This is a genomic window from Vibrio neonatus, from assembly GCF_024346975.1.
GTDB classification, from domain to species: domain Bacteria; phylum Pseudomonadota; class Gammaproteobacteria; order Enterobacterales; family Vibrionaceae; genus Vibrio; species Vibrio neonatus.
The window spans coordinates 634,387-692,057 of sequence record NZ_AP024886.1; the positions used below are offsets into that span (position 1 = coordinate 634,387).

General features: G+C 42.1%; 53 protein-coding genes and 1 riboswitch (2 of these 54 only partly in view). Of the genes, 35 read left to right on the plus strand and 18 right to left on the minus strand.

Annotated features, from left to right (window positions below; genetic code table 11):
• From OCU38_RS15120 to OCU38_RS15130, 3 genes are all read left to right on the plus strand, one after another.
• Nucleotides 1–4,316, plus strand: partial view of a retention module-containing protein gene (locus tag OCU38_RS15120; protein ID WP_261824345.1) — the end only. Its footprint begins 15,433 nt before the window's first position; only the last 4,316 of its 19,749 coding nucleotides appear in the window; its start codon lies off the left edge, out of view; the stop codon is at nucleotides 4,314–4,316.
• 160 nt (nucleotides 4,317–4,476) lie between these two features.
• Complete coding sequence (locus tag OCU38_RS15125) at nucleotides 4,477–6,837, plus strand: Lon protease family protein (protein WP_261824346.1); 2,361 nt, start codon at nucleotides 4,477–4,479, stop codon at nucleotides 6,835–6,837.
• Nucleotides 6,838–7,256: 419 nt separating this feature from the next.
• A complete protein-coding gene (locus OCU38_RS15130; RefSeq protein WP_261824347.1) occupies nucleotides 7,257–7,943 on the plus strand; it encodes a MaoC family dehydratase in 687 nt (228 codons plus the stop codon).
• A gap of 79 nt (nucleotides 7,944–8,022) precedes the next feature.
• Here the strand turns inward: OCU38_RS15130 and OCU38_RS15135 are convergent, their stop codons facing one another.
• Entirely contained in the window at nucleotides 8,023–8,844 is an 822-nt protein-coding gene (locus OCU38_RS15135; RefSeq protein WP_261824348.1) for a phosphate ABC transporter substrate-binding protein, read from the minus strand.
• A 155-nt stretch (nucleotides 8,845–8,999) separates the two neighbouring features.
• Between OCU38_RS15135 and OCU38_RS15140 the strand changes: the two genes are divergently transcribed.
• Nucleotides 9,000–9,353: a DUF3024 domain-containing protein gene (locus tag OCU38_RS15140; protein ID WP_261824349.1), complete on the plus strand. Its 354-nt coding sequence runs from the start codon at nucleotides 9,000–9,002 to the stop codon at nucleotides 9,351–9,353.
• Between the two features lie 20 nt (nucleotides 9,354–9,373).
• Here the strand turns inward: OCU38_RS15140 and glgC are convergent, their stop codons facing one another.
• Nucleotides 9,374–10,591, minus strand: coding sequence for a glucose-1-phosphate adenylyltransferase (glgC, locus tag OCU38_RS15145; RefSeq protein ID WP_261824350.1), 1,218 nt, complete (start codon nucleotides 10,589–10,591; stop codon nucleotides 9,374–9,376).
• A gap of 460 nt (nucleotides 10,592–11,051) precedes the next feature.
• On the opposite strand from glgC, the gene glpK reads away from it, so the two are divergent.
• Nucleotides 11,052–12,566 (plus strand): glycerol kinase GlpK, encoded by a 1,515-nt coding sequence (gene glpK, locus OCU38_RS15150; RefSeq protein ID WP_261824351.1) that lies wholly within the window; start codon nucleotides 11,052–11,054, stop codon nucleotides 12,564–12,566.
• A gap of 234 nt (nucleotides 12,567–12,800) precedes the next feature.
• Here glpK and pyrC read toward each other — a convergent pair whose 3' ends face one another.
• A complete protein-coding gene (gene pyrC, locus OCU38_RS15155; RefSeq protein ID WP_261824352.1) occupies nucleotides 12,801–13,832 on the minus strand; it encodes a dihydroorotase in 1,032 nt (343 codons plus the stop codon).
• Nucleotides 13,833–14,147: 315 nt separating this feature from the next.
• Here pyrC and OCU38_RS15160 point away from each other — a divergent pair, with 315 nt between their 5' ends.
• Nucleotides 14,148–14,984 (plus strand): MOSC domain-containing protein, encoded by an 837-nt coding sequence (locus OCU38_RS15160; RefSeq protein ID WP_261824353.1) that lies wholly within the window; start codon nucleotides 14,148–14,150, stop codon nucleotides 14,982–14,984.
• An 87-nt stretch (nucleotides 14,985–15,071) separates the two neighbouring features.
• Here OCU38_RS15160 and OCU38_RS15165 read toward each other — a convergent pair whose 3' ends face one another.
• Nucleotides 15,072–15,809 carry a hypothetical protein gene (locus OCU38_RS15165; RefSeq protein ID WP_261824354.1) on the minus strand — a complete coding sequence of 246 codons (738 nt, stop codon included), beginning with the start codon at nucleotides 15,807–15,809 and terminating at the stop codon, nucleotides 15,072–15,074.
• A 130-nt stretch (nucleotides 15,810–15,939) separates the two neighbouring features.
• On the opposite strand from OCU38_RS15165, the gene OCU38_RS15170 reads away from it, so the two are divergent.
• Nucleotides 15,940–16,074 carry a LysR substrate-binding domain-containing protein gene (locus tag OCU38_RS15170; RefSeq protein WP_261824967.1) on the plus strand — a complete coding sequence of 45 codons (135 nt, stop codon included), beginning with the start codon at nucleotides 15,940–15,942 and terminating at the stop codon, nucleotides 16,072–16,074.
• 351 nt (nucleotides 16,075–16,425) lie between these two features.
• Here the strand turns inward: OCU38_RS15170 and OCU38_RS15175 are convergent, their stop codons facing one another.
• The 3 genes from OCU38_RS15175 to OCU38_RS15185 form a co-directional block, all read right to left on the minus strand.
• Nucleotides 16,426–17,991 (minus strand): polysaccharide lyase family 7 protein, encoded by a 1,566-nt coding sequence (locus OCU38_RS15175; protein ID WP_261824355.1) that lies wholly within the window; start codon nucleotides 17,989–17,991, stop codon nucleotides 16,426–16,428.
• Nucleotides 17,992–18,218: 227 nt separating this feature from the next.
• Nucleotides 18,219–20,105: a polysaccharide lyase family 7 protein gene (locus OCU38_RS15180; RefSeq protein ID WP_261824356.1), complete on the minus strand. Its 1,887-nt coding sequence runs from the start codon at nucleotides 20,103–20,105 to the stop codon at nucleotides 18,219–18,221.
• Nucleotides 20,106–20,322: 217 nt separating this feature from the next.
• Nucleotides 20,323–20,703: a DUF2750 domain-containing protein gene (locus tag OCU38_RS15185; protein WP_261824357.1), complete on the minus strand. Its 381-nt coding sequence runs from the start codon at nucleotides 20,701–20,703 to the stop codon at nucleotides 20,323–20,325.
• A 376-nt stretch (nucleotides 20,704–21,079) separates the two neighbouring features.
• On the opposite strand from OCU38_RS15185, the gene OCU38_RS15190 reads away from it, so the two are divergent.
• The 8 genes from OCU38_RS15190 to OCU38_RS15225 all read left to right on the plus strand — a co-directional run bounded on the left by OCU38_RS15190 (nucleotide 21,080) and on the right by OCU38_RS15225 (nucleotide 30,864).
• A complete protein-coding gene (locus OCU38_RS15190; RefSeq protein ID WP_390625263.1) occupies nucleotides 21,080–22,051 on the plus strand; it encodes a polysaccharide lyase family 7 protein in 972 nt (323 codons plus the stop codon).
• 204 nt (nucleotides 22,052–22,255) lie between these two features.
• Nucleotides 22,256–22,816, plus strand: coding sequence for a magnesium transporter (locus OCU38_RS15195; protein WP_261824358.1), 561 nt, complete (start codon nucleotides 22,256–22,258; stop codon nucleotides 22,814–22,816).
• Nucleotides 22,817–22,819: 3 nt separating this feature from the next.
• Entirely contained in the window at nucleotides 22,820–23,851 is a 1,032-nt protein-coding gene (locus OCU38_RS15200; RefSeq protein ID WP_261824359.1) for an HlyD family secretion protein, read from the plus strand.
• A 697-nt stretch (nucleotides 23,852–24,548) separates the two neighbouring features.
• On the plus strand, nucleotides 24,549–25,565 hold the full coding sequence (locus tag OCU38_RS15205) for a DUF6929 family protein (protein ID WP_261824360.1): 1,017 nt from the start codon (nucleotides 24,549–24,551) through the stop codon (nucleotides 25,563–25,565).
• Between the two features lie 83 nt (nucleotides 25,566–25,648).
• Nucleotides 25,649–26,808, plus strand: a protein-coding gene (locus OCU38_RS15210; RefSeq protein ID WP_390625264.1) for an IS3 family transposase whose coding sequence is annotated in 2 segments (ribosomal slippage) — nucleotides 25,649–25,916 and nucleotides 25,916–26,808 — 1,161 coding nt in all. Because the reading frame shifts where the segments join, the coding sequence is not laid out codon by codon here.
• A 391-nt stretch (nucleotides 26,809–27,199) separates the two neighbouring features.
• Entirely contained in the window at nucleotides 27,200–28,987 is a 1,788-nt protein-coding gene (locus tag OCU38_RS15215) for a cation:proton antiporter (protein ID WP_261824362.1), read from the plus strand.
• 163 nt (nucleotides 28,988–29,150) lie between these two features.
• Entirely contained in the window at nucleotides 29,151–29,810 is a 660-nt protein-coding gene (locus tag OCU38_RS15220) for an NAD(P)H-dependent oxidoreductase (protein ID WP_261824363.1), read from the plus strand.
• A gap of 298 nt (nucleotides 29,811–30,108) precedes the next feature.
• Nucleotides 30,109–30,864: an SDR family NAD(P)-dependent oxidoreductase gene (locus OCU38_RS15225; protein WP_261824364.1), complete on the plus strand. Its 756-nt coding sequence runs from the start codon at nucleotides 30,109–30,111 to the stop codon at nucleotides 30,862–30,864.
• Nucleotides 30,865–31,163: 299 nt separating this feature from the next.
• Here the strand turns inward: OCU38_RS15225 and OCU38_RS15230 are convergent, their stop codons facing one another.
• Nucleotides 31,164–32,126 carry a transposase gene (locus OCU38_RS15230; protein ID WP_261824365.1) on the minus strand — a complete coding sequence of 321 codons (963 nt, stop codon included), beginning with the start codon at nucleotides 32,124–32,126 and terminating at the stop codon, nucleotides 31,164–31,166.
• Nucleotides 32,127–32,404: 278 nt separating this feature from the next.
• Nucleotides 32,405–33,232 carry an ammonia-dependent NAD(+) synthetase gene (gene nadE / locus OCU38_RS15235; RefSeq protein WP_261824366.1) on the minus strand — a complete coding sequence of 276 codons (828 nt, stop codon included), beginning with the start codon at nucleotides 33,230–33,232 and terminating at the stop codon, nucleotides 32,405–32,407.
• A 94-nt stretch (nucleotides 33,233–33,326) separates the two neighbouring features.
• Between nadE and OCU38_RS15240 the strand changes: the two genes are divergently transcribed.
• Together OCU38_RS15240 and OCU38_RS15245 are read left to right on the plus strand one after the other, a co-directional pair.
• The gene (locus OCU38_RS15240; RefSeq protein ID WP_152820720.1) at nucleotides 33,327–33,851 is read left to right on the plus strand and encodes a nicotinate-nicotinamide nucleotide adenylyltransferase; all 525 of its coding nucleotides are present in this window, start codon (nucleotides 33,327–33,329) and stop codon (nucleotides 33,849–33,851) included.
• A gap of 45 nt (nucleotides 33,852–33,896) precedes the next feature.
• Nucleotides 33,897–34,376 (plus strand): hypothetical protein, encoded by a 480-nt coding sequence (locus OCU38_RS15245; protein ID WP_261824367.1) that lies wholly within the window; start codon nucleotides 33,897–33,899, stop codon nucleotides 34,374–34,376.
• A 72-nt stretch (nucleotides 34,377–34,448) separates the two neighbouring features.
• Here OCU38_RS15245 and OCU38_RS15250 read toward each other — a convergent pair whose 3' ends face one another.
• Nucleotides 34,449–35,048: a hypothetical protein gene (locus tag OCU38_RS15250; protein WP_152820722.1), complete on the minus strand. Its 600-nt coding sequence runs from the start codon at nucleotides 35,046–35,048 to the stop codon at nucleotides 34,449–34,451.
• Nucleotides 35,049–35,247: 199 nt separating this feature from the next.
• Here OCU38_RS15250 and OCU38_RS15255 point away from each other — a divergent pair, with 199 nt between their 5' ends.
• Entirely contained in the window at nucleotides 35,248–36,381 is a 1,134-nt protein-coding gene (locus OCU38_RS15255; protein ID WP_261824368.1) for a 1-acyl-sn-glycerol-3-phosphate acyltransferase, read from the plus strand.
• A 247-nt stretch (nucleotides 36,382–36,628) separates the two neighbouring features.
• Here the strand turns inward: OCU38_RS15255 and OCU38_RS15260 are convergent, their stop codons facing one another.
• Nucleotides 36,629–36,931, minus strand: a complete 303-nt coding sequence (locus OCU38_RS15260; protein ID WP_261824369.1) for a YfcZ/YiiS family protein — start codon at nucleotides 36,929–36,931, stop codon at nucleotides 36,629–36,631.
• Between the two features lie 217 nt (nucleotides 36,932–37,148).
• Here OCU38_RS15260 and OCU38_RS15265 point away from each other — a divergent pair, with 217 nt between their 5' ends.
• The 4 genes from OCU38_RS15265 to OCU38_RS15280 all read left to right on the plus strand — a co-directional run bounded on the left by OCU38_RS15265 (nucleotide 37,149) and on the right by OCU38_RS15280 (nucleotide 40,247).
• Nucleotides 37,149–37,613: a TetR/AcrR family transcriptional regulator gene (locus tag OCU38_RS15265; RefSeq protein ID WP_261824370.1), complete on the plus strand. Its 465-nt coding sequence runs from the start codon at nucleotides 37,149–37,151 to the stop codon at nucleotides 37,611–37,613.
• Between the two features lie 225 nt (nucleotides 37,614–37,838).
• The gene (locus OCU38_RS15270) at nucleotides 37,839–38,345 is read left to right on the plus strand and encodes a DUF3087 domain-containing protein (RefSeq protein ID WP_261824371.1); all 507 of its coding nucleotides are present in this window, start codon (nucleotides 37,839–37,841) and stop codon (nucleotides 38,343–38,345) included.
• A gap of 133 nt (nucleotides 38,346–38,478) precedes the next feature.
• A complete protein-coding gene (locus tag OCU38_RS15275) occupies nucleotides 38,479–39,579 on the plus strand; it encodes an AI-2E family transporter (RefSeq protein ID WP_261824372.1) in 1,101 nt (366 codons plus the stop codon).
• Complete coding sequence (locus OCU38_RS15280; RefSeq protein ID WP_261824373.1) at nucleotides 39,579–40,247, plus strand: potassium channel family protein; 669 nt, start codon at nucleotides 39,579–39,581, stop codon at nucleotides 40,245–40,247. Before OCU38_RS15275 ends, OCU38_RS15280 begins: the two co-directional genes overlap by 1 nt.
• A gap of 66 nt (nucleotides 40,248–40,313) precedes the next feature.
• Here OCU38_RS15280 and OCU38_RS15285 read toward each other — a convergent pair whose 3' ends face one another.
• Both OCU38_RS15285 and OCU38_RS15290 read right to left on the minus strand, forming a co-directional pair.
• Complete coding sequence (locus OCU38_RS15285; RefSeq protein WP_261824374.1) at nucleotides 40,314–40,853, minus strand: YaeQ family protein; 540 nt, start codon at nucleotides 40,851–40,853, stop codon at nucleotides 40,314–40,316.
• A gap of 94 nt (nucleotides 40,854–40,947) precedes the next feature.
• Entirely contained in the window at nucleotides 40,948–41,157 is a 210-nt protein-coding gene (locus OCU38_RS15290; RefSeq protein WP_017029576.1) for a cold-shock protein, read from the minus strand.
• Nucleotides 41,158–41,507: 350 nt separating this feature from the next.
• On the opposite strand from OCU38_RS15290, the gene OCU38_RS15295 reads away from it, so the two are divergent.
• Nucleotides 41,508–41,906 (plus strand): OsmC family protein, encoded by a 399-nt coding sequence (locus OCU38_RS15295; RefSeq protein WP_261824375.1) that lies wholly within the window; start codon nucleotides 41,508–41,510, stop codon nucleotides 41,904–41,906.
• Between the two features lie 94 nt (nucleotides 41,907–42,000).
• On the opposite strand, the gene OCU38_RS15300 is transcribed toward OCU38_RS15295, so the two are convergent.
• A complete protein-coding gene (locus OCU38_RS15300) occupies nucleotides 42,001–42,294 on the minus strand; it encodes a putative hemolysin (protein WP_261824376.1) in 294 nt (97 codons plus the stop codon).
• 132 nt (nucleotides 42,295–42,426) lie between these two features.
• Here OCU38_RS15300 and OCU38_RS15305 point away from each other — a divergent pair, with 132 nt between their 5' ends.
• Entirely contained in the window at nucleotides 42,427–42,945 is a 519-nt protein-coding gene (locus OCU38_RS15305; RefSeq protein WP_261824377.1) for an NUDIX hydrolase, read from the plus strand.
• Here OCU38_RS15305 and OCU38_RS15310 read toward each other — a convergent pair.
• A complete protein-coding gene (locus OCU38_RS15310) occupies nucleotides 42,930–43,709 on the minus strand; it encodes an ion transporter (RefSeq protein ID WP_261824378.1) in 780 nt (259 codons plus the stop codon). The genes OCU38_RS15305 and OCU38_RS15310 overlap by 16 nt on opposite strands.
• Before the next feature lie 359 nt (nucleotides 43,710–44,068).
• On the opposite strand from OCU38_RS15310, the gene OCU38_RS15315 reads away from it, so the two are divergent.
• Together OCU38_RS15315 and OCU38_RS15320 are read left to right on the plus strand one after the other, a co-directional pair.
• The gene (locus tag OCU38_RS15315; RefSeq protein ID WP_261824379.1) at nucleotides 44,069–44,689 is read left to right on the plus strand and encodes a LysE family translocator; all 621 of its coding nucleotides are present in this window, start codon (nucleotides 44,069–44,071) and stop codon (nucleotides 44,687–44,689) included.
• A gap of 198 nt (nucleotides 44,690–44,887) precedes the next feature.
• A complete protein-coding gene (locus OCU38_RS15320; protein ID WP_023405707.1) occupies nucleotides 44,888–45,235 on the plus strand; it encodes a YajD family HNH nuclease in 348 nt (115 codons plus the stop codon).
• Between the two features lie 107 nt (nucleotides 45,236–45,342).
• On the opposite strand, the gene add is transcribed toward OCU38_RS15320, so the two are convergent.
• Nucleotides 45,343–46,344, minus strand: coding sequence for an adenosine deaminase (gene add, locus OCU38_RS15325; protein WP_152820733.1), 1,002 nt, complete (start codon nucleotides 46,342–46,344; stop codon nucleotides 45,343–45,345).
• A 30-nt stretch (nucleotides 46,345–46,374) separates the two neighbouring features.
• A riboswitch (purine riboswitch) is annotated at nucleotides 46,375–46,474 on the minus strand.
• 206 nt (nucleotides 46,475–46,680) lie between these two features.
• Between add and nirB the strand changes: the two genes are divergently transcribed.
• From nirB to OCU38_RS15370, 9 genes are all read left to right on the plus strand, one after another.
• A complete protein-coding gene (nirB, locus tag OCU38_RS15330; RefSeq protein ID WP_261824380.1) occupies nucleotides 46,681–49,239 on the plus strand; it encodes a nitrite reductase large subunit NirB in 2,559 nt (852 codons plus the stop codon).
• A gap of 15 nt (nucleotides 49,240–49,254) precedes the next feature.
• Nucleotides 49,255–49,578, plus strand: coding sequence for a nitrite reductase small subunit NirD (gene nirD, locus OCU38_RS15335; RefSeq protein WP_261824381.1), 324 nt, complete (start codon nucleotides 49,255–49,257; stop codon nucleotides 49,576–49,578).
• Nucleotides 49,579–49,675: 97 nt separating this feature from the next.
• Complete coding sequence (locus OCU38_RS15340) at nucleotides 49,676–50,515, plus strand: formate/nitrite transporter family protein (protein WP_152820739.1); 840 nt, start codon at nucleotides 49,676–49,678, stop codon at nucleotides 50,513–50,515.
• A 105-nt stretch (nucleotides 50,516–50,620) separates the two neighbouring features.
• Entirely contained in the window at nucleotides 50,621–51,385 is a 765-nt protein-coding gene (gene cobA / locus OCU38_RS15345; protein ID WP_261824382.1) for a uroporphyrinogen-III C-methyltransferase, read from the plus strand.
• Between the two features lie 318 nt (nucleotides 51,386–51,703).
• Nucleotides 51,704–52,546, plus strand: a complete 843-nt coding sequence (locus tag OCU38_RS15350; RefSeq protein WP_261824383.1) for a hypothetical protein — start codon at nucleotides 51,704–51,706, stop codon at nucleotides 52,544–52,546.
• A gap of 631 nt (nucleotides 52,547–53,177) precedes the next feature.
• The gene (locus tag OCU38_RS15355; RefSeq protein WP_261824384.1) at nucleotides 53,178–53,579 is read left to right on the plus strand and encodes a VOC family protein; all 402 of its coding nucleotides are present in this window, start codon (nucleotides 53,178–53,180) and stop codon (nucleotides 53,577–53,579) included.
• 368 nt (nucleotides 53,580–53,947) lie between these two features.
• Nucleotides 53,948–54,694, plus strand: coding sequence for a nucleoside recognition domain-containing protein (locus tag OCU38_RS15360; RefSeq protein ID WP_261824968.1), 747 nt, complete (start codon nucleotides 53,948–53,950; stop codon nucleotides 54,692–54,694).
• Nucleotides 54,694–55,161: a YjiG family protein gene (locus OCU38_RS15365; RefSeq protein ID WP_261824385.1), complete on the plus strand. Its 468-nt coding sequence runs from the start codon at nucleotides 54,694–54,696 to the stop codon at nucleotides 55,159–55,161. Before OCU38_RS15360 ends, OCU38_RS15365 begins: the two co-directional genes overlap by 1 nt.
• Nucleotides 55,162–55,170: 9 nt before the next feature.
• Nucleotides 55,171–56,295, plus strand: coding sequence for a M20 family metallopeptidase (locus OCU38_RS15370; RefSeq protein WP_261824386.1), 1,125 nt, complete (start codon nucleotides 55,171–55,173; stop codon nucleotides 56,293–56,295).
• Nucleotides 56,296–56,507: 212 nt separating this feature from the next.
• Here the strand turns inward: OCU38_RS15370 and OCU38_RS15375 are convergent, their stop codons facing one another.
• Nucleotides 56,508–57,554: an alcohol dehydrogenase family protein gene (locus tag OCU38_RS15375; RefSeq protein ID WP_261824387.1), complete on the minus strand. Its 1,047-nt coding sequence runs from the start codon at nucleotides 57,552–57,554 to the stop codon at nucleotides 56,508–56,510.
• On the minus strand, nucleotides 57,551–57,671 hold the end of the coding sequence (locus OCU38_RS15380) for a TetR/AcrR family transcriptional regulator (protein ID WP_261824388.1). Its footprint extends 401 nt past the window's final position; the window shows 121 of its 522 coding nt (coding positions 402–522); its start codon lies off the right edge, out of view — the gene reads right to left on this strand; its stop codon occupies nucleotides 57,551–57,553. The genes OCU38_RS15375 and OCU38_RS15380 overlap by 4 nt, the downstream gene beginning before the upstream one ends.

Sequence of the window (57,671 nt, forward strand, 5' to 3'; positions counted from 1 at the left end):
TGGCAATTTCTCCGGTGGTTGAGACTTCACAAACGCTCACTATCGCCGTAAAAGGTACTAGCGGATTGGATGCGGATTTTGTCCCTATTGCTGAAGGCGGCACTGAGGTTTATCAAGATGATATAGCCTATGAAGATGGCGTGATTCACTTGCAAATTGGTATTGAGTCTACCGACCTTGATACTAGCATGGAGCGAGGTGTTGAACTGTGTCAAACAGTGATGGTTGCGCTTAAAGATCCTAGTGAGGGTGTGCTAATAGATCCGGATGGGAATGAAGTTAGCTCATTTACGATGACCTTTGATGCGAATAATCCCAATGCAATCGAAGATTTCTTACAAGATGTGCAATTTAAACCAGCAGAGAATTTCCCTACAGGTGATGGTGATAATCTTGTTGAGTTGACTATTTCAGGCACGCTCGAAGATTTAACTAATTTTGATCAGACACCGGGATATGACCATCCATCAAACGTAGACGCAGACATAGCGTTTAGCGGCGAGCTTTCCTTTGAAGTGACCCCTGTAGTTGATGCAATTATTGTGGAGGGTGGCGACCGATCTAACAAAATTGTCATCACGGGTAATGAAGATACCCCAATCGCCTTAGATCAAATACAAGGCACACCATTTACCGTTTCATTAAAAGATGACGATGGTTCTGAAGAGTTTATCTCGTTGCGTATATCGGGAGTACCCGATGATTTTCTGGTGAGTTCAACCAGCGCCTCTGATCCTGACGGCTTTACCGTTAAAAACAATGGTGATGGATTCTGGACCATTCAGTTAAACAATCCATCAGTCACTAGTGTCTCCTTTGCGGATTTAGAAATTACGCCTGCGGAGCAATTTAGTGGCATCGTTGATTTGGGCATTATCGCCTTTACTCAAGAAAAATTACTTGGTGTTCCAGTGGAGCACAACGCGAGTTTTACCTTGGTGGTTAACCCTGTTGCGGACACGGTTGATACGGCAATTGTTGATTCGGTCTCTGGCATTGAAAGTGAAGACATTGAGATAAAAATTAATGCGCAGATTATTGATGATGAGTACTCTCTTGCGGGCATCGTAGATGAAGAAAGCGCCCCAGAGATATTGCGTGTTACGGTACTGGATGTGCCAGATGGCGCAAGCATTCGCTTGTTTGATGGCACAAGCTTTGTCGACAATGGCGATGGCAGTTGGACTTTAGATATTAATGCTCAACAGTTAGAGAGTATTTTCTTCAACTCTGGCGATAATAACGCCACCAACTGGAATCCTTCACAAATTAAGATTCAGGTTCAGTCGGTCGAATATGACGTCAATGGTGTGGAATACACTAATCCTGCTGCAATCACCGAGCAAGTGGTGGACCTGACCATACAAGAAGCCAATGACCAACCACTGTTTGGTGGGGTCACGCCTATAGATGCTATCGAAGACAATGAATATATCATTGATAATTTGAGTATTTCGGACGTTGATGAAGTCGATGATCCTGACGCTATTTATACCTTTATTATTAGCGTTGAAAGTGGCTTATTGAATTTCCAAGATGGCGCGGAAACCCTGTTTGGGGTACAACTCACCCCAACATCCGATACAGCTGCGACTTCTATCACTATCGAAGGTACCATCGCCAATATTAACGCAGCCTTGCAAGATGGTGTTCGCTTTAATCCTGACAGCAACTTTAATGGTGATGTCAAAGCGAGCATTTTTGTTGACGATGGCGGTAACTTTGGCATTGCGGCAGAATCCACTGAAAACAGCGCAGACTTTATCATCACTGTACAACCCGAAAATGATCAGTCTCAATTTGCGGCTATTGCCGATGAGGCGGTCGATGAAGAAGGGACAGTGCTGATTGATTCCATCCAAATCAGCGATATCGATCAAAGTGAATCACCAACAACTCAGTTTAGCGTTACTTTAGAGGTGGATGCAGGTGCGGGTAACTTCAGCTTTAGTTCAGCACCTACTGGGGTAGTCGTTACGCCTGCCACTGGCTCATTGATAGTGCTAACGGGAACGCTCGCAGATATCAATACAGCATTAGCAACTGGCGTTCAATTTACCCCAGCAACGGACGTTACTGGCACATTACCTGTCACGGTTACGGTAAATGATGGCGCAAATGGCGGCATTGTTGATGCAGGTGATTCAAGTACGTCAAATACCAATCAAGTGACCTTTGATGTCGTGGTGTCGCCAGTCAATGATGAGCCTATTATCAGTGGCGCAAGTGATGTCACCACTGATGAAGATGCGAGCGTACGTATATCGGGCGTTCAAATCGATGATCCTGATCTTGCTGACGATGCTACAACTGATTATGTGGTCAGTATTGAGGTAACTGATGGTCAATTGGATTTTGATGCCGTCGATAAAACGGCATTCCCAGGTCAAATAGAGATCACCAATAATAAGATTGTGATTACTGGACTGGCTGATGATGTGAATACTTTGCTGAGCTCTGGGGTGCTGTTTAGTCCATCGAGTGATTATACAGGCACGGTTTCGGCCACCGTTACGGTCAGCGATGGCGGCAATGCAGGCAGTGGTGGGACATTAACGGCGACAGAGTCGTTTGATATCACGGTAAATGCGCTAAATGATACCCCTGATATTGCTGATTTACCGCCCCTTACTACAGATGAAGATAGCGATCTGCTGATCACCAATATTCAAATTTCTGATGTTGATGAAACGCAGGCACCAGACGCCATTTACAATGTCACCATTGACGTGGATTCAGGCCAGCTTTCGTTCCTTTCTGACGTAGAGACAACCTATGGCATCACTATTGTGACGGCGACATTGCCTGCTAGCAGTGTTGAAATTTCCGGTACGATTTCGCAGATAAATGCCGCCTTAGCCAATGGCATTAATTTTGCCCCGCAGAGCAATAGCTCTGGCAGCGTGAAAACGACGGTACTGGTTGAAGATAACGGCAACTTTGGGGTAGTTAACGATCCTAAATCGCAAACTAAAGATTTTGATATTGAAGTTGCTGCGGTTAATGACGAGCCAATTACTACCTTACCAAGCGATATTACTGTTGATGAGGGTGGCACCACTAAAGTAGAAGGTATTCAAGTTTCTGACGTGGACTACGTGGGCAGTAATGCCAATGCAGACATTGAGGTAGTGCTGAGCGTTGATCTTGGCACTATCAATATAGCCACGACCAACTCTGCGGTAACTATCATTGACAACGATTCATCATCAGTGACGTTGAGCGGGCCAATTGATGAAGTGAATGCAGTCTTAGCGCAAACTGACGCCTTGCAAGGTGTTTTCTACACCAGTGCGCAATACAGCAATAGCGCCGAATTAACCATAGTCACCCGTGATAATGGAATCTTTGATGATGCAGGAACAAACGCTCAAGACAGTGATGTCGTGACTATCAATATTACCCCAGTTGCGAACGCGCCAACATTGACTCTAAATAGCGAAAATCAACGCAGTTTGAACACTGTGATTTCGGAGTCGGCGCTGGCTGCAAGAGGCGTACCTTTATTAGGGTTAATGGCGGCACTGACGGATGCAAGTGAAACTTTATCGATTGAGGTGCGAGGTCTGGATAGCGCGCTGACGATCCAATCGGCAAATGGCAGTGTGATGGCCGGAAACGCCGCCGGCAGTTGGGTGTTAGATGCCGCAGCGCTTAACGATGCGGTCGTAGTACTGGCTGACCCACTGGTACTGCCATCGTCAGCTGTCAATTTTGATGTGCTGGCCGTGTCTACTGAAAGCGATCCTATGCTCACCGCTGAATCGAGTGCGATAAGCTACGCCGTTGCATTGGTTGTTGATGGCGGTGATTTGGACGCCTCGCTCGCTACAAGCGCCAGTACGCTGGTGGATGATGATCAAGGTTCAAGGTTAATAGGTTCTGACTTTGACGATGAGCTGATTGGCGGTGAGGGGAACGACACTCTTATTGGCGGTCTTGGCTCTGATATTTTAACGGGCGGTGATGGCGCGGATATGTTTGTTTGGGAAGAAGTAGATGATAGTCAGTTGGATGTGATCACTGATTTTAATCTTGCCGACGGCGATCAGATTGATTTGGTGGGAGTGTTAGATGAGCTTGAATCGGGCGTAACCCTTGATGAATTATTAGTCGATTTTGATAACAATCAGAATTTAACCGCCGCTATAGTTGAAAATAGTGATGACGTGCAGATAGAAGTCAGCTCAGATACCGAATCACAATCTATACTTATCAAAGGGTTAAACGACCAATTGAACTATGGAAGTGATCCTGACAAAGATTTACTGACCGCCATGTTTGAAAATCAAGTGTTTAAATACGACGGTAATTAGTCCTAGCGTCTAACTAGACGGGTATTTTAACGGTAAAGGTTGGCATGTGAGCACCAAACTATAAGGTATTGATAAATAATAGTTTGGTGTTCACATCTTAGACTTTTGTTCGGCACTACACTGACAGTAATCATTCACCATTTCTCACATTGAGGTGACTATGGCTATATCTTCTTTATCCTCTGCGGCGCTGTATCGCGATGCCGACTTAGATCTGCTCTCTAGCAAATCAACCAAAGACATTCCTCCGATTGATGAAATTGTAGGCCAAGAGCGAGCGCAATCAGCAGTTGAATTTGCCATGTCGATTCGCGAAAAAGGCTACAACATATACGCCATAGGTCGCAATGGTTTGGGTAAGCGCACCATGATTTTGCGTTACCTAAAACGTCATCCCTTTGATCAGCACCAATTATACGATTGGTGTTATGTCGCCAATTTTGAAGATATACGTGTCCCCAAAGTGCTAAAAGTGCCTCGCGGAATAGGGCAAAGCTTGCGCGCTGATATTGACAAACTAATGACCAAGTTATTAAAGGCAATTCCGCTAGCTTTTGATAACGAAATGTATTTCTCGCGTGCAGATCGCCTAAAAAATCAATTAGCGACCAAGCAAGCGACCGCCCTTGAAGCGTTAACCAAAAAAGCCAAAGAAGAGAGCGTCAGTCTTACCATCACGGCGCAAGGCGATTATCAGTTTGTCGCTCTGGATGGAGAGGAGCCGTACACCGAAGCTTCCTTTGAGTTATTGGATAAAAAGACCCAAGCTAGATTCGATAAAACCATTGATACCCTTGAAGTATCGCTAAGACACATCATTCGCGATCTTACGGAATGGGAAGAGCAATTTACCGATAAAATTCAAAAATTGAATGCGGATGTGACACTAGGCGTTATCGGGCATTTTATCAAAGAGCTAAAAGTAAAATACAAAAAGTATGGCGAGGTAAAACAGTATTTAGCCGATCTTCAAGCCGATATCGTCGAAAATGTAGATATTTTCCTCGAAGAAGGCGATGAACAAGGTGAAATTGCTACCGCATCATTAGATAAAAAGCTGCCGCGTCGCTATAAGGTCAACGTGATTGTTTCACAGCCTAAAGATGAGCTGCCGATCATCATTGAAGAGAGCCCAAATTATCACTCACTGTTTGGCTATGTAGAAACGGCAACTTTCAAAGGCACCGTGTTCACCGATTTCTCATTAATCAGAGCAGGGGCATTACATAAAGCCAATGGTGGCGTTCTGCTGATGGATGCGGTGAAAGTGCTTGAACAGCCGTATGTGTGGGACGGTCTAAAACGTGCTTTGCGCGCTAAAGAGCTCAGCTTAACCGCGCTCGAAAAACAGGTCACTATGACAGGTGCGGTATCCCTTGATCCTCAGCCAATCCCTTTAGATGTCAAAATTATCTTGTTTGGTGATTACCGAACTTATCAGCTGTTACAGCATTATGATTCGGAGTTTGCTGAGCTATTTAGAGTCACTGCCGATTTTGAAGATGAAATGAAACGAGATCCTGATTCAGAGCTGCACTATTGTCGATTTATCTCTAGCATAGTGCACGACAATAAACTGCTGCATTGCGATAAAAAAGCCATTGCGCGCATTATTGAACACAGCTCGCGAATGGCGGCGGATCAAAACAAAATTTCCCTGCATTCTGCCAATATCGCGAATTTATTGCGTGAAGCAAACTACATTGCCCGAAGCGCCAAGGCGAACATTATACGTGCTACCCATGTAGAGAAAGCACTATTAAATCAACTCTCTAGAGTCAGTCGCTTGCAAGAAAATGTTATGGAAACCTTCATTAATGGCACCACATTAATACGGGTTCAAGGTGAGGCGATAGGGCAGGTTAATGCTCTTTCTGTGCTGAGCACTAGCGATCATATGTTTGGCGCGCCTAACCGTATTACCGCGACCACCTCTTTTGGTAGTGGTGAGGTGATTGATATTGAGCGTAATGTGGATCTTGGAGGCAGTATTCACTCTAAAGGGGTGATGATATTAAGCGCCTATCTTTCGTCTGTTTTTGGTAAAACGGCTAAAATACCATTAACCACCAATATTACCTTTGAGCAGTCTTATGGCGGCGTTGATGGTGATAGTGCCAGTATGGCGGAGTTTTGCGCTGTGGTTTCCGCCTTTTCAAAACAGGCGAATCGGCAAGATATAGCGATTACGGGCTCAATGAATCAGTTTGGTGAAGCGCAACCCATAGGTGGAGTGAACGAAAAAATAGAAGGTTTTTTTGACGTTTGTAAAATCAAAGGACGCAAGCCAACTCAAGGCGTCATTATTCCGCAATCCAATGTACACAATTTGATGTTACGCGCTGATATTTTACAGGCGGTCGATAAAGGCGAATTTCATATTTGGGCAATAGAACATGTCTCGGATGCGATAAAACTGTTTACCGGTAAAGAGGCTGGCACAGCCAGTGATGAGGGTAGTTATCCAATTCATACCATTTACGGAATCGCTCAAGCCAAATTAAATGCGTTGCGCAAGTAAAATGTCATAATTGAGGTTTTTGGCGACAAAATCATATGTTTTCTATGATTTTGGAGGATTTTAAGGGTATTTAGAATAGTCCTATGCCTATCAATTAGTGAGTTTACAGCTAGCTTCTGGAATAGCAGACTACGCTGATAATTTTGCGGACATTATGGTGATTGATATTATGTCAGTATGAAAAATAGCCAATATAACCAAAGTGGATTTATTCGCTTTAAAACAAATGTTTAGTGTTACCAATATGCGCCTATATGTATAAAATATTTCATTAATGCTCGGAAATTGTGCATAATTAGAAGTGAAATCTTGATTTTTCAGACTAATTTGCCTTGAGATAACATTCACATGTTGAGTTAAAATGTGATTTAGTTCAAAATCGAGCCCCTATAGCTACCCGAAGCTTCACTGGAGCGTGCATGAAAGTTGTTGATATTCTTAAACACAAACGAGGATCTCTTTCGAGACATCATATGGAGTTTATGGATAGGATGTCCCCCTCTCTTAGAGAGTATTGGAGTGAACTAGTGAGCCGTGCCCATGCACAGCACATTTTTCGCGCATGGGGAAAAGATTTTCAAAAGCCTGCAGTAAACGAAGAAGTGGCGAATCCGGCGCAAGATATCATCGAGATGAAACCGGAAGCAGAGGCGCTTTACTTGGAGCTATCGCAAAAGATTGGTGAAGAGCTGCATGTGGGAAGCTGGTTTAGCATTGATCAAGAGCGCGTAGATGCGTTTGGTCGAGTGACTGAAGATATGCAGTGGATCCACACTGACCCTGAAAAAGCACAGCAAGAGTCGCCGTTTAAATCGACCATTGCGCATGGCTTCCTGACTTTGGCACTACTGCCACGTTTATCAGATGCCGTTGATCCTGAGAAACCACTTTTTCCTACCGCAAAAGTAACGGTTAATATGGGTATGAACAGCGTTCGCTTCCCTTATCCTGTTCGTGTCGGGAGCAACATTCGCGCTCGTAGCAGTTTAGTGAAAGTGACCCCTATTCAGAAAGGTCTTGAGATCACACGTGAACTGAAAGTGGAAATTGAAGGAGTACGTCGCCCTGCATGTGTAGCGGAATCAGTGATTCGTCTATACTTCTAATCGATAGCGTAACAACAGATTATCAAAAATGGCCAAAGCTTAGCTTTGGCCATTTTTATGTGTGCTAATTACTCTTTCATTATTTATTTAAATGAGCGGTATAGCCCTGATTTTCAATAATAGCGCTGGCTTCTTTAGAGGTGACGTACTTGGCAAATTGCAATGCTGCTTCGTCTTTTAGATCTTTATGATGGAAGATCAAGAAAGGACGAGCTAGCTCGTAACTCTTGTTCAGTAAGTTAATTGAATTTGGTACAACACCGTCAAAGTTAAGTGGCTTAACAGAGGCATCAATAGAGCCCATGCTAATAAAGCCGATCGCTTGTGGATTATAGCTGATTAAGGTTTTCATCATGCTGTTGGTGCTTACCACTAAACTTGATTGACTAATCGTTGAAACACGGCGGTCGTTTAGTACGCGAGTTAGGCCAACTTGGTCTTCAAACGCATAACGAGAGCCTGAAGAGGTTTCTCTAGTCACCATTGCGATAGGACGATCGGCTCCGCCCACCTCTTTCCAGTTGGTAATTTTGCCCGTATAAATTTTAAAGAGTTGTTCACGGGTGATATTAGAGACACTATTTTGCTGGTTTACCACAACCGCTAGACCGTCGTAGGCAAAAGGTAATACCACTAAATCATCTTGGTATTCTCTTTCGGTTAATAGTCGAGAGCTCATACCGATTTCAGCCACATTGTTCTTAACTAAAGAAATACCTGCTGTAGAGCCAACACCTTGTACCGCGATATAGGTATCTTTATGGGTGTTATTGAAATTCTCCGCCAAAATATCCATCACTCGTGCTACCGAGGTAGAGCCGCTGACATTGACTTGAGCTGCGTGTACGTTCGCAATACTGAGTATGAGGCAGGCCATTGCCGTGATAATTACTCTAAACATATTCATCCTTCTTCAAACTATAATTACTGATATTGCACAGATTAAGACGATTGTATTACAAATCGGTGACACTAAAAGACCAATGCATAACATTTTTAAACATATAATTAATGTTTTGGTCAGTAAGTGCGTAACGTCAAATTACGAGGTACACGATGAAGCTATCTGAGATGGAGCAACGGCAAATAATGAAACTGGCCAGCGATGCCTGCTGTTCGCGTAATCACAATGTGTGTGTTGAGTTAAGTAAGGCTGAATTTGAATTATCAGAGACGGGCATTGAGTTTTATCACACTCGATTTAAGTTAGATTCTAAGCAAGCCGATCATCGCTATTTGGTGGCTAAAATTTTAATTCGTGATAAGGCATGGACGTTATTAATAGCACATCGAGATCAACATGATATGTTTGAAGGTTGGCATACACATCCAGCAATCGAAACTCTTGGAAATCAACTCCACCAACTGATTGCAGAAGTGGAGAACGATCCCCAAGGTTTGATTTGGTAAGGCGCATTAAATGCGACGACTTACTCGAAGTGATAGCCTTCCGGTACGACCACTATACCTTGCTCAGAAATGGTAAATCTTTCTCTGTCAGCTTGTATGTCATAACCAATTTTTGTGCCATCAGGTACGGTGACATGCTTATCGATAATGCAGTTTCTTAGTTCGCAATGCTCACCAATTTTGACATCATCAAATAAGATACTGTTCATAATGGTCGCGCCATCACTGACTTTAACGTTGGATGACAAAATAGAACGCTGCACTGAACCGCCACTAATTACCACACCATTAGCGACGATGGAGTTAATGGAAATACCTTGGTTTCCCGTAACAGAAGGGACTGTTCTTGATGGTGGTCGCTGCTGCTCGTATGAGCGAATGCCCCAATCATCTTGGTAAAGATCGATAGGCGGAACGGGATCAAGTAAATCCATGTTGGCTTGATAAAATGAATCGACTGTTCCTACATCGCGCCAGTAAACATCTTGAGACACTCGTCCTTCTTCAGAGCCAAATCGATAGGCGTAAACCCCTTGAGCGTCAATAAGCTTAGGAATGATGTCGTGCCCAAAGTCATGGCTGGAAGTATCAATGTCAGCGTCAGCTTCTAACGCTTCTACTAAGGCTTCCATAGAGAAAATATAGATGCCCATAGAGACCAAACTTTTGTTTGGCTTATCTGCCAGAGTTGGCGGATCGGTAGGCTTTTCCAAAAATGAAATAATGCGTCCGTTTGTATCTGTACCCACCACACCAAAGGCGCTGGCTTCTTCGGCAGGCACTTCCATACAAGCGATCGTTAACGCAGCGTTGGTTTTCTTGTGCTGCTTTAGCATAGGCTGGTAGTCCATACGATAAATATGGTCACCAGAAAGCACCACCACATGCTTGGCTTCACTGCGAGATAGTAGCCACAGGTTTTGATAGATAGCGTCGGCCGTTCCTTCGTACCAAGCGTCACCTTTGCGCATTTGTGGAGGAACTGCGGTAATGTACTCACCCAGTTCTGGATTGAAAATGGACCATCCGTCACGTAAATGCTTTTGTAGAGAGTGAGATTTATATTGAGTCAGAACCAATAAGCGACGCAACCCAGAATGTAGGCAGTTACTGAGCGTGAAATCGATAATGCGGTATTTTCCGCCAAAGGGAACAGCAGGCTTGGCACGGTCTTGAGTTAAGGGTGCAAGTCGAGAACCCATGCCTCCGGCTAAAATGACGGTTAATGTATCTTGCATGACGACACTTCCTTGTTATTTTTGGGTACTAAGTTTAATAAGCAAAAACTGTTCCAAAAACTAATCTATTGTTTAATAGGGGTTTTGCGCTTGTGTAGCGTGCTTTTGCACCAGTTTGTAACGCTATTTGGTGCGCCTGAACTAGTTTGGTGCAACAGGTGGAATAAAGATAGCGAGCTTATGCGCTTATATGGCAATTTAAGCGTTTTTTTAGTGCAAAACTCGATCCCGACACTCACGTAATTGCCATAATGTTGAGTATGATACCAATCGTACTAAATAACTGGTCATTCTAGCTTGTTAAAATGCTCGATAACGGCGTTAGAATTTTTGATTGTAGAATAACTACTTATCGAAAAATTCTGCCTTGTTCTCGAGCATTTTTCCTGCGCTAGTTCTGATCACTTACTTAGTGTGATTGGTATGATTTCTTTGAATCGAATTAAGTAGGATATTAACTATGGCCACAGGCTCTTACATTGTCGCCTTAGACCAAGGCACTACCAGCTCTCGTGCGGTAGTGTTTGACTCACAAGCCAATATTGTTGCTCAATCACAACGAGAATTTACTCAGTATTATCCGCAAGCAGGCTGGGTTGAGCACGATCCGATGGAAATCTATTCATCGCAACGTTCCACATTAATTGATGTATTAGACAAGCTTTCTATCACGCCAGAAGATGTCGCAGGAATTGGCATTACCAATCAACGTGAAACCACCATTGTATGGCACAAAGAGACCGGCAAACCTATTTATAACGCCATTGTTTGGCAATGTCGCCGCACCAGTCAATTGTGCAAAGAGCTAAGAGAGCAAGGCTGGGAAGAGTACATAAAAACCGCGACAGGTCTGGTATTAGACCCGTATTTTTCCGCCAGTAAAATCAAATGGATTTTAGACAATGTAGCGGGTGCAAGAGCCCTAGCTGACGATGATAAATTGCTATTTGGTACGGTAGATACTTGGCTATTGTGGAAGCTGACTCATGGTAAAGTGCATGCCACCGATCACACCAATGCTTCTCGCACTATGATGTTTAATATCAATAGCATGCAGTGGGATGAGAAAATTCTCAAATTGTTGGATATTCCAAAATCTATGCTTCCAGAAGTTAAACCATCGTCGAGTTTGTTTGGTGAAACCTGTATTGGTGAAAACAGCGAGATACGAATTCCAGTTGCGGGTATTGCAGGCGATCAACAAGCCTCATTGTTTGGGCATCGATGTGTTAATCCAGGTCAGGTAAAAAATACGTATGGCACCGGCTGTTTTCTATTAATGAATACCGGCACGCAAAAAGTGGACTCGCAACATGGCTTACTCACCACCTTAGCCTGCGACGCCGAAGGAAAACCTTGTTATGCCCTTGAAGGGGCCGTATTTATGGCAGGAGCGTCGATTCAGTGGCTAAGAGACGAATTGCGCTTACTTAACGAGTCTAAAGATTCTGAATATTACGCCAACAAAGTGGATTCCTCTGATGGTGTATACGTTGTGCCTGCTTTCACCGGGTTAGGCGCACCGTATTGGGACCCGTATGCTCGCGGCACTATGGTAGGGCTTACACGTGGCACTAGTGCGGAGCATATCGTACGTGCGACCTTAGAAAGCATTGCCTATCAAACTTTTGATGTGATCAATGCCATGCAAGCCGACTCTCATATTGAACTGAGTAGTTTACGAGTGGATGGGGGAGCAGCACGAAATAACTTTTTAATGCAGTTTCAATCAGATTTGCTCAATTGCGAGGTGCAACGTCCACAACTGACCGAAGTCACGGCATTGGGCGCCGCTTTCTTAGCGGGGTTAAGTGTTGGCTATTGGAAGGACTTATCTGAACTGGAAGCTCGCTCTGAAATAGAAACGCGTTATCACCCACTTTGTGACAGTGAAAAACGCACCAAACGCTACGCAGGCTGGCAACGAGCGATTAAGTGCGCGCAAATGTGGAGTTCACTGCAGGACGAAGAATAATACCAATCGTACTAAATAACTGGTCATTCTAGCTTGTTAAAATGCTCGATAACGGCGTTAGAATTTTTGATTGTAGAATAACTACTTATCGAAAAATTCTGTCTTGTTCTCGAGCATTTTTCCTGCGCTAGCTCTGATCACTTACTTAGTGTGATTGGTATAACAGCGCAGAGTGTAAAACGAAAAAGGGTTGCTTAATCAGCAACCCTTTGAAATTTCATAGCTTTTAGTTAATTAAGCTTCTACTTTCCAAGAGATGGTTTCGCCGCCTTTAATTGGCACGATGATGTCGCTACCAAATGGCATAGTTTCGGCTACTGCCCACTCTTCTTTCACTAAAGTTACGGTATCGCTGTTGCGTGGCAGATTGTAGAAATCTGGGCCGTTATGGCTAGCAAAAGCTTCTAGGTGTTCTAGTTTGCCTTCGGCTTCAAACACTTCTGCGTAAAGCTCTAATGATGCGTGCGCTGTGTAAGAACCCGCACAACCACAAGCGGTTTCTTTGCGACCTTTAGCGTGCGGCGCAGAGTCCGTACCAAGGAAGAATTTCTTGCTACCACTGGTTGCTGCAGCGACTAACGCTTTTTGATGGCTGTTGCGCTTTAGAATTGGTAAGCAGTAGAAGTGCGGACGAATGCCACCCACCAACATGTGGTTACGGTTATACATCAAGTGGTGCGCCGTAATGGTTGCGGCAACGTTATCATTGGCGTTTTGCACAAACTCAACCGCGTCAGCCGTAGTAATGTGCTCAACAACGATTTTTAGATTTGGAAAATCACTCACGATAGGCGCTAATACTGTGTCTAAGAACTGTTTTTCACGATCAAAGATATCAACATCGTGCGTAGTCACTTCACCGTGAATCAGCAGTAGGATGCCTTGTTTTTCCATCTCTTCTAACACAGGGTAGATTTTCTTAGCGTCTGTTACGCCAGAGTCCGAGTTAGTGGTTGCACCTGCAGGGTACAATTTACATGCAACAACTTGACCTGATGCTTTTGCTTGTTGGATATCTTCTTTACTGGTGTTATCTGTAAGATATAAAGACATCAACGGCTTAAAAGTATCACTATGATTGTGTGCATTGATACGCTCAAGGTAAGCGATAGCTTGCTCAGTGTTGGTCGTTGGCGGAACGGTATTTGGCATAACTAAAGCGCGACCATTGTAGCGACTAATGTCTTTTACTGTATCTTTTAGTACATCACCATCACGAAGGTGTACATGCCAATCATCTGGGCGTGTAATGGTTAAGTTGGTCATAGTTGTGCTCCCGCCAAAAAAGTCTAAAGGTGTAATACCAATCGTACTAAATAACTGGTCATTCTAGCTTGTTAAAATGCTCGATAACGGCGTTAGAATTTTTGATTGTAGAATAACTACTTATCGAAAATTCTGCCTTGTTCTCGAGCATTTTTCCTGCGCTAGCTCTGATCACTTACTTAGTGTGATTGGTATAAGAAGAAACCGAGAATGTGGTATGGTTATCACGCCAAGCAAACGATTACTTAAATGCGGGCAAATGATAGCGAAAATGCACTAAGATTGCATTAACATTGAGAGAGTTAGAGGTATAAAGTGAAGGATTTAGCTCAATTATCGGGTATTAATATATTTCCGGTAAAATCAACATCTGGCATTGCACAATCCAGAGTTTATGTGGGTTTAGAAGGAATCAGTTTTGATCGCCGTTTTGTGGTGACTGATACGGCGGGTCGCATGATTACCGCACGTAAGTACCCTAAGATGGTGACGATTAAAAGTACGCTACTGCCAGATGGTATTTTACTGAGCGCTCCCAATGCACAAGACCTGCATTTGTCTATATCAGATCTCGAACGTAACGAGTTCGAATGTAAAATCTGGAGCGATCGTTTTTTTGCCTATACCACCACAGACACCGCTAACCAGTGGTTTAGTAACGTATTAGGTACGCCAGCATTACTATTATATTGCGGTGAAGAATCCAACCGCTATCGTGAAAAACTAGCAACCAAAGTTAGCTTTGCCGACGGCTATCCGCTATTGGTTATCTCTCAAGGTTCACTGGATGAGTTAAACCGCAGTGCTTCACACCCACAATCAATGTCACAGTTTCGCACCAACTTGGTGATTGACGGTGTGCCACCTTTTGCCGAAGACAGCTGGGAAAAAATCGCCATTGGTGACGTAGAATTTAAAGTAGGCAAGGCATGCCAGCGCTGCGTATTAACCTCAGTTGATCCGAAGACAGGCGAAAAAATGGCTGCCCAAGAGCCTACCGCCACCTTAGCTAAATTTAGAGCCGACGAAAAAGGCGCGATTTTCTTTGGAATGAACCTCATTGCACTCAATGAAGGTATGATTGAAGTAGGGGATGAGCTTCGAGTTCTAGAAACTCGTACTGCTATTACTTATGCAGATACGCGCATTTAAACCAAGCTGACGTAGCGAATTTAGTTGTGTTGATGAACTGGTGAATATTCACCAGTTCATAATGCAAATATATATTTTTAAAGATACTTAACCTAAAATTTCATAAACCATTGTTTTTTCGATAATAATTTCTTCTCCATCCCATATGCCTTCACTTGATGTTTTTCTGTATTTATTCCCTTGCCATTTGTCTGCGACAGTATGTTCAATGAGGTCAGGGATGAATACTTTAGTATTCTTTGGCAGATCTCTAGGGATTAGGTATGCCGCAAAAGGTGATGAGTTTAGATTAGCTTGCAGTGTAGACCAGGGGAGCATATATGCTTCTGGAGAACGGAGATCATAGCCCCGAATAATATATTCTCCGGTATTTTCGTCTTGTTTTATATGCACTCTTTGACCAAAACATTCGCTATAGGTCGTGGATTTTATGATTGCTTTATAGCCTTGTTTGACAGCTCTATTAATTGATTCAATGTCCCTTGCAGTATTAATGACTAGCAGGTCATTTCTGATTGTTTCGTTACAAATATTTGATTCGTGTTCTAGAGGTTTACTCGTATTGATAAACTTAATGTCACTCACACTATTGTGAAAGTCTATGTAGGCGCATGCGTCGGGGGCAATTTTAAAGATCGCGATTATTTGTTCTTCAGTAAATGTTGTTAAATCAATTACATGCTTATCGCAAGAACTACAAAATCGCTTAAACTCGCTCTTTGTCCATGACAGTTGTTCCCAGTTTTTTTGTAGAGGACAAGAAAACTGCTTAATTTTAATCCCATCAGTGGTTAATAAAGTATTCGAAGCTAAATGTAAGATCATGACACTGCGCCTAATCATAATATGTAAATAAATGTTAGCTTAACAGAAACTGACTGAACAGTTATGGATGAAGTAATGTTACTTATTTCGACAAAGTGATGGTCCCAATAGCGTCAAAGTAAAAGGCAAAATCAAGGTCGATCATGGGGAAGCGGTACGTGATGCAGCTGTTAATGGCATGGGGATTGCAATGTGCGCTACTTGGATTGCGTATGAACATTTAAATGATGGGCGTTTAGTGCAAGTGTTAGCGGATTATCCATAAGTGGATGACTCTGCTATTTGGGTTGTTTACCCCAGTTCAAAACAATTAGCCCCAAAAGTGCGCGTATTTATTGATTACATCGCTCAGTTTTATGGAAATCCGCCATATTGGAATTGATGAATAATATGGCTGTTATCACGGTTAATTGTGAAAAATGTAATACGCAAATAGCCAATGAAATATGAATATCGATTCCTGTATATAATTACATAATAGTTATCCGGGATTTGAGGTTTTATTATTAAACCTTAGACCGTGAAAAGATGTGTATATTATTTGGTGTAGATAGAATAAAAAATGCCGCTCACATTGTGAGCGACATTAATATTTTAGATTATACGAAGATAAATATTATTTAGCTTGGTATTGGTCGTGAGATGCGTCAAGTTTGTAGAAAGTAGCTTGAGCGTAATCATCTAGGTCGCCGCTGATGTTTTGGTTGTAAACACCGGCTTTGAAGTACATGTAACGGCCGCCTTCGTCGTAGCCACTGTCGCTCATGTCAACAACTTGAACAACGTCGTCATGACCTTCACGAGATAGAGTAACAGTCATAGTGTTACCAACAACTTTGATTTGGTAGCTGAATACTTCGCCTAGAGCGATACCAGTATCACCAACTTCAGCAGTCATATCACCCACTAGAGGGAAGAAATCTTCTTTAGTTGCGCCTTTGCTTTCGTGTGCAAAGTAAACCGCACCAGTTGCTTGGTTTGGTAGTTTACGGTAGTAAAGACGGATTGGCTCATCGTTTTTATCGTGGATTTGACCAATGATAAAGCGACCTACTTCGTTAGCATTACCAGTAGTAGTAGCGTGGTCGATTTTCAGTGTTGCGTTTAGAACACCATCGATGCCGCCAGCTGCTTTTTGGTCTGCAACAGGAGCTGAGCTGAATACCCAGTTGTTTTTGTTCACGCCTTGAGTACGGATAGATTGGTCACCACGACGCAACATTTCACGTAGCTCAGTACGAGCGTATTTAGTGTTTTCTGAAGTACGAACACCTTTAACGTAAGCGCGGAATACCATGCCACCATCGTCAGCTGTGTAGAATACTTCTGGGTGTTGGTAACCGTTTGCTAGGTTCCACTCAGAAACGTTGTCAGGTTTGCCGTTTTTGTCATGGTCGAATGGTTGAGATAGGTACCAGTAAGACATGTCAAAGTTTTCACCTGGTGCGTTACCTGCAAGTGGAGTTGCTGGTAGAGCTGGTGTTGGAGGAAGCTCAGTACGTAGACATGTTACTGTAGTTTCACAAGGGTAAACTGCTTTTTCGCCGAAGTTACCTTTACGAAGGTCTTTACGTGCTTCTTTACGTGCTTTCTCTGCTGCTTTCATTTCAGCAATCATTGACTTCTCTGCAGCAACAACTGCTGGAGTAATGATGTGGCTCGCTGGACATGCGTTGATGTTACAGTTAACAGCAGCTAGTTCAGTTACACTGTTCCAACCGTTTTTAGTGTTACCGTGACCTACGTATTTTACGTAACGTGCTTTAACAGCTGGTGCGAACTGGAAGCGCTCTAAACCAATTGCTTGACCAGAACTGATTTGGTCTTTTAGTACAGTTGTCCAGTTTTCACCGTCAACAGATACTTGGATATCAAAGCGAGTTTGACGCTCATTACCTTTACTGAATGCCGCTTGAACTGCGTCAAATTCGTGAACTGAACCGTAGTCCAATGTCGCTGACTCGCCGTCACCAGCTGAAGACCAACGAGTAGTTAAGTCTTGGTCGAATAAACGGTCAGGACCGTTACCATCGTGGCTACTTGCTGTGATTGCAACTGGAGTAAGAAGTGCTACACCTGTCTCTTTGTTGTTGTCAAACTTTGGAGCTGAAGGAGTTGAAGTACAGCCTACTGCTAATAAGACAGAAGTTGCTAACAAGCTTTTTAGATATATATGTTTCATTTACCATTCACCTAATGTTGTATAAACCAACGATATTATTTGTAATATAAAACAGTTACTAACTGCATTTGTTTTGATATAGAAAATACGACTTGATGATTTCTATATCTTTTAAATCTAGATAGAACGATGTTCGCCATTCGTCCTGTGTTTTAAATAATACATAATTTAATAATACAAATGTAAAGATGTATTAATAAGTGCGATCAAGATCGACTTGAGTGTTTCTAATAGTGATCTATGTCTAAGTAACTGAAGCTAACGTCGAAAATTTCACCAGAATAATTCGGTGAAAATTGCGGGTATATGCCAGCTTTGAAGTAAAAAGCGATATCTGGAGATGTCCAATCCGCAGACAAAACCACTTTATCACCGTCATTATCCAAATACTCTTCGCCCCAAGGGATGGTATGCGACTTCAAATTACCGCCATCTGCATCATAGGTAGCAAGATAGATACCGTCCTGATCAGCGCGAATGGTGTAACCCCATTCTTCCCCAGCTTTATGTGTGCCTAAATCAACGCTAAAGTGTTCACAGTGACCACAGCTTGAGTTATTTGTTTCATAGTCATCGTTTAAAATGACTCGCACTGGTCGATTATCGCCTTCCCACAATAACTTGACTAAAGCCTGACTGATTTTCCAGCCGTGAATTTGCCCTAGAATAACTTTTGGTTGGCTTAGATCAGGATGCTCTTCAACTCTTAATAGTGCTTTGAGCGTGTGCGTAGATGCGCCAGTTCTGTCATCGTCAAGATACCAGCTCGAATCTTCATTACTGCTGCTACAAGTGGTGTCTTCATCACTCATATAAAGCTCACGTAATTCAGAGCGAATGTAGCTTGAGTTTTCTGTTGTTGAGCCGTAGCCCATATCTGCTCGAAAGTGCATGCGACCGTTTTCCACGGAAAAGTAGGTCATATCCTGATCGGCGTGATAAATGTCTTCATCATTAGCCAGTTCATCTCGGTCAGAGTAACCACAACGAGCCGGGAACAATTCTGCTGCGCTACTGCCACCTTCGCCATACCAATCATCTTTACTGGCAGGAATGGTGATTTTCCATTCGTCGATGTTCCATTGATAAGTGGTATCGGTGTCGGTATCCACTTGCTGTTCAATGACTTTTAGAGATTTAAAGTGAGCTTCAGATTCACCGTTTTCAAACTGGTTATAAACGCCTGCTTTAAAGTAGCTTAGTAGGTGCGCCCAGTAGTCGATATCAAGATCCGCTTTTTCAATCCCATTTACTCGAATAGAAAGACGACTGCTTTGTATCGCTAATTGGAATTCGGTAAATTGGTCTGTATTGGCTTCACCAAGATCGATGTGATCATAGGCGTCGTCACAGCGAGCATCATCTGGTATCGCAGCGTCGCCTTTACAGTCAACCGCGTTATTCTTGATGACCGCCCAATAATGGCCATAGTTACCATCACGTTCGGCTTCGTACACCACTCTTAGCAATGGGTGAGGGATGTAGCCTGTGCCATCGCTTGCGGTACCTTTGTTATGAATTTGCAAGAATGTCACTTGGTCTCTGCTTGAAGAAGAGTTCGACATGGCTTGCTCAATATTAGGAAGGCTGACTTCCGCATATAAAGTGCGTTTAATGCCTTCTGCATCAACGTCAAAATTTTCCAGTTCGCGAACTTCACTGCGCATGAGGTAATTAGACATTTTGAATACTAAATTTTGCGAGCTTTGCTCTGCGTAAAAATAGTCATCAAAGTAACTGTGGAAGTTACCGTCTTTTATAATGCTCTCTTTATTAGATTCTGCGCCTTCAGGATCGGACATTTGCAGATCTGAGTTAGACAGGATTGGTTGGAATTTTGTGAGGTCATAGGGTGCGATATGATCTTCATTGCTGCCATCATCGCCCTCGTCGCCACTTCCGTTGTCGTTATCACCGCCGTTATCGTTATCGCCGCCATTGCCGTCGTCATTATCGCTGTCGTCGTTGTCATCACCATCATCTGAGTCTGGTGGGGTCGGATCAACGTCACCTGGAGGGTTTGGGTCCACAGCGGGTGGTTGAGAGGAATCATCACTACCGCCACATCCGCTAATGATTGCGGCTAAGGCTAAAACTAAGAGTGTCTTATTCATTATTACTTTGAGATTAATTGAAATAGTAAAATCAAAGCATCGGATTTGTCATATTTTATGTCAAATTAGTGTCATAGAAACTGTGAGCTCATGCATGCTGTTGTTATTAAAAATGAGATCATGATGCAAGAAAGAAACAAATAAAAATGCGCTTCACTATTAATAATGAAGCGCATTTATAGAATGATGTTGTATTAGTATAAGAGCAAAGGCGAGGTTATTTTTTAATTTTAGCTTCGCGTTTAGTCAATTCCATTTCAAATTCATCTGGGTAGAGCACAATACCTTCGCCTTCTTGATCAGGAAAGACCACCAACGAAAGCTCATCATCTTCTAAACCATGTGTCCAACGGCTTTTCCATTTCGCAATAGAGATAGGCTCAGCGGTAAAACCTTCCCATTCACCGGTAGCCCACATTAGCGCATGCTCTTCCGATGGCCAGACTGGGACACATTCCTCATCTTCGGTATTGAGCATCACGCTACCGTGCTCATCAATTAGCAACCAGATTTTTTTATCGGTCGCAGCGGCTTTAAAAAAAAGATTAAAACGTTCTGATGGATCATTTGGAACATTAGGAGTGTTTGCAGAAGTCATAGGACGCCTTTGATATGCATGATTTGTTGCCTGCATTATACCGTCTTATGAATCAGTTTGTCTGCTTTGTGATGATATTTTAATAAAACTAAATTCAACAGGTTGTATATCATTAGTATTAAAAATAGGCGAGGTTAAGTTGCATAACGGTATATTGCGAAAGGAATGGTAAATACAGACTTATAATAACGGTGCTTCATTCTATATTAATAAACTATGCTTTAGTCACAATTCATACAATATTCAAATATTGTTCACGATAATTAAGTGGTTTATTTTAAAAATTATGATCTACCTCACGGAACTAGGTGTGATTGCGACGCGAAATAAGTGGTAACATTATTAGTAATACAATACGACATAGAGTGTAAATGCAATGATGACTTTAAAAACATTGGGTACTTCTAAAGGCAAGAAAGCAGCGTTAGGTGCTGTTGCCTTAGTAGCTGCGCTGACAATGACTGCATGTTCAAATGTAGCGCCGAATACTGCTCCAAAAACTAAAGCGCCTTCAGACAACTTTGACCTACTAGGTTGGACAGTAAGTGTACCTATCGATTCTGATGGTGATGGCAAATCTGACCAAATTAAAGAAAAAGAACTAGCAGCAGGTTACTCTGACGCTAACTACTTCTACTTGGCAGAAGATGGCGGCATGGTATTTAAAGCGCCAGTAAAAGGTGCTAAAACATCTAAAAACACTACTTACACTCGTTCAGAATTACGTGAAATGATTCGCCGTGGTAACACTCAATATAAAACAAAAGGTGTTGGCGGTAACAACTGGGTATTCTCAACGGCTCCTCAAGCAGACCAAAAAGCAGCTGGTGGTGTTGACGGTACTCTAGAAGCAACTCTAGCCGTTAACCACGTAACAACTACAGGTAAAAACTGGCAGGTTGGTCGTGTGATCATCGGTCAAATCCACTCAAACAACAACGAACCAATTCGTTTGTACTACCGTAAACTGCCACAAAACGAAACCGGTTCTATCTACTTTGCGCACGAACCACGTAAAGCGTTTGGTAAAGAAACTTGGCACAACATCATCGGTAACTCACTACCTGATTACTGGCACCAAGATGCAACACCAACAGAGCCTACAGACGGTATCAAACTTAACGAGAAATTCAGCTACCGTATTCAAGTTAAAGGTAACGAGCTTTCTGTAACTATCATGCGTGATGGTAAAAAAGACCTTGTTAAAACAGTCGACATGTCTGAGAGTGGCTTCGGTGAAGGCGGTCAATACATGTACTTTAAAGCGGGCGTTTACAACCAAAACAAATCTGGCGATGCAGACGACTACGCACAAGCAACTTTCTACAAGCTTAACGTAACTCACTAATCGAAACGTCACTCGCAACTAGCGATTATGTTTTTGATTTAACGATGTTTTAACTGTGTTTCAATATCGTTTTATAGATTCAAATCCCTTGCTTATGTAAGGGATTTTTTTTGCCTAGCACTTTTTAGGAATATGGCATATTCCACAATCATTGAATCCTTCTATTAAGATGACTGAGAACTCACAACTAAGAAGCGAAAATCAATGTCTGATGCATCCTTACCTCCTACCAGTGACGGTCTTGGGAGAAAATTCGCAAGGAGCGCTCTGTCTGTTGTTACTTATATTGTTAAAGCCATCATTGTGTTTGCCGTTATCGGTGGAGCGTCGGTTGCTTTGTCTCATCTAGGTGCCATCCACGGCACAGATTTACCCGCAGAATATTTTAGTAATGGGCTTCCAAACATAGTCAAATTATTAGACTCGGAAGTGTTTATGGGGTTTGTCTTTTTCGTCACAGTCTCAGTGATCATTTACGTGCTGTATTTATTGTGGCAACTGCATGAAATTGCAGTACATAAAGCCTCGAATATGTCCAGCGCGCATACTCAAATCGTATTTGCTCTTTCTCTTTGTGGTTTGTTCATCAATAAAGCGTGGTGGGTATTAGCCATCATCATCGCCTTTACCCGTTGGGATGTGATTGGTGAATCTATTTCCAAGATTATTCGTAATGGCACGGCTAGCTCAAAGAACATGCCTGCGCAAACGCAAACGCAAACGCAAACGCAAACGTCAATGCAAAATGAAAAGTCAGGAGAGTAAGCAATGAAAGAGATTATGTTGCCTTACATTCTTATATGTTGGATTTTAGTCAAGATAGGCTTTATTAAATGGACGTTACGTAATGCCACCTTAATGGTGGGCACAGGCATGTTGATTGCCACCGCGTTATTCGTTGCGCACCGTTTTTGGTCACCAGCAGATTTAACCGATAGTACTACAGTGAAAGCGCCACATGCAGTATTAAGCCCGTTATTTGGGCAAGAAGTGGATGAGGTGTACGTCACTCATAACCAGATGGTGAAAAAGGGCGATCTCATTTACACCCTGCGCTCAGAAGATACCGAATCCAAAATGGATAGCTTACAAGCGCAGAAAAAGGCCAGTGAAGCTGAAATTTTGTCTTTGAGACGCCAACAACAAAACGATAGAAAAACTCTACAGCGTTTAGAAAAGCTAAAAGATTTTGCCCAAGAGTCGGAGAGAGACGATACTCGCACGCGCATCGAGACAGCAGAAGCGAACATCGCCGCCGCACATGCGCAGATCATGAATATTGAAGCTCAGATGGCGACCGCCAAATGGGAACATGAGCGCCGCGAAGTACGTGCGCCATTTGATGGACAGTTGTCGATCACCAATATTACCAGCGGTACTCGCACCGGTAACATGCACTTATATTCAACAGAGAAAAAGTTTGTTGAGATGAGAATCCCAGATCAAACCTATCGAGGTATTAAAAAAGGTCAATTTGCTGAGTTCTATGTGGACGCCTATCCTGGGGGGATTTTCCGCGGGCGAGTGCATAGCGTGACTACCGGCACTGGTGAAGCGCAAGTGCAAGTGCGTCAGGGTAGCCAACATGTCAGACAGCATGTAGGTAACAATATGAATTCCCACGGGCGTACCATTGTCATCGAATTTGAAGAGCCGCAAGGGTATAACATTCCAATTGGTTCGACCGGCTCTGGCTGGGTGTCAGCGGAAAAACCGCACCCAATGCTTGGCTTTATGGATATCATCGGCGCTGCGACAGTACGGTTAAAGGCGTATAAAGCCTACTTGTCAGCCATGTAATAGCAGATCATGACATGTTTAACCTCTAAAGGTGTAACACTCATTGTAATGGTTAGTATCTAAGATTATGTAGATGCACTGAAAGAAAGCATGGATTTATCGAATCTATGCTTTCTTTGCCGATTGGGGGAAGGGGTTATGTTGGCAAATTCATTTCCGCGCTAAAACTTGCTATCACAAGCTTATGCATGATTTATCATTTGTAATGATAGCAATGCAGGAAACATCTTTTCTCTCTGCAAAATTCAAGACCTGACCCCATCGATATGTACATATGGATAAGTGTTGATTCCCTTAACTTGCGACCTATTTGCATTGTTTATGCAGGGAAATGTAGTAAATGTGTTCTTCCAAATGTTTTTACAAACGCAAGTATTTGGAATGATTTTTCGCGTCCTTCTAAATTATCCGTTGCTGATTGGTCGTCAGAGTCTGACTCGAAATTACCCTCAAGCTTGTTATCACAAGCTCATGCATGACCTATCATTTTTAATGATAGGAATGTGGGAAACATCTTTTTTCTTTGCAAAATTCAAGACCTGACCCCATTGATATGTAGCACGATTAAGCAAAGAAAAAACCTTAAGTGCCAACGTTGAAAAGTCGTGATCTACACAATCTTTGTTTCCATTACTGTAAGAGCTGTTAGCGGGGTATATATTAAAAGTTCTTAAATATCATGGACGTAAACAATAAAATGAAAACAAGAAACTATGTCGCAGCGAGCCTTCTAAGCGCTGTTGCTATTGCTGTTAGTGGCTGCTCTCAAACTCCAGCGCAAACAGAGTCATTTGACTTTGTGATCGGCAATTCCACCATCAACCCAAATCTCTCTTCTGGTTCTGCAATGGTGGTAAACAATAGTAAAATTATTGTTTCAGGTGATGACTCACCATGGTTATTTGATGTGGCTGATGACTTTTCTATTGATAGCAAAACGCTTATCGACAACTTCCCAGTCAATCAAGACAATCGCGTAGCCCACGCAACAAAACCTGATTTCGAGTCAATGACGCTGCTAAATTACAACAATCAACCTTATTACTTTGTGGTTGGTTCTGGCAGCAAAAAAGTGTTACGTGAAAATGCGTATCTAATCCCAGCTGATGGCGGGGATAACATCAAGTTATCGCTGTCACAATTCTATACTGATTTACACAGTGCTGCGGGTTTCAAAGACGAAGAAAAAATAAACATTGAAGGCATTGCGAATTCTGCAGATGAAACTTACATTTTCAACCGTGGTAATGAAGGTAAGAATGCAATCTTCACAATGAAAACTGCCGATATGTTGAATTATCTGCAAGGTAAGATCGATCATATTCCTTCATTGGATGTTGTAGAAATTACATTGCCTAGCATCAACGGTGTGCAAGCATGCTTATCTGGTGCAGATTTTTGGCAAAGTAGCAACAGCTTGATTTATACGGCTTCAGTTGAAGGTAATAATTCAAGTAGCGTGAATGATGGTGAGATCCAAGGCAGTTTTGTTGGGGTGCTACCTATCGATGCACTTAACAATAAAGAGAGTCTTGATCTTACGCCATATAGCCAGTTGATACAAAATGCTGGCAAACCAGTGATCACCAAAGCGGAATCTATTGCAGTTGCTGAGCAAACTAGCGAGCAAGCATCGGGTTATGTAGTGAGTGATAATGACAATGGTACAAGCCAGTTCTTTACCTTCACTATCCATAAGCCTTCCGCTTTATAATTTTTAGCGAGTAGAATGTAGTGGTTTAATGATCCCGGACACCCAATTAGGTGATAAAGTCACCACAATTAATGAGGTGTTCAATGACAAAACGACAACGACGTACATTTTCTTCTGAGTTCAAAATGGATGCAGCATGCTTGGTTCTTGATCAAGGTTACTCAGTTCCCGAAGCAGCACGCTCAATGAATGTTGGTGAAACGGTTTTACGGCGCTGGATCGAACAGCTTAAGATCGAGCGAGGTGGTATTACCCCAACGGCCAAAGCGCTTACTTCGGAGCAGATAAAAATCCAAGAGTTAGAAGCCCGGATTAATCGACTTGAGAGGGAAAAGTCGATATTAAAAAAGGCCACAGCTCTCTTAATGTCGGACGAGCTCGAACGCTCTCGTTGATTGATCACTTAAGGGAGCATGAATCAGTCAAGTTGTTGTGTGAGCTTTTTGATGTAGCTACATCTTGCTATTACGAGTTTAAACAGCGTAAGCCCGATGCTAATCGTGTTCGGCTTGCTAGCAGGATAAGAGAGCTTTTTAACATTAGTCGTGGCTCTGCTGGAAGTCGCACGATTGTGTCTATGCTTCGCTCTGAAGGCATCAAAATTGGCCGATTTAAAGTACGGAAGTTAATGCATGAGGCCTGTTTAGCAAGTAAACAACCCGGCTCCCATCGATATAAATCGGCTAAAACAGAACGTCCAGACATCCCGAATTTGTTGAAAAGAAAATTCTCGGTAACCATTCCAAATCAAGTTTGGTGTGGTGATATTACTTATATTTGGTCAGGCTCAAGATGGGTATATTTGGCAGTTGTTCTAGACCTTTATAGCCGTCGAGTTGTTGGCTGGGCTCTATCCAACAAACCCGATTCGGCTCTAACAACTAAAGCTTTAGATATGGCTTGGGAACAGCGAGGGCGACCAGATGGTATTATGTTCCACTCAGATCAAGGGGTTCAATACGGGAGTCGCAAGTTCCGTCAAAGACTCTGGCGATATCGAATGGCTCAAAGCATGAGCCGACGTGGAAACTGTTGGGACAATGCGCCGATGGAAAGGTTATTTAGAAGCCTGAAAACAGAATGGATTCCGGCAACTGGTTACATGAACCAAAACCAAGCCCAAAAAGACATCAGCTATTACCTGATGAACTATTACAATCGACAGAGGCCACATCAAGCAAATGATGGGGTTTCGCCGGTTACTGCCGAAAATCGGCTTAAGATAGTGTCCGGTATTTGTTGACCACTACAAAGCTGGATTTGAACGGTGAAGTGAGAGTTTGAGTTAACTTAGACTGTTTTGCTAAAAACATTCGGCTTGATATATCCATAAACAGATCCTTCTATCTAAATATCTTCAAGATTATTGAAGCAAGTATGATGCCAATAGTTAACGTATTGTTTTTATTAGATAACTGCATTTTTATTTAGTGCCTGTCCTTAAATTATGATCTTTATTGGGGTAGAGTGCTCAGACTAAGTGCAGAAATAGCGGCGGTTTAAATCTCTGGTCTATTTGACAAACTATTCGGTGCCTGTCCCTAAATCGTTTATAAGTGCTTTGACGGATAAAGTGGCATTAGATCTTGAATCGACTAAGGTTTTTACAGGTGTTTTAAAAGTGAAGAGTTACTATGCACGAAGATTGGGCTGCGCTAGGCATTGCTACTGTGGGTATTGTCGGTTTAGGTTGTCAATGGTTGGCTTGGCGATTGAAGCTTCCTGCCATTTTGTTCTTGCTGTTAGCTGGGATTATTGCAGGCCCTGTAACTGGTTGGTTTCAACCTCAACAAGTGATTGGTGAGCACTTTTTTGCGTTGGTATCACTGGCGGTCGCGGTCATTTTGTTTGAAGGTAGCTTAACTTTACGCTTTGCTGAAATAAAAGGTGTGAGTAATACAGTATGGTCAATTGTTTCCATTGGGGCATTGATCTCGTGGGCATTAACCAGTATTGCAACTCACTATTTATTGGGGTTTGAATGGTCTTTAGCACTGTTATTTGGCAGCTTAACCGTGGTTACAGGCCCTACGGTGATTGTTCCTTTATTGCGAACCGTCCGTCCCACTTCTCGTTTATCCAATATTTTGCGCTGGGAAGGGATCTTAATTGATCCACTTGGTGCACTTTTTGTCGTCATGGTTTATGAGTTTATTATCTCTAGCAGCTCTTCACAAAGTTTTGAAGTCTTTGGCATTATTTTAGTCATTGGTTTTGGCGTCGGGATTGCAGCGGGTGCTACGATAGCAGCACTGTTGAGACGACGTTGGTTACCTGAATACTTACAACCGTTTGGTGTATTAACTGTGGTATTAGCGGTATTTGCTGTATCCAATTATCTTGAGTCTGAATCGGGACTACTCACGGTAACTGTGATGGGCATATGGCTGGCAAATGCTCGAGATGTCAATATCCAGAGTATTTTGCACTTTAAAGAGCACCTCACGGTTATGTTCATTACCGGCTTATTTATTTTGCTTGCCGCACGTATTGATCTTGAAGATTTTCATGCTTTGGGATGGAGCGCTGTCGTGTTATTTGTGGTTATTCAACTGCTCTCAAGACCGTTATCAATTTTTATTTCTACAGCTCGCAGCAGTTTACATTTCAAAGAAAAGTTGTTTTTGGCATGGGTAGCACCTAGGGGGATTGTGGCCGCTTCTATTTCAGCATTGTTTGCTATTAAGCTTTATGCGTTTGGAGTTGAAGAAGCTAAGTTATTAGTTCCTTTAGTCTTTATGGTCATTATTGGCACCGTTGTTTTACAAAGTGCGACAGCAAGGCCATTGGCAAATTTTCTAAGTGTGGCCGAACGTTCACCGAGAGGGTTTTTAATAATTGGTGCTAATGATGTTGCCCGTGCTATGGCGCTAGCACTTGCAAAATACGATTTACGGGTGGTCGTTACCGATTCAAACTGGGATTACATTAGCCAAGCTAAGATGTCAGGGTTGGAGTTTTATTATGGTAACCCTACGTCCAGTCATGCGGATGAGTATTTAGATCTAATTGGAGTGGGGCATGTGGTTGCTTTGAGCCCTGATAAACATTTTAACATTATGGCATGTATGCAGTATTTGTCTGATTTTGGTGAGAATAGAGTGTTTTGCCTTAAAGATCTAAAAACTGATGATGGAAATAAACATACTGTAAGCAAAGGCTCTTTTGGGCAAATACTGTTTGATGGAAAACACAGTTTTAAAAAGCTCGCGAGTTTAATCAACCAAGGTGCTGAAATTAAACACACTACGCTAAGTGATGCTTTCACGTATAAAGACTATTTAAATCAATACAAAGATGCATTACTACAGCCACTTTTTGTGGTGACTGTCCTTAAAAGGATTCATATGGTCAGTGACAACGCTTCATTTTCACCACAAGCGGGAGAAACGGTAGTCTCACTGATAAAATCAGCGGAATAGATGGTTTTTCTCCTTATTCATTACGCAATGAATAAGGATATGTTTATGAATAAAGCCATTATGGAAAAAATTGTCCATAATGATTGGGTGAAATGAATCTTTTTGATGTACGCAGAACCTCGTAATATGCACGCCATCGACAACGCTTATGAGGAATTTCTACATGTCGCATCCAATCATTAAAGATCTAAACAGCCGTTATACAGCTAAAAAATACGACGCAAATAAACGTATTTCTGCTGAAGATATGGAAGTGCTAAAAGAAGCTATTCGTTTATCTGCATCTTCAATTAATTCACAGCCTTGGAAATTTGTTGTGATTGAAAGTGAAGCAGCTAAGCAGCGTTTTCACGATACTTTTGCCAATATGCACCAATTTAATCAACCACATGCGAAAGAAGCGTCACACATTATCTTGTTTGCACACAATCCCAAATACACCAAAGATGACTACCGAAAAGTGGTAGATGTTGAAGTTAGTTCAGGCCACCTTCCTGCCGACATGTACGACAACATGCTCAACGGTGCATTTGGTTTTGTTGATTTAAATACGGATGAAACAGGCTTTAACGGCAGTTGGACAAAAGCTCAGACCTATATTGCCGTGGGTAACACGTTACACACTTTAGCTCGCATGGGGATAGCCTCTACTCCGATGGAAGGTGTTGACTCAAAACTGATTGGTGAAATATTTGCTGAAGAGCTAGGTGATTATCAATGTGATTTTGCTTTAGCTATTGGCTACCACTTAGATGGCGAGGATTACAATTACGGTAAACCTAAAGCGCGTTTAGCTACTGAAGATGTGATTACAGTTATTTAGTCGTGAGTTGCGAGAGATTTAATAGAGGCTAGGTGTAAACCTAGCCTTTTTCGTGTTTGTAACATCGCCATTATATTGGCTACTTTTTATTGAATTCGGTGCCTGTCCTTAAATCTTGATTTAAAATTTGTGAGTTAGAGCACAGAGACCTTATATACCTATTTAAATAAAAAGCATATTGTATTACAATTATGCGAGTTGCTAGAAGTGTATGGGATTTGCCTGTTTATATAAGGCTTACTCATTGAATTATCGACACTTTTAGTGAAGCCTAAAATTAAACAAAGAGAACATCAATATGTCTAATAAAGTAGCATTTATCTCAGGCGCAACTGGAGGCATCGGCTTTCAAGTTGCAAAACGTCTTGGTCAAGATGGATACACAGTCGTTCTTAACGGCATCGAAGATGACAAAGGCGCAGAGCGTCTAGTTGAGCTTAAAGAAGCTGGTATCAAAGCTGAGTACTACGGTTTTGACGTAACTGATGAGCATGCAGTAACTGCTAACATCAATGCTATTGGCGAAAAATACGGTCAAATCGACGTTGTAGTAAACAACGCTGGTGGCCTAGGTGGTCGTAGCCCAATCGAAGGCATGGAAACTGATTTCTTCCGTAAAGTAATGGCTCTTAACCTTGATAGCGCGTTCTTCGTATCTCGTGCTGCAATCCCATTCTTGAAGAAGTCTGATAATGCATCAATCATCAACTTCACTTCAAACGCTGCTTGGAACGCTGGTGGCCCTGGTGCTGGTATCTACGGTACTTCTAAAGCTGCAGTACACACTCTAACACGTGCGCTAGCTAAAGAACTTGCTCCTGCAAACATCCGTGTTAATGCTGTATCTCCTGGTACTATCGATACTCCATTCCATGCGCAAATCAAAGCGACTAAGCCAGAAGTATTCGCTTCTTGGGCTAACAGCATTATGCTAGGTCGTCTAGGTCAACCAGAAGAAGTTGCATCTGCAATTTCTTTCCTAGTAAGCAAAGATGCTTCGTTCATCACAGCTGAAACGCTACAAATCGGTGGTGGTCAAGCTCTAGGTATTTAATTACCGCTTTAAACTCACAATTAGTTTAATTGCTTGAATTGAAACAGTAGGTCTTGATAAAAGATCTGCTGTTTTTTTTATATGGTTCGATAATTATCAAGGACACACACCGAATAAAAATTAAGTTTTATTTCTGACATCTAAAGCAACGTATATTTGCTTGATACTTATTCGAATGAAATTGGTTGACCTTTTACTTCATGGTTTTGTGTATGCTTGAATTGGTAGCCGATCATTTTAGGAAGGATATATTTTATCCTGCAATTTTTTCTCTTCACATTTAGAGAATAAGAAACTACTTAATTTAACCAATACATATGTATCTTCGATTTACCTAGCAGTAACTTAGCATGTTCAATTTGATATAGCCTCGTACTGATCGCTGTCGTTCGACGACGCTCTAGATGGGTACAGACCTTAATCCAGTGTTGTTGATCAAAGCTAAGTCTTTGTAAGATAGGGGGTAGAGTATGGTCTATAGACGCTTTTCCTTCTCTGAACTCTTGTGCTGTCCAGTCCACTAATTCAATATAATCCATCAGCTTGAATGGAATACCACTTTGAGTTTCATTACTTGAATGACCAATAAACGGGCATAGGTAATTTGGTGAAATGCAGCCATTTCCGAGGGCATCTAACCTAGCCTTGATTGAAGTATATTCAGATGCTTCAGGCATTTTAGCTGTACTTGCTCTGATTGGATTGAGATCGACATAAGCCATTGCGGCTAAAAGTGCTTGGTCATCGAGTAATGCTTGGCTTTTAAAACGACTCTCCCAAAAATGGCCTTTACAGTTGTCTTCTCTGTTAGCTTTACATGCGATTTCAAAATTTAAGTCTTTCATAAACCAACTTAAATCCCATAATCTCTTTCGCCAGAGCTCGATGATTTTGTTGCATTTTTCTTCTTCAGCACGGTTAGTTAGTTCTTTTCTTAACCAGCGTTTTATCAATAAAGGAAGTTTATGATCAAGGCTCCATCTTTCTACAACCTCGAGTTGTGATAAAGCTAATGCTTTGTTTTTATTGATATATAATACCAGATGATAATGATTACTCATAATGGCGTAAGCACAAACGTCGATACAGTAACAGTATGTCAATGCAATAAGCTTTTGCTCGACCCATTGCTTTCTATGATTGTAACAAGTGCGCTTTTTGTAGTCGTGACCGCATAAATAACTTTGTCGGACACATCGAGATACGCAGTGGTAATAAGGAGTAGCGTCAATCGATACTAGTTGTTTGCGTGCAGTGGTCATATTCATCAACTCTTAAAAAATCAGATAGAGTTTATTTAGCCGTTAATGAATAAAAAATCACGGTATTGCGTAGAAAATCATACTGTATTTGGTACTTTTAAAGGATTCATATCAAGATTTGATTAAGGGACTGTCCTTGGAAGGTGTTTCCTAATTTTAGGCAGAAAAAGTGAATGAGATTTAGTGTGTGTCCTTGAATAAGATTGAGTTCAATTCGGTGTGTGTCCCCAAAAAAGGAAAGAGCCACTCAAGACTGAGTGGCTCTTTTAAACAATAACTTAATCGTAAATTGTTGGGATAGGTTGGCGCTTGTGTTGGGTGCGTGTGTAGATGTCGATGATAGTTTGTTTTGCGTCTTCTGCTAGAGGTTTTCCTTCTAGGAAGTTATCAATATCATCGTAGGTAACACTTAGTGCGTCTTCATCGGCTTTTTGTGGGTCAAGTTCTTCAAGATCGGCGGTAGGGACTTTAGTGACCAGTTGCTCTGGTGCACCTAGTGTTTTTGCTAGTTGGCGAACTTGGCGTTTGCTTAGGCCAAATAGAGGGGCAAGATCGCAAGCTCCGTCACCAAATTTGGTGTAAAAACCGGTAATGTTTTCAGCAGAATGATCAGTACCAAGCACTAGGCCGCCAACGTATCCTGCGATTTGGTATTGAGCCTGCATGCGTGCACGTGCTTTTAAATTACCTTTTACGAAGTCAATTTTTTCAGCAGATTCAGGCATTAAACCTGTACCTTCCAGAGCGACAGAAGTGGCTGCGTGCATTCCGTCAACACCTGCTGCAATATTTACGGCAACTGAATGGCTAGGCTTGATAAAAGAGAGCGCAAGTTGCGCCTCATCTTCATCTTTTTGCTCTGCGTACGGTAGACGCACAGCGATAAATTGATACTCTTTTTCAGACTCTTGGTTAAGCTGATCTACCGCAATTTGCGCTAAACGACCACAAGTTGTTGAATCAACACCGCCACTAATACCAAGTACCACTGACTTACAGCCAGCTTCCAGCATTTTCTGCTTGATAAAGTTTACACGTCGTTCAATTTCAAAATCGACGTCGATGCTTGGGAGTACGCGCATTTCTTGGCGAATTTTCTGTTCCATTAGTTAAATGTCCTAAATATTCAAAGGCAACTTTTGATATCATATTGCAAATTCTCATTCGGCTCAATTTTCCAAAGCATAGAGGGCAATAATAATGAAAAAAATAGCGGTATTTGGCAGTGCCTTCAACCCCCCAAGTTATGGTCATTTGAGTGTGATTGAGCGTTTGTCCCATTTTGATCAAGTGTTATTAGTACCCAGTATTGCGCATGCTTGGGGAAAGCAGATGTTAGACTATGCAGAACGCTGCACTATGATTGAAGGCTTTATTAGTGATATACCCTGTCGCAATGTCGCCCTGTCACGTATTGAACAGACATTGAGTGAGCAAGAAGAGGGCAGTATTACCACTTTTCAAGTACTAAGCGCGCTGCAAGCCGAACATACAGGCGCTGAATTAACCTTTGTGATGGGGCCGGATAATTTATTTAGTTTTGCGAAGTTTGCTAAAGCTGAGCAGATAATGAAGCAGTGGAACGTACTGGCATGCCCGGAAACCACCGCTATACGCAGTACTGAAATACGCGAAAAACTTGCACAGCATCAAGATATTAACCATTTGACGACCAAAAGCGTCGTTAAAATATTGCAAAATCAACACTTCTACCGCACAATTTAACATTACTCTGACAGAACTCTCAAAGCAAAAGGACACTTGGATTAAGTGACACGATTAAATGCGACAGTAGCACTGGTATGTGGCACTTTTATGGCAGGAGCTCCTGAGGCTTGTGTTTTTGATCGCGATCCAACAAGAACCATCGTTTTGGTTAATTCTACTTTAGAGCTTTGTGAAGAGATTATCGATACCGTCGATGAAATCGTTGATGATTTATTAGTGACTACGCATTTAAAAGACGAGCCAACCACATTGGATTACTGGTCGAATTGGATGTTGAAAAATGTTGATGATCCCCTGTTAACCCAGCGCATAGAAGAAAGCTTTTTTGGCCTTGGTGTGTACCGTCCTGAAGAAATGACCACCAACGATGCAGACCTTTCGTATGAAGAGATAATTAAAACATACGGGGTTCAATTAAGTGTAGGCATTGGCGAAAAAGACAAACCGCGCGTACGAGTAGATTATCAATGGCATGAACACTTTGAAGATGTGGTTCATGTACAATTAGAAGTGCCGTTCTAAACATTCACTCGTAAGGCCTTTTCTACTAGCCCCACGAGTTTCCTATATCTATTACTACGAAGCCCGGCTTAATTATTCCCCCAAAACTGCCAAGCGAGCCGCTTGATAGCTTTGTTCACTACCAGCAAACAGTCTCTGCGCAATGTCCGCTTCTTTGGTTCCTGATAAGCGCAGCTTTTCCGCTTCTTTCACTCGCATCACCATTTGATATTCAATCGACAGATCTTTACTTGAGCTATCCCATTGATTTAATTTATGACTTAAAGAGGTAGTTTGTAAATTAGGGTTGAGTTCAAGCAGTTCATATTGCATTGCACTGAGCAATACTTGCTGATGTTCTGAAGGATCAGGCACGTTAGCGAGTCGATCAAATAATGCCACAACGAGTTCACTGGCTTTAACGTAACCGGCTTTATTAGGGAAAGGTTTGGTGAGGCGTTGTGAGGCTTCTACCACTTTACAGCGAGTATTAGGGAAGTAACTCAAAGCAGATAAGCAATTGGCGGGTAGCCAAAAGAAATTGCCTTTATCAATGGCATACTCAAGCTTACCCAAACGCACACTGACCAAACCCTCAACCACATAAATAAGTTGGTGCTTAAGCGTCGGCTTTCGTGAGGTTAATGAGAGGTAGTCAAACTGTTTATCTTCAAATTGTATCGCGTAATGCATGGGCAAGTTCAGTGTATGTTGAGCGTTATTTTAATTAGGTTAGCGCGATATGATGTGCTCTGCCAATAGCAACAATGTAAATAAATGGGGAATAATGCGACCTTATATGGTCTGACCTTACAATTTCATGTGCTAACTTGCTGTAAATTGTTTAATAAGCGCGTAAAATCGGCATGATTTTTTGCAAATGATGATGAATATGTCTACTGATAACGATATTTACCAAGAGATTAGACCCTATAACAACGAAGAAATCGCTCCAGCGATCGGTCGCTTAATTAATGACGAAGAATTTATCTCCGCTATTCTTAATCACAAATTCAACAATCACGCAAAATGGTTTCAGGCTCTCATGTCACCACTTGTGAAATTGTATTTGAAAAACCGTTGGGGAAAACTGGACTCTATCGACTCAGTGCAGATCGAGGTGGAAAAATACCTAAAGAAAGCGCTTGATGCCACCACTGATAACGTGAATTTTGACGGTCTTGATAAACTCGATCGAGATACGCCTTACCTGTTCATTTCAAACCACCGTGATATTGCGATGGATCCTGCACTCGTTAATTATGGTCTGCATAACACTCAGCACAAAACCGTTCGTATTGCGATTGGCGATAACTTGTTAAGTAAGCCTTGCGCAACTGAACTAATGAAAGTAAACAAGAGTTTTATCGTTAAACGTTCGGCAAAAGGCCCGCGTGAGATGTTGAAAACATTGGGTTTATTGTCGTCGTATATTAAGCACTCTTTAGAAACGGGCAATTCTATCTGGATTGCACAAAAAGAAGGGCGCGCTAAAGACGGTAATGACTTTACTGATCCGGCAATCATTAAAATGATTCAGCTAGAAGGGCGCAAACGCAAAATGTCTTTCTCTGATTATGTAAAATCATTAAAGATTGTCCCTGTGGCAATCTCTTACGAAATAGACCCTTGCGATATTGCTAAAGCCAATGAGCTGCATCAAAAAGCAACCAAAGGCGAGTATCAAAAGTCAGAGTTTGAAGATATTGAAAGTATCGTGAAAGGCATCACTGGCTACAAAGGAAGAGTGAATGTGAGTTTTGGCGATGTCATTGATAATGACTTAGACACTCCAGAAGCTCTGGCCGATGAGATTGATCGTCAAATCCATGATAACTATAAACTGTTCCCAATTAACTTGTTGGCCGCTGGCGTGGAAGATGACAGCACTATTGACCAAGCCACAAAGGATCAGTTTGCAGAGAAATTGGCACAACTCGAAGAGGGTGCGAAAGCCTTCTTAATTGATGGCTATGCGAATCCAGTGCGAAATCTATCTAAAGACAAGTCTGAGTTGGTTGCTTAACTTTCTTTATACCAATCACACTAAGTAAGTGATCAGATCTAGCGCAGGAAAAATGCTCGAGAACAAGGCAGAATTTTTCGATAAGTAGTTATTCTACAATCAAAAATTCTAACGCCGTTATCGAGCATTTTAACAAGCTAGAATGACCAGTTATTTAGTACGATTGGTATTACTCAATAAGAAGCCAGATAAAGAAAAGGTTGAACTTAGTGATAAGTTCAACCTTTTTAATTCAGATAACCGAATATTAACGAGAAAGAGTACGACTCTTAAGATCGAAGATAAGTTTTTCAGCACTTACTTCAAATTTCAGTTTAGCGTGAAGCTCAAACTGACCATCGTTTTCTACGATTTCAACTTGAGACTCAACCGCAGCATTCACTTCTTTAGCAAGGGCTAAGTAGTTTTGAAACTCAACTTCTACCGCTTCTTTGCTTGAAGAAAATAGTGATACTTCAGAAGTCTCATCACCCACGTTGATAACAAAGCCCATCTCGCCTGCTACACCGCATGCTTCACAAACTTCAGGTTCTTTTGTTACTTTTGACATAGTCAATCTCCTATAACGATTTGTTTCAGTTTACATAGCAATGATGTGATCAGCTACAAAAATATTTGTAAGATCTAAACATTTATTTAATAACGTGTATTGGGAATGTCATTTTGTCATTTGATTGTCAGAATAGAGGGGGATGCATTGAAACTCCATCACGACTATATGAGTATGATCTAAAACAAGATTTACTCTCCAATTATAGGTCGGTGTAATGCCAAAGCGCAGTAAAGAAGATACAGAAATAACCGTAAACATGATTATGGATTCGGTGCTCGAGCAAATGTTGACGATCGGCTACGACCAAATGTCTTATACAACGTTGAGCCAAGTCACGGGTGTATCACGCACTGGTATCAGTCATCATTTTCCTAAAAAAGCGGACTTTGCTTTGAAGCTGGAAAATCGTGTCTTTGATTTGCTGTTAACACACCTTAACTTTGATTCAGGTTTATTAGGTTTTAGCAAAAGCTGGCAAGCGTCATTGCACTCCTCACAATTTCTCGCAATCTTGCGTCTGATGATTCATCACATTACGGTCTGTGATGGGGCGAAAGGGTTCTCCTTGCAAGGAATCCAGCGTCTATTTGCTTTATTACGGGAGCAATATGGTGAGGAAAGTAAAAAAGAGCTTGAGTGGTTGCTAGGACTTGCTGTGATTCGTTTAGCCAATCAATAGTGGCGGAAACGCTCTTTGGCTAAATCTAGCTAAACAATAAAAACCGTATCTATGTATAATGCCAAAGCAATTCTCATCGTATGCAATGATCTGAGTAAACGACCTGAGTAAAAGTTTTAATATGAGTTGCTTATTCAACTCATTGAACTGTGTATAATCGGCCTCTCAAAGGCTAGGTAGCCATTCTCTTTATGTGTATTGCGCTGCTGAAAAAACGGACAATTAATGCAATTACTAACAATAAATAAGGAACAATATCGCGCCCGCTTAAACGTGGTTATTGTTGCTTGTATCGCGGGTTTAACGGCATCAAGCCTAGCGATTTCTCAAACCTTAATTCATTTACTGCCATCTGAGTCAGGCAGCCATTTTCATTGGAATGCACTGGGTGTGGTGGTCAGTGTCGCTCTATTAGGCATTACCTTGCTTAATTTAAAAACTCATCCAAAGATGAAAGAAGTGGTGTATGTATGGGAGCTAAAACATGCACTTAACCTGATTTATCGTAAGAATCGACAATTACTTGAACACGCCAAACAGGGCAATGAGCAGGCGATGCTTGCCTTACAGTTTAGCTACACTGGTTCGCGTCAATTGTGGAAGTTAGACGATAACACCATCACTATGGACAGCCTGCATAAGTCACAAATTCAGCTTGATGCTTGGGTTCGAGAGTATGACGTCCAATTAGACATTACTCAGTATCATGCCAATATTTTAAAAGCGTTTTAGCCGTTTTTTCAGCGAGCGTATATTAAATACCCCTCCTTTTATAACCTAAACATAAAAAGTTTAACACTTGTTCGTAACTTATTTAGAAAAGCATCTAAACTACAGTTAGAAGATTGTATTACAAGGACTTTTTATGAACACTTCTCAGGATTTCTCTAAGCAGGCGATCGATGCTTTTATTAAAATTGTCATCGTCGGCATTTTGCTCTATCTGTGTTTTCAAATATTAAAACCCTTTATATTGTTGGTGGTGTGGGGCGCTATTATTGCTACTGCGCTCTTTCCTCTGGTTAAGGGTATTGAAACCAAGGTGGGGCTATCACAAGGCAAATCAAGTTGGTTGTTGTCACTTATTGGGGTGGCGCTGCTTATCTTGCCATCGTATTTAATTGGGGACAGTCTATTTAGCAGTGCTGGCGATGTGTATGAGCAAGTACAAAGTGGCACACTGCAATTAAAACCGCCGTCAGAAAGTATTCAGGGTTGGCCTATCATCGGTGAGCAGTTATATGCCACTTTACTGGGTTTTTCTGCCAATCTAAGCAAAGCCCTCATTCAACATTCAGAGCATGTAAAAGACATTCTTGGTACTGTGATTTCGACCGTTGGTAGTGTTGGAGGCAGCGTTTTACAATTTACCATCTCTTTGCTGATTGCTGGCGTGTTCATGGCGAATGCGCAGGCTTGCGAAAAGTCATTTCAACAAATATCTGTGCGCCTTGCCGGTGAGTATGGCTCGCAGTTCACACAAATATCGGTGGCGACTGTGCGCAGCGTAGTACAAGGCGTGATTGGTGTTGCCATTACTCAATCACTAATGGCCGGGGTCGGGCTCTATTTTGCTGATATTCCTTTTGCGGGGCTATGGATGTTAGCGGTGCTGATTGTTGCCATTATTCAACTGCCGCCTATTTTAGCGCTAATTCCTGCGCTGTTTTTCGCCTGGACGACCGACACCACCCTAGTAGCAGGAATCTTTACCGTATGGTGCGTGTTAGTCAGTGCCAGTGACGCGATATTAAAACCTATGCTGATGGGGCGAGGGACAGATATTCCCATGCTGGTCATATTGTTAGGCGCCATCGGTGGTATGGCAATGTCGGGCATTGTGGGCTTGTTTGTTGGCGCAGTGGTTCTTGCTGTGACACATCGCTTGTTTGTGGCTTGGTTGGCTCAATCTGAGGTTGAGGTTGAGCAAGACGATAAGGCGCAACTGCAAAAAGAGAAACAGTAATGGCTAAAATGACAGAGCGCGATAATTTTCTATATTTGCTGGTTGCGTTAATCGTTTTACTTGGCGGGTGCGCCATCATGGAGCAGTTTTTTGGCACAGGCCAAAGCGTGATTTTACTGGGGCTGTTGTTTTGCATGTCAGCTTCTATTTTTGGTATTGAAAGCCAAAAAATAAAAACGCGTGGCTGGCTTGGCTTTTTGATTGTATTGGTGATGTTGTCCTCATTAGCCTCAATTTTTGATGCAGCCAATCTTTCCATAGTATCGCTTGTCGCACTGATTATGTTTATTGGTCAATACCTAAAACACGCTACCTTATTGGTTTTAAAAGCGTCCAATATCGATAGAAATCAAATTGTGGGTTCTATCTGCATTTATTTAATGATGGGGCTGTGGTTTACCTTTGTACAATTGTTGCTGTTAGAGCTATTGGGGGGAGGCTTTAATGGCATCGAATATGGGCCATGGCTGGATAATCTGTCCAAAATGATCTATTTCAGCTTCATTACCATGACGTCCGTCGGCTATGGAGCAATTTCTCCTAGTGAGCCACTCACAAGATTTGTTGCATATTTTCAAGCAATTGCGGGAGTATTTTATTTGGCAATACTGGTTTCGAGCTTAGTCAGTGCGGGACTGTCCCAGAAAAGTAGCGCAAGTGATGAATGATATTTAATAAATAGTAAGCAAAGGATAGGTAGGGTCATTGGCTATCAATGACCCTATTTAATACGTTTACTGCACTTGCAGTTCGGTCACTTTAATTTCTGAATTTATGTCACCTAGTGTGGCAAACATAGAGTCTCCAGAGATCATTAAGCTCAAATCGTTAGTGCGTTGTAATCCTGCCACCAATTCTGTAATAGGGGCAAAATCAAATTGCGTTACACTGACTTTAATGTCGCGCAATGCAGATTGATTTTTTGCAAACCAAACATCAGATTTATTTTCATTGAAAGTATAGATGTGTGTCTGTTTAGACTTACGCGCCACTTTTTTCACGCGATCGGCTGATGGTTCACCCACTTCAATCCACGTCAATATATCGCCAATATCAGACAACTCCCAAATATCTGGCTCTTCTTGATCGGACAGACCTTTAGTGAAAGACAGGTTAGGAGTGGCATTGAGACAAAAGGCTAAAATACGAACCAGCATTCTAACTTCATTTTCTGAAGGATGCTTAGCGACAGTGAGGTTGATGTCTTCAAATCGATTGCGATTGGTGTCCGCAATGTTTACACGAAACTTAAAAATAGTGGGTTTGAGCGCCAAAGTGGGAATTCCAGAGAGTAGGAGATAGGCGGTGATTATATAGGTAACGGCAGCTAAAAGTAAGCCAGCATGGAACTGGCTTACTTAGCGCAGTTTATACAGCGCGAATTTGCTCTGCTTGTGGGCCTTTTTGACCTGTAGTAACAACAAATTCTACTTTTTGGCCTTCAGCAAGAGTACGGAAACCGTCGCCTTGGATAGCTGAGAAGTGAGCGAATACGTCTGGACCGTTTTCTTGTTGAATAAAACCAAAACCTTTAGTTTCGTTGAACCATTTTACGGTACCAGTAACTGTGTTAGACATTGTCAGTTTTCCTTTACATTTTAACTAAATTTGGCCTGTTGCGACCATTCTAAGAGCTTGAAAATAGATTGCATTGACCGCTGATGAATACGGCGGTGACAAGTCTCCAACAGTACTTACAACATCAAAAACAAAACTTTTCCTGCTTGATTCAGTGTATAGAGCAGAGTAGATAAGTCAATGAAATCACAGGTAGTTACAAGGGTACAATTTGTAAAATTGTTAGGCGTATTCAACTTTTTATACATGACACTTAAACTTGCCCGTTTTGCAACGCAGTCGTCATCTTTTGCTTGTTGAGTTAGTCTGCTCCTCTGTACAATGTGGCAAAACGAGTAGAGGAATTGATTATGCAAGCAACAGTATCTTGGGTTGAAGATTTCAAATTTATTGGTGAGTCTCAATCGGGTCACTCAGTGGTGTTGGATGGCAGTGGCGGTAAAACAGCGCCAAGCCCAATGGAAATGGTGTTAATTGCTGCTGGTGGTTGTAGCTCTGTCGATGTTGTGGATGGATTAAAAAGTGCAGGGCAGAAGGTGACTGGCTGTGTGGCGAAATTGTCTAGTACTCGTCGCGAGGTAGCGCCAAAATACTTTACCCAAATTAATATTCACTTTGAAGTTTCTGGTGAAGCGCTGGATCCTGCCATTGTGGCGAAAGTGGCGCAAGACTCGCTAGAAAAATATTGTTCAGTATGTTTGATGCTGGATAAGGGCGTGCAAATGACGCACTCTTGGGAAATTGTATAACGCTATTTATTAATTAAGTCGCTATAATCGAAGAAAAAGCCCCGTTCATCGCTGAACGGGGCTTTGTTGGTTTAATCGCTAGCCAAAGCGTTGTTTATTTTGCAGCAGCCTCATCGGTCTGATTTTGATTGTCTGGGCGCTCATCTTCATGATTTTTGTAATAGTATTCCCAGATCTCATATTTTTCGCTGTTAGAGAGCTCACAATAGGTAACACGGTTATTGTTCTCTGTCGCACGCTCAATCTCGTGATTTTGTTGTACACAATACATAGATGCTTTACTGGTAATTGGATCCCAGTCCTTTACCGTGTATTCGTCATCTTTGTTTGCACAGCCTGCAAGCAACACAGTAGCTGTCATCACAGATAATAGGAGGATTTTCTTCATTACTATTGGCTCCAAAGAACTAAATGATTTTATCTTGTTTGATTTAGTGTACGAGATATCCCAATTAATTCAATAGTTAACCAAGTACAACATGTTAAAATAACCCCAATTATTCTTTTGAAAACTAACGTAATGCGCCATTTAACAACCCGAGTACATCCCAGCTTATCTCAACTTGACCAACATACCATCATTCAAAGACAGGCAACCCGAGCGATAGCTTTACGTGGTGAACAAATACTGCTGATGTATACCGAGCGCTATCATGACTACTCATTGCCAGGTGGTGGTCTTGATGAAGGAGAGGATGTTATTGAAGGCTTAGTGCGTGAATTACAAGAAGAAACGGGCGCGCGAAATATTCGCAATATTGCGCCGTTTGGCGTATTTGAAGAGTTTCGTCCGTGGTATAAAGACGATGCGGATGTGATGCACATGCATTCGTATTGTTATACCTGCCAAGTGGATCCAATTTTAGGCACGCCTAACTTTGAAGAGTACGAGATAAATAATGGTATGCAGGCATTATGGGTTAACATTTATGATGCAATTAAGCACAACGAACACACGATTGCCACCAGTGACAAAAAAGGCTTAAGCATTGAACGAGAAACCTTTTTGCTGCACTTAATCGCTCAAGAATGTTTGTGATTTTTTTGTTCAATCAACTCTTTTAACTCGCTGATTTCATTGTGTAAGGTAGCAATATCTTGCTTTAATTCTTGGCGCTCTTTTTGTTCTTGGCGGTTCTCTTGTTGTTCGCCTTCTAGCATAAACCAGTTTGCCACTAAGCCAGTAAAGGTGCCAAATAAGCCAACCCCTGCGGTCATCAATACCGTAGCCACCATGCGGCCAAATGTCGTCACAGGATAATAGTCACCATAACCAACAGTTGTGATGGTGACAAAAGCCCACCACAGCGCATCGCTGGCATTTTGAATGTTGGAATTAGGTAAGCCTCTTTCAAATTGCAAAATCCCAATCGCGCCAAAAATAACCAGTAGCACAGAAACGCTAGCGACAATAGTGAAGGTGCCTTTACGACGGTTATGAAATAGGAAATTAAGAATGACTTTGGTTGAACGTATCGCTCTTAAGATCCTAAAGAAGCGAATCAAATGGATAAATCGGCCGTAGCGTAAGGTATCGACCATAGGTATGCTCGAAAGCAGATCAATCCATCCCCATTTCATAAATGCCAGCTTATTTGGCGCGCGATAGAAGCGTTGGAAAAAATCGACTAGGAAAATCCCACACACAAAGGTATCCACTATGGTCAGTAAATCTAGAATATCATCGGCGAGGTCAAAGGCATTTTCTACAAATAACACTAATAACACATAGATAGACAGAACCAGAGTTAAAAACTGGATGGGGCCCAACTCTCGTTTCGCTTCTTGTAATTTAGGATTCATAATTTACGTTAATTAGTGATCATCGAGGTGCTATTGGTAAGAGCCATTAATAGCGAGGTTGATGTAGGGGATATTTTCTTGCAAGCAATATATCCCAATCGATAAGGGAATTATAGTGCCTAGGCTAGGTTTAGTATTTAGAGTGCGATCACAGAGTAAAACAGACAAATAAATGACTTGTTTAGTGACGGTGTGACTTTTTAAATTGATGATAAATTTAGAGGGATTATGCGATAAATAACAGTAACACTATGAAAAATAGTGACTATTACAAGGAGCGCTAATGTTAAAAACTTGTATGTTCTGTTGTTTGCGTATAGTTTGTATCTCTTGTTTTAATTTTCAGTGAGATGTTGATTTTGGATATTGCCACTTTATGGGTCTTCATTCCTACTTTCTTATTTGTATCCATTACCCCTGGTATGTGCATGACATTAGCACTGGGTTTAGGCATGAGTATTGGCTATAAGCGAACGTTGTGGATGATGCTCGGTGAGGTGCTTGGTGTTGCTGTGGTGGCGATCAGCGCCGTATTGGGTATTGCGGCGATTATGATAAAGATGCCAGCCTTGTTTATGGGCTTTAAAATCGTTGGCGCGGCCTATTTAAGTTATCTCGGCATCCAAATGTGGCGTTCCAAAGGCAAAATGGCGCTCTCTGAGCAAAACCTTGCTTCTTCGGGTGCCAGTAACTACGGCTTAGTGGCGCAAGGCTTTATTACTGCTATTGCCAATCCAAAAGGCTGGGCGTTTATGATTTCGTTATTGCCACCTTTTATCAGCCCTAAGTTTGCGGTTGCCCCTCAACTGGTGATTTTGGTCGGCATTATTATGTTGTCAGAGTTTTTTTGCATGAGCATTTATGCCTCAGGAGGCAAGGGGCTTAGAATGATGTTGGCAAACAGTGACAACGTAAAATTGATGAACCGCATTGCGGGCAGTTTAATGATTGGAGTAGGCATTTGGTTATTTTTAACTTAATTCAAACCCTAAGCGGTATTGCTCAACAAATGTGTGCTTATCCTCCTGCATCGCATAATAAAATATGCTAATTTAATGGCTATACCAGTAGCGAATATCAATTATAGTTATTAATAGATCGTCAATAGCGGCGCATTCTAAGCGGTTATAGCGATCCATTGGTCACTAGGATTGGTTTAAATTAATGTGGAAATAAAGATGTCTTCTTCAGATTTTACAGGTAGTAGTGCTGCCTATGCTCGCAAAGAGTCCGGCTATCGTGATAAAGCACTGAAACTTTATCCTTGGGTGTGTGGTAATTGCGCTCGTGAATTTGTTTATTCGAACTTGCGCGAATTAACCGTTCATCACAAAGATCACGACCATACCAATAACCCAGAAGATGGAAGTAACTGGGAACTGCTTTGTTTGTATTGTCATGATCATGAGCACTCAAAATATACCGATCATGAACGTTATGGCGTCGATCCTGTGGCTCGCGCTGATGATCATCAAGTGGCGACTCATAACCCGTTTGCTGACTTAGCAAAAATGATGAAAAAATAGCGCTATAGATGGAATAAGAAAATGGATTCAATAAAAAACGGCCATGTGTGATGCACATGGCCGTTTTTCTATCAATTCTAGTGAGTCTCTTACTATCTATATAAGTATTACAACTCGTCGACGTAATTTCTCAGCTCTTGTTTGATTTCATCACTGGCAAAGCTTTGGTCTACGCTGTTTAAATAGATAGACACATAGTCTTTTTGTGAAAGATAAAACTGTTCACACACTTTTTGCACTTCTTGAGTCATGGTGGTATTGGATACTGTTCTGTTATCCGTATTAATAGTGACTGCCAGACCTTGCTTATAAAAGCGCTTAGCAGGGTGTGACTCAATATCTTGTACCGCTTTGGTTTGCACATTACTGCTAGGACAAGTCTCCAAGCCCACATTGCCATTGCGTACGGCTTTAAAACCACCTGAATGATCAATGATATGGATGCCATGTCCAATGCGTTCTGCTTTTAAAAGCTCAACCGCATCTTGTACATTTTGCCCATTACCTTGTTCGCCGGCATGTATGGTGACGTGAAACCCTTTTTTACGTGCATACTTGGCTTCTTTTACAAAGTCATGGCAAAAACCTGCCGCTTCAGCACCTGCAAGATCAAACGCAACAACGCCTTTAGTTAAGTATTTAGCACCTTCATCGATAACCAGCTGAATGTCGTCTTTTGGCATGGTGCGTAGAATACACAGGATGTAGTTACCACGAATATCATAATCAAGCTCTGCACGTTTCATACCTTTCACGACAGATGAAATGATTTGCTTAACGGTTAACCCTTTTGCTGTATGCAATAGGGGAGCAAATCTCAGTTCAAGGTATTTAACGTTTTCTTTGGCCGCATCTTCAAACACTTCATATGAGATTCGTTCAAGTGCTTTTTCAGTTTGCATCACTTGTAGAGGCAGCTCAAAGCGAGTCAGATACTCTTTTAGATCAACACACGTTTCCGGTGCAATCATCAAGTTTCGGATCACCTCGACGTCTTGGCTAGGTAATTCGATGTTTTGACCTTCTGCTAGGTCAATGATCGTTTCTGGTCGAACACTGCCGTCTAAATGGCAATGTAGGTCAATTTTTGGCAGAGAGCAAAAATCCATAAGTCGTCACCTTTATTAAGAGACAGGAATAAATAAAGACAATGAATTCATAATCAAAGGTTATTGGCCTTTGGTAGAGACTCCCACACCGTATCAGAGGGATTATATGAAGCTCGATTGCGAGCTGATTTTAGCAACACAAACGCCTTGTTACAAACTGTAAAGAGTAGGAAAAATGGGAATTTATTATGAATCAATTACTTATTTGTAGTTTTGTATGACAACTACCCAAAGAGGGGTATATTTGGTCGAAATTGATCTAGATCAATTTTGCAATGCCGTTCCTACATACAATCGCGCAAGTTTTGTAAATTTTAAAGCCTAAAGGAATCCGCTATGAGCAAGATGAAGCTAGTTATCATCGGGAACGGCATGGTTGGACATCGTTATATTGAAGATCTGGTAGAAAAAACAGATGTTTCAAATATGGATATTACCGTGTTCTGTGAAGAGCCCCGTATTGCCTATGATCGAGTCCACCTTTCTTCGTATTTTTCTCACCATACCGCTGAAGAGCTTTCTCTTGTTAAAGAAGGTTTTTATGAAAAACACGGCATTAACGTTTTAATAGGTGAACGTGCCATTAATGTTAACCGTGAAAACCGTATTGTACATTCTAGTACAGGTCGTGAAATTGCCTATGACAAATTGGTGATGGCAACCGGTTCTTACCCATTTGTACCGCCTATCAAAGGTAACGAAAGCAAAGACTGCTTTGTTTATCGCACTATCGAAGATTTAAAATCCATTGAAGCAACAGCCAAAAACAGCACAGTAGGTGTGGTTGTCGGTGGTGGTTTGCTTGGGCTTGAAGCGGCAGGTGCACTGCGCGCATTGGGCGTGGAAACTCACGTGGTTGAATTTGCGCCAAAACTGATGGCTGAACAACTTGACCAAGCCGGTGGCAATCAACTGCGCCAGAAGATTGAGCGTATGGGCGTGAATGTTCACACCAGCAAAAATACCCTTGAAATTGCCCCTGACGGTAAAGAGTTGCGTAACGTTATGCGTTTTGCAGACGGCAGTGAACTTGAAACTGACTTTATTGTGTTCTCAGCGGGTATTCGTCCGCAAGACAAACTGGCGCGTCAAATGGCGTTAGATATCGCGCCTCGTGGCGGTATTGCGATCAACAACCATTGCCAAACTTCAGATGACAATATCTATGCTATCGGTGAATGTGCGTCGTGGAATCAACATTTCTACGGGCTAGTTGCGCCGGGTTACAAAATGGCAACCGTAGCGGTGGATCATATTATCGGCAATGAAAGCCAGTTTGAAGGCGCTGACATGAGTGCGAAATTGAAGCTGCTTGGTGTAAAAGTAGGTTCAATTGGTGACGCAAATGGTCGTACTCCTGGTTGTAAGAGCTTTGTTTATCAAAATGAAGAGCTAGAAGTCTACAAGCGTTTGATAGTTTCTGAAGATGGCAAGAAACTGCTTGGCGCCGTTATGGTCGGTGATACCTCTGACTATGGCGATTTGTTGCAGCTGATGCTTAATGAAATTGAGCTTCCAGAACACCCAGATGCCTTGATTCTTCCTGCACACGCAGGCGCAGAAAAACCGACTCTTGGGGCAGACGCTCTGCCAGAAAGTGCGGTAATTTGTTCTTGTTTTGATGTGACTAAAGGCCAAATCGCAAAAGCGGTAGCCGATGGTCATCATACAGTGGCAGATATTAAAGCTGTGACTAACGCGGGCACAGGTTGTGGCGGCTGTATTCCTCTTGTGACGTCGGTACTTAATGCTGAGCTTGCTAAAGCGGGCGTGGAAGTGAAAAGCGATGTTTGTGAGCACTTTGCGTATTCGCGACAAGAGCTATTCCACCTTATTCGCATTGAAGAGATCAAAACCTTTGATGAGCTATTAGAGAAGTACGGTAAAGGTTATGGCTGTGAAGTGTGTAAACCTTTAGTGGGCTCTATCTTAGCGTCTTGTTGGGGCGAGCATATTCTTAAGCCGCAACTGGTTAAGCTGCACGATACCAACGATAACTTCCTCGGTAACATCCAAAAAGACGGTACTTACTCTGTTATCCCGCGTATGGCCGGTGGTGAAGTGACTCCGCAAGCCTTGGCGGCCCTAGCAAATGTGGCGGCTGAATACGACTTATACACCAAAGTGACTGGCGCACAGCGCATTGGTTTATTTGGCGCGCAAAAAGACGATCTTCCGGCTATTTGGCGCAAGCTGATTGAAGCGGGCTTTGAAACAGGCCAAGCGTACGCGAAAGCGCTGCGTATGGCGAAAACCTGTGTTGGCTCTACTTGGTGTCGTTACGGCGTGCAAGATTCAGTGGGCCTTGGCTCTATGATTGAGAATCGCTATAAGGGCATTCGTACGCCACATAAGATGAAGTTTGGCGTATCGGGTTGTACTCGTGAATGTGCCGAAGCACAAGGTAAAGATTTAGGCATTATTGCCACTGATGCGGGCTGGAATATGTACGTATGTGGTAATGGCGGCATGAAACCTCGTCATGCTGATTTACTGGCAACCGACCTTGATCAAGAAACCCTGATCAAATACATCGACCGCTTCATGATGTTCTACATTCGCACAGCTGCGCCACTGCAACGCACGTCAGTGTGGCTTGAAAATCTAGAAGGTGGCGTTGACTACTTACGTGACGTGATTGTGGAAGACAAGCTTAACATCAATGCTCAGCTTGAAGCTGATGTGGCAAAACTTGTTGAAGAATATCGTTGTGAGTGGACTGACGCTATCAATGATGAGCTACAACTGACTCGTTTCTCGCACTTTATTAACTCAGATCTTCGTGATGATAACGTTGTCTTTGTCGATGCACGTGAGCAACACCGTCCTGCGACTTTCACGGAAAAACATCCTGAAGCCAAAGGCGACATCTTTCACGAAGCGATTATTGATTAATAAAGGGAGTCCACAATGAGTTACCAATCGATCTGTAATATCGACGACATTGTACCGGGAACAGGCGTTTGCGCGTTAGTTGATGGTCAACAAGTTGCGGTATTTAGACCTTCACATGAAGAGAAGGTGTTTGCTATTTCAAATACTGACCCTTTTGCTCAATCAAATGTGCTTTCTCGCGGATTAATCGTAGAGCACAAAGAAGAGCTTTGGGTAGCAAGTCCGTTAAAGAAACAACGCTTTAACTTAAGCACTGGCGCATGCATGGAAGATGAGCGTTTTAACGTTCGCGCTTTCAAAGCACGCGTAATTAAAGGTGCGGTTGAAATTTCTGCATAAGAGATTTAATAGCGAAAAGGTTCCTCGTCTTGTCTTTTTCAAGGTAAGAGCAGGGAGCCTTTGACTATTCAATTTTAACTTTTATATGGATAGCAAAATGAATGATTTAAAACCTGCAGAATTTGTGCAAACGATGGTGGATGTTGGTGAAGCCAAGGTAAAAACCAGCGCAAGGGATCTAATTCTTCGTGGCATTATGGCGGGCATTATCTTGTCTATCGCCGTTGTGGTTGCCATTACCGCAATTGTACAAACTGGCGTTGGTGTAGTGGGCGCACTGGTCTTCCCTGTGGGTTTCTGTATTTTAAGCTTGATGGGCTACGATTTGGTTACGGGCGCTTTTGGTTTAGCACCATTGGCTAAATTTGATAATCGTAAAGGCGTAACTTGGGGCAAAATATTACGTTGCTGGGGGCTTGTCGGTTTTGGTAACCTTATTGGTTCACTGATTGTGGCTTACCTAATTGCAGTATCGCTTACTGCCAACTTTTCTATCGAACCTAATGCGGTCGCACAAAAATTTATCGCCGCTTCTACAGCGCGTACCGTTGGTTTTGAAAACATGGGTGTAGATGGGTGGATCACCTGTTTTGTACGCGGTATTTTCTGTAACTTAATGGTGTGTCTTGGAGTTATTGGCAACATGACGGCACGTACTGTGGCAGGTAAAGTGGTCGCCATGTGGTTACCTATCTTTATCTTCTTTGCCTTAGTATTTGAGCATACTGTTGTAAACATGTTCCTATTCCCACTAGGGATGATGCTAGGTGCTGATTTTGGCATTGCAACTTGGCTGAACTTTAACCTTATTCCTACCATTTTAGGTAACATTGTGGGTGGTTTATTCTTCACCTGTGTACCGCTTTACCTTACTCACATTAAAACAGCGCCAGCAATTGAAGCGCAACAAGAGAAAGCAGTAAAAGCAACGGCTTAAGTTCAAAACGACCTTATCGTGTCAGGCGGTAAGGTCATTATTTATAACAAGTGATCGGCTCTTTTTTGAGGTCACTTCTTATAAATAATATTTGTGAGCTTTACGATGACATGTAAACCAACCTCAATAAATCCAATGGGATTTGTCTCTCTGGTCGGCGCTGGCCCCGGTGACCCAGATCTATTAACGGTAAAAGCCCTACGTTTAATTCAACAAGCCGATGTGGTTGTTTACGACCGTTTGGTGTCAGAAGAGATCATGGCGCTGGTTAACGTCGATGCTCGTCGTATTTACGTGGGCAAACAGCTTAATCATCACTGTGTGCCACAAGATCAAATCAACCAAGTATTAGTTGAGCACGCTAAGCAAAATAAGCATGTGGTGCGTCTAAAGGGCGGCGATCCCTTCATTTTTGGGCGTGGCGGAGAAGAATTAGAGAAGTTAGCGCAAGAACAGATCCCATTTGAAGTGGTGCCTGGCATTACGGCTGCTGCTGGATGCACGGCTTATGCGGGGATCCCTCTGACTCATCGCGATCATGCACAAAGTGTGCATTTTATAACAGGTCACTTAAAAAAAGAGGGTATGGATATTGACTGGGCAAGTCTATCCAAAGGCAATACCACCTTAGTGTTTTACATGGGACTTAAAGAGAGCGCTAATATTCAGCACAAACTGATCAATGCAGGTCTTTCTGAGCGCACTTGCGTTGCCATTATTGAGCGTGGCACAACAGCGCAACAGCGAGTACTGACTGGACAATTAAGTGAGTTGTCCAGTATTGCTGAGCAGGCGATTAGCCCATCTTTAATTGTGGTGGGTAGTGTAACTAGTTTGCATTCTCAACTAGGTTGGTTTAACGGATCATAGATAAAGTAAAAGGGATCACTTTATCTATGATTTGGTGAATTAAAGCTCTTCTTATACTAGCTTGTCGCATAGAGTTAATTAGGTTTATTGTTTTTAGGTTAATTAACGTCAGCCACCTTATTTTATGTCATTAAATCATGCATATAAAATCGCTTTTTGTTACGTTATTTTCAGCTTTAGTTGTGAACTAAGTAGGGTTTTTGGGGTTTTATGGTATAAAAACACCGAAAACTATCCATTGTTACTATAACAAGTTGTAATATAAAGCTTCAGGAGAACCTTCAAAGTAATACATTGCTTTAGCAGGGAAAGCTAAATATGAAAAAACCTTCTCTGAGGGTGACACCATTCTCAGGAACTCTAGTGTATTTTCTAGGGTTAGTACTAGTGATAACACTGTCTACTTATCAAGGATATTCGGCGTCTGTCCCACAAGCGTCCTTCTTTGTACATAGTTGGAAGTGGCTGGTCAGCATCCTCTTTTGTTGGGGACTATTACTGATCTTCTTTACTAGTGCGAGACAAACCCTTCGAGCTATTTGGGCATTGGTTGCCATTATAGCGGCATTAGGGATTGGCTGTTTTGCCGGTTCGCACACCAAAGAACCTATTCGCGACGAGCCTATACGCTCCCTGACTGCGCTAACTTCGGTTGCGCAAAATACCCCTGAACCGATTGTGCTGCCACAACCAACGGAATTGAGCCCAAGCTTTCAGCAAGCAGTTATGGAGTCAGGTTGGTACTCTATTTTAGATCTTTCGCGTCTACAAAATGATCGTAACCTTATCGAAAGTTACGCCATTATTAAGGATACCCGTTCGGTTATTTTTGATCACTTGCTAAAAACACAACAAAAAGTGCATGATCTTGAGCAAGAGCTTTATGAGCACGAAGCCAGTGCCGAAATTGAAGCAAGCTATATTGATGCGCAGATTTTGTATGCCAAACAGCAAAAGAAATTATGGGAATCAGAGCTATCCGCCATCAATGAAGTACAAAGTATTATTCAAATGCTTGATGCCAATCGCGATGGTTGGGTCATACAAGATGGCGCTATCGTCTTTTTCTCTCATTTAGATACCCGACAATTCACCGACATCACCGCAAGAATCCAAGCGATTGCGATGCATCAGAAGAAGTTAATTGAAGCTAAAAATTAACGATGACAACGGTTTAGCTCTTTGCTTCCAATATATCATTTTCCCTAATGCTACTTTGTTTTACTCGATCAATTAACCCCTGATTGAGCACAGCTTTATTAGCTGCATTAGGGAGAGGACTATTATACCCATCATAAGAGAACCATTGTGGAAAAGGGTATCGTAATTCGATAGGTATAATTAGGCTATCGAAACCATATTTAGTAATTTACCTTACATATACAGCAAGATATAAGCACGTTCGTTGCTAAGTTCGTTAGTATCTGCTCTGGAGCTTATGAGGCTGTGTATAGGTTACAGCTAAACTATTCGAAGGTAGTACACTCGTACAGACAGCTCTGCGTTATCGTTTGGTACGCTTCCTCTACTGAGTTCCTCTTTATCAATCTCCTATTATCATTGGCTACGGGCGTTTCGATTTGTGACAAGCCAGTCTACACAGAGCTGGTGCATTTAAACCAAGTTCACCACAACCGCTATAGTGTTTAGAGTAAGTGCTAATGACGCACGATAGAGCTTATATCTGTTGATCAATAGGTTCTAGATTCAGTGTGTGTCCTTAATAATTTGCTCAATAGTTTTAGTGCAAATTTCAAGACCTGACCCCCATTTTTATATTAGGAGCTTAGTTATGACTCTGGAAGTTAAACAGCAAATCGGGAATATTGCCTTGGTCGTAGAGAGTTATGACGATGCGATTGAGTTTTATACTACAAAACTCAATTTTACTTTGCTGGAAGATACAGACCTTGGCGGAGGAAAGCGTTGGGTTCAAGTCTCACCCCCAAACTCTAATGGAACCAATTTATTATTGGTGCAAGCCAGTACGGAAAAACAAAAACAGGCAGTTGGAAATCAAACGGGTGGGCGAGTGTTCTTGTTTTTGCAGACTAATGATTTCTGGCGAGACTATAACCAAATGAAATCGAGCGGGGTTAAATTCAATGAACAGCCCCGTACAGAGAGTTATGGAACCGTAGCGGTATTTGAAGATTTATATGGCAATAAATGGGAATTACTACAACTAAATTGAATGCTTAAATTCGGTGTGTGTCCCTAAAAGTTTTCGGGTGTATTTCTAATATTAAGCATCCAATTTCAACTCTTAGGGCATGCAAATTTCAAGACCTGACCCCGCAAATATCTTGTGAATTTTTGTCTTTTTTTATATTTCCATAAAAGTCTAAAATTTCATCATATAACACTTGTGTCATATATAATTTTAGTAAATCTATAAAATACAGTGCTTATGGTGGTGTCACAAATTAATACACTATTTTACGCTTTATGTTTTTTTAGGAAAATTTATTGACCATTATCAATTTTTTTAGAGTGTAGATACGCATAATACCGCCTAAAGGGCATTTCTATATGCTGTTGTTAACTAAAAAAGAGGTGGTTATGACTCAGCCGTTTGATAAAGACGTTAAAGTCGGAATTGGTAGTTACGTGGCGTTAGCTTTTGCTGTCGTGTTCTTTTCTGGATTCATGCAATCAAGTGAGTGGTATGGGGTTTTTGACTTTACAACTCTAAATGGTTCTTTTGGTAAGGTTGCTTATGCTGTATCCGACACGGCAGATGGTGTGCAAGCTGCTACAACGTCTTTGCGTGGTAAAGGTGGTAGTGGTGCTCGTGACGGTTTCATTTTCGCATTAACTCTTATCCCAACCGTGATGTTTGCTCTAGGTATGATCAACGTTCTTGAGCATTACGGTGCACTTAACGCAGCTCGTCGATTATTGACTCCTCTTCTTCGTCCATTAATTGGTATCCCAGGTAACTCGGGCCTAGCACTGATTGCTTCTTTGCAAAGTACCGATGCGGGTGCGGCAATGACTCGCCAGTTAAAAGATGAAAAGCATTTAACCAAGCGTGAAACTGACATCTTTACCATGTTCCAATTTACTGCAGGTGCTGCAATTGTGAACTTCTTCTCATCAGGTGCTGTACTGTTTACTTTGACCACCCCAGATGGCTCGATTGCAGTTCCATCGTCGATTGGTCTGGCTGTAATTGTGATGTTTGCCTTCAAGTTTATTGGTGCAAACTTGTTCCGTGTTTATCTAAACATTACCGAAGGTAAAGAAGGTCAAGACAACGAGAAGAAAGACAAACAAGACAAAACATTGACTGAGGAGACAGCATAATGAGCGAAGTCAAAGCGAAAAAACCTATGGTGACAGATATTTTTGTTGAGGGTGCTAAAAAAGGCTGGGTTATCGCAACTACCTCAACAGTTCCAAATGTTTTAATGGCATTTGTTATCATCAAAGCATTGCAAATTACTGGTGCTCTAGATCTTATGGGTTCTATCTTTGCTCCTGTGATGGCTGTTTTTGGTCTACCGGGCGAAGCTGCTGCTGTGTTAATTGGTGCTTGGATGTCAATGGGCGGCGCTGTGGGCGTGGTTATTACTTTGTTTGACCAAGGTATTTTGAACGGTGTTCATATTGCGATTCTAGCTCCTGCTATTTACCTTATGGGCTCACAAGTTCAGTATATGGGTCGCATCATGGGACCAATTGGCACAGAAGCTCGTTATATTCCGGTGATGATTGCTATCTCAATCATGAACGCATTTGGCGCTATGTTTGTCATGAATATGATTCTTTAAGGACTCGCGATGAACTTTTCCCTAAACGAATATCTAGAAGAGCTTCGCCCTTTAATTGATGTAGATTGCGGTACTTATACCGTTGCCGGTATTGAGGTGATTGCGAACCTCATGGCTGAAAAATATCAATCAATGCCGGGCTGGACAGTTAAGCGTATTGACTGTGGTAAAGCGGGTGTAGGGCTTGAAATTCGTAACCAACCTGACGCTGATCATATCGATGTGATGATGATGGGGCACATGGATACGGTTTTCCCTGTTGGCACAGTTGCTGAACGTCCAATGTCTTTGGATGCAGAAAAAGCTTATGGCCCAGGTGTTTCTGACATGAAATCGGGTTTGCTGAATGTGGTATACGCATTACGCAATCTAGATCAAGCTGTGTTAGATAAACTATCTATCTGCATCTGCATGAACCCAGACGAAGAAACCGGTTCTATGGATTCGGTTGATTGGATTCAAGCGACAGCTAAAAAAGCTCGCAATGTGTTAGTGATTGAAGCGGCGCGCGCGGACGGTGGCCTAGTTAAAGCTCGTAAAGGCATGGCACATTACAAAATTACCGTCAATGGTAAAGCGGCTCACGCTGGCAACGAGCCAGAAAAAGGCCGCAGTGCGATTACTGAATTGGCCAACTGGATTTTAGCAATCAATGCGATGACCAACTTTGAGTCAGGCACAACGCTAAATGTCGGTGTCGTTTCTGGTGGTGCTGGGGCGAATATCGTGCCTGATCTTGCTACCGCTATTGTTGACGTTCGTTTTTGGGATAATGCGGAATACGATCAAATTGATGCTCGTCTTCAACAAATGATCGAAACCCCATTTGTTGAAGACGTCACGATTGCTATCGAACGTGAAGCCTACAAACCGTCTATGGTACCTTCAGAACTCACTGAGCCATTAATGGCAATGGTGCAAGAGTCGGCTGATGAGCTAGATATCGATATCAACTGGAAAGAGGTCGGTGGCGGCTCAGATGCTAACAACACAGCTATCTTAGGTGTGCCAACACTCGATGGCTTGGGCCCTATTGGTGCAGGCTTCCACAGCGCTGATGAATATCTGTTGCTTGAGTCGATTGAACCACGCATCAAATTGCTAATGAGTGTGCTGACTAAGCTCGCTAAATAAGTTCATTTCTTAGCTCTAACTAAAAGCCGCGAGTATAGTTACTCGCGGCTTTGTTGTTTTTTATTGATAGAAAACATGCCTGTCACTTTCGAGGACAGGCACTAAACCTAACCATAGATTCTCAATGAGGTTTTAAGGACAGGCACCAATATTAATCTGAAAATATATAATCTAATCAATAGCTAACGATATCTGCGATAGTTTTTAAATTTTTATTCAATAGTCATAACTATTTTCCCTACGTGATTCTTTTCTTGGAATACGGTTTGCGCGGTATGAATCTTGTGAAGTGGGAAGGTTTTGGCGACTAAAGGTTTAATGTGGCCTTTTTCGATGTGCGTGATGAGATTTTTAAATACTTGAGGCTCTAAGATCGTACAGCCAAAAAAGCTAAGATCTTTGAGGTACAAGGTGCGTACATCCAAATTTACCATAGCGCCGCCGATAGCTCCGGATACTGCGTAGCGTCCGTGGGGGCGTAATACTTCTAGATATTGTGACCACTGTTCGCCTGCCACTAAATCAATGACAACGTCTACGCTATTTTCACCGAGTGCTTCTACTAACTGACAATTTCTTGCCAATACTTCATTTGCACCGAGCGCTAACATCTGTGAGTTTTTGTTTGGGCTATTGATCGCAATAACGTATGCTCCGCGAGCTTTTGCTAGCTGAATGGCCGCTGATCCTACGCCACCAGAGGCGCCGGATATCAATACGCGATCGTCCTTGGTTACATTTGAACGTGTTAACATGTTTTCCGCAGTAGAATATGAGCAAGGAAAAGAGGCGAGCTCTATATCGGTGAGTTCTGATTCAATTCGGTAAGCATGTGCTGATGAAACAACAGTATATTGAGCAAAGCCACCGTTACATTCAGAACCGAAGTACCAAGGCTTAGTGAGTTTTTGCCCATTTAGCTCTGTTAGGCAAGGTTCAACTAATACGCGTTCACCAATGCGTTGCTTGCTAATTTGGCTTCCCACTGCAACGATTTCACCGCAAACATCTGCGCCTTGGATTCTAGGGAATTGCAGTGCATTGCCACTCCAACTAGCATCACCGCTATTTTCAGTTTTAGAGTACCAGCCAATACGAGTATTGATGTCTGTATTGTTAACGCCAGCAGCCATTACGCGGATCAACACTTCATTATCTTGTACTTGTGGAACTGCAATATCTTCACAGTATTGCAAAACGTCAAGGTCACCATGACCCGTTAAAACAACACCTTTCATTGTGCAAGGAATCTTAGTCATGCTTGTTTCTCTTTTAATAGGGTTAAAATAGCCAGATGTGCCGATTGTATGGCTTCATCACCTAAAACGGGCCAAGCACTTGATACGCCTTCGTGCAGTAAAAATAACTGCGTCGCC

Coding starts and splice junctions, on each gene's coding strand:
- OCU38_RS15175 (WP_261824355.1), bottom strand. CDS start 17,991: ATGAAACATATATATCTAAAAAGCTTGTTAGCAACTTCTGTCTTATTA.
- OCU38_RS15320 (WP_023405707.1), top strand. CDS start 44,888: ATGTCTTCTTCAGATTTTACAGGTAGTAGTGCTGCCTATGCTCGCAAA.
- OCU38_RS15165 (WP_261824354.1), bottom strand. CDS start 15,809: ATGATCTTACATTTAGCTTCGAATACTTTATTAACCACTGATGGGATT.
- OCU38_RS15355 (WP_261824384.1), top strand. CDS start 53,178: ATGACTCTGGAAGTTAAACAGCAAATCGGGAATATTGCCTTGGTCGTA.
- OCU38_RS15180 (WP_261824356.1), bottom strand. CDS start 20,105: ATGAATAAGACACTCTTAGTTTTAGCCTTAGCCGCAATCATTAGCGGA.
- OCU38_RS15215 (WP_261824362.1), top strand. CDS start 27,200: ATGCACGAAGATTGGGCTGCGCTAGGCATTGCTACTGTGGGTATTGTC.
- OCU38_RS15365 (WP_261824385.1), top strand. CDS start 54,694: ATGAGCGAAGTCAAAGCGAAAAAACCTATGGTGACAGATATTTTTGTT.
- nirB (WP_261824380.1), top strand. CDS start 46,681: ATGAGCAAGATGAAGCTAGTTATCATCGGGAACGGCATGGTTGGACAT.
- OCU38_RS15250 (WP_152820722.1), bottom strand. CDS start 35,048: ATGCATTACGCGATACAATTTGAAGATAAACAGTTTGACTACCTCTCA.
- OCU38_RS15275 (WP_261824372.1), top strand. CDS start 38,479: ATGAACACTTCTCAGGATTTCTCTAAGCAGGCGATCGATGCTTTTATT.
- OCU38_RS15295 (WP_261824375.1), top strand. CDS start 41,508: ATGCAAGCAACAGTATCTTGGGTTGAAGATTTCAAATTTATTGGTGAG.
- glgC (WP_261824350.1), bottom strand. CDS start 10,591: ATGCAAGATACATTAACCGTCATTTTAGCCGGAGGCATGGGTTCTCGA.
- OCU38_RS15340 (WP_152820739.1), top strand. CDS start 49,676: ATGAATGATTTAAAACCTGCAGAATTTGTGCAAACGATGGTGGATGTT.
- OCU38_RS15125 (WP_261824346.1), top strand. CDS start 4,477: ATGGCTATATCTTCTTTATCCTCTGCGGCGCTGTATCGCGATGCCGAC.
- OCU38_RS15375 (WP_261824387.1), bottom strand. CDS start 57,554: ATGACTAAGATTCCTTGCACAATGAAAGGTGTTGTTTTAACGGGTCAT.
- OCU38_RS15290 (WP_017029576.1), bottom strand. CDS start 41,157: ATGTCTAACACAGTTACTGGTACCGTAAAATGGTTCAACGAAACTAAA.
- OCU38_RS15130 (WP_261824347.1), top strand. CDS start 7,257: ATGAAAGTTGTTGATATTCTTAAACACAAACGAGGATCTCTTTCGAGA.
- OCU38_RS15205 (WP_261824360.1), top strand. CDS start 24,549: ATGAAAACAAGAAACTATGTCGCAGCGAGCCTTCTAAGCGCTGTTGCT.
- OCU38_RS15230 (WP_261824365.1), bottom strand. CDS start 32,126: ATGACCACTGCACGCAAACAACTAGTATCGATTGACGCTACTCCTTAT.
- OCU38_RS15225 (WP_261824364.1), top strand. CDS start 30,109: ATGTCTAATAAAGTAGCATTTATCTCAGGCGCAACTGGAGGCATCGGC.
- nadE (WP_261824366.1), bottom strand. CDS start 33,232: ATGGAACAGAAAATTCGCCAAGAAATGCGCGTACTCCCAAGCATCGAC.
- OCU38_RS15185 (WP_261824357.1), bottom strand. CDS start 20,703: ATGACTTCTGCAAACACTCCTAATGTTCCAAATGATCCATCAGAACGT.
- OCU38_RS15260 (WP_261824369.1), bottom strand. CDS start 36,931: ATGTCAAAAGTAACAAAAGAACCTGAAGTTTGTGAAGCATGCGGTGTA.
- OCU38_RS15265 (WP_261824370.1), top strand. CDS start 37,149: ATGCCAAAGCGCAGTAAAGAAGATACAGAAATAACCGTAAACATGATT.
- OCU38_RS15240 (WP_152820720.1), top strand. CDS start 33,327: ATGAAAAAAATAGCGGTATTTGGCAGTGCCTTCAACCCCCCAAGTTAT.
- OCU38_RS15300 (WP_261824376.1), bottom strand. CDS start 42,294: ATGAAGAAAATCCTCCTATTATCTGTGATGACAGCTACTGTGTTGCTT.
- glpK (WP_261824351.1), top strand. CDS start 11,052: ATGGCCACAGGCTCTTACATTGTCGCCTTAGACCAAGGCACTACCAGC.
- nirD (WP_261824381.1), top strand. CDS start 49,255: ATGAGTTACCAATCGATCTGTAATATCGACGACATTGTACCGGGAACA.
- OCU38_RS15190 (WP_390625263.1), top strand. CDS start 21,080: ATGATGACTTTAAAAACATTGGGTACTTCTAAAGGCAAGAAAGCAGCG.
- OCU38_RS15360 (WP_261824968.1), top strand. CDS start 53,948: ATGACTCAGCCGTTTGATAAAGACGTTAAAGTCGGAATTGGTAGTTAC.
- cobA (WP_261824382.1), top strand. CDS start 50,621: ATGACATGTAAACCAACCTCAATAAATCCAATGGGATTTGTCTCTCTG.
- OCU38_RS15305 (WP_261824377.1), top strand. CDS start 42,427: ATGCGCCATTTAACAACCCGAGTACATCCCAGCTTATCTCAACTTGAC.
- OCU38_RS15350 (WP_261824383.1), top strand. CDS start 51,704: ATGAAAAAACCTTCTCTGAGGGTGACACCATTCTCAGGAACTCTAGTG.
- OCU38_RS15195 (WP_261824358.1), top strand. CDS start 22,256: ATGTCTGATGCATCCTTACCTCCTACCAGTGACGGTCTTGGGAGAAAA.
- OCU38_RS15140 (WP_261824349.1), top strand. CDS start 9,000: ATGAAGCTATCTGAGATGGAGCAACGGCAAATAATGAAACTGGCCAGC.
- OCU38_RS15220 (WP_261824363.1), top strand. CDS start 29,151: ATGTCGCATCCAATCATTAAAGATCTAAACAGCCGTTATACAGCTAAA.
- OCU38_RS15200 (WP_261824359.1), top strand. CDS start 22,820: ATGAAAGAGATTATGTTGCCTTACATTCTTATATGTTGGATTTTAGTC.
- OCU38_RS15255 (WP_261824368.1), top strand. CDS start 35,248: ATGTCTACTGATAACGATATTTACCAAGAGATTAGACCCTATAACAAC.
- pyrC (WP_261824352.1), bottom strand. CDS start 13,832: ATGACCAACTTAACCATTACACGCCCAGATGATTGGCATGTACACCTT.
- OCU38_RS15280 (WP_261824373.1), top strand. CDS start 39,579: ATGGCTAAAATGACAGAGCGCGATAATTTTCTATATTTGCTGGTTGCG.
- OCU38_RS15270 (WP_261824371.1), top strand. CDS start 37,839: ATGCAATTACTAACAATAAATAAGGAACAATATCGCGCCCGCTTAAAC.
- add (WP_152820733.1), bottom strand. CDS start 46,344: ATGGATTTTTGCTCTCTGCCAAAAATTGACCTACATTGCCATTTAGAC.
- OCU38_RS15135 (WP_261824348.1), bottom strand. CDS start 8,844: ATGTTTAGAGTAATTATCACGGCAATGGCCTGCCTCATACTCAGTATT.
- OCU38_RS15310 (WP_261824378.1), bottom strand. CDS start 43,709: ATGAATCCTAAATTACAAGAAGCGAAACGAGAGTTGGGCCCCATCCAG.
- OCU38_RS15370 (WP_261824386.1), top strand. CDS start 55,171: ATGAACTTTTCCCTAAACGAATATCTAGAAGAGCTTCGCCCTTTAATT.